This is a genomic window from Kovacikia sp. CALU 1929 (assembly GCF_056784235.1).
In genome coordinates, this window is the sequence record NZ_JBXBCF010000101.1 from 1 (window position 1) to 41,260 (window position 41,260).

The window sequence follows — 41,260 nt, forward strand, 5'->3', positions numbered from 1 at the left end:
CGCGTGGGCATGGCGGCCGCAGCGGGCCGCTCGCTCGAGAGCAAGTAGGCCATTCTCATCACTCCGATTTTTTTGCTCAGACCTGTCCGCTCGGGGGAGGGAGCGGCTCAGGGCATCAGGGCTTGCCTGACAGGATCGTGATAACGGGCTGGACAGCCATCAGTCCAACAAATAGATTTCATCATATCGATCAAACTTCGTTATGGACCCGCCACAATGTCCGCCCCGCTCGATCTCGACCAATTGCGCAGTTTCTGTGCCATCGCCGATTGCGGCAGCTTCACCGAGGCAGCCCGGCGCGTGAACAAGACGCAGTCGGCCGTGTCCATGCAGATCAAGCGGCTCGAAGAGCGTCTGGGGCAGATCCTGCTTACGCGCGACGGGCGCTCGGTCGCCCTCACCACCCAGGGCGAGGCGCTTTATACCCGCGCGCTACGCATGCTGCGCACCAACGCCGAAATCCTAGACCATTTCTCGAAGGGCGATCTGTCCGGCACCATCCGCTTCGGCGTGCCCGACGATTATGCCGTGCGCCTGTTGCCGGTGATCCTGTCAAGCTTCCAGCGCACCCATCCGCGCATCGTCGTCGACGTCTCCTGCATGGCGTCCGAGCAATTGCTCGAAGGCATGCGCGCGGGCAGGTTCGACCTGATCGTCTTCACGCAGGGAACGAACCAGAATTTCGGCGAGCTCTTTCGCACCGAGCGCATGCACTGGGTCGCCTCGCATGGCGGGCAGGCGCTCGCCAGCGACCCGCTGCCGCTTGCCTGCGGGCCGGGCGGCTGCATCTGGCGCCATGAGGCCGTCGAAAGCCTCAACCGCGCCAGCCGCGATTATCGCATCGCCTATACGTCATCCAATGCGACGGCCATTTCCAGCGCCGTGCTGTCCGACCTCGCCGTCGGCTTCCTGCCCGAAAGCGCGCTGCAGCCGGGCATGCGCATCGTGCCCGACGATTTCGGCCTGCCGCGGCTCAACGACGCCCAGATCGCCCTGATGCGCGGCAGCCATGCCTTTGGCGGGATCTACGACGCGCTCGCCACGCACATCGTGTCGAGCATGGGCAACCTCGACTCGCGCACGCCGCACCTGCAGGCGGCCGAATAGGCCGCCACTTCAAGGAGATGTCGGGTTTTCCGGGTCGAGCAGGCGGTGCAGGTGGACGATGAAATAGCGCGTCTGCGCGCTGTCGACCGTCTGCTGCGCCTTCTGGCGCCACACCGCATGCGCCGAGGCATAATTCGGATAGATGCCGACGATGTCGACCTCGTTGAGATTGGCGAAGGTCACCCCGTGCAGGTCGCTCAATTCGCCGCCGATGACGAGGTGCAGCAGTTGCTTTTCCGGTGCTTCGGTCATTGTGATCCTCGATGGTTCTCGTTCGCCGCTGCTACGGTGCCGCGCGCGCCTCGGTTTGATCGGCCGGGCATCCGTACACCTTGATCAGGGCGGCTTGCAGATAGGGTTTTAGGCGCGGGTGCGCAAAGGCCGCAAGCGCACCGTGGTGCAGGTCGGGTCTGTTGAAAATGACGGTCCCAGCGCACACGTCCTCGAACGAACCACCGGCTTCCTCGAGGATCAGCGAAGCTGCGGCCACATCCCAGTCCATCGATCCGCGACGCACCGCCACTCCGCCGAACTTGCCGCGCGCCACCTGCGTCAGCCGATAGGCGAGCGAGGTGTAGTGTGGCCCCTTGCGGCAGGCAAAGCCGAGCGCCTCGAGTTCGGCATGCACCGCGCCCGGCGCCGGTATCAGCGGCGCTTCGTCGGCCAGTTGCGGCATGACCAGCGCTTCCCCGTTGAAGCTCGCCCCGCCCCCGAGGCTTGCCGCATACATCTCGTTGCGCGCCGGCGCATAGACGACGCCGGCCACCGGCCGACCGTTCTCGACAACCGCGATGCACACCGTCCAGGAGTCCTCGCCCCTGATGAATCCGCGCGTTCCATCGATCGGATCGACGATGAACAATCGCTTGGCCTGAAGGCGCGCCGGATCGTCGAGCGTTTCCTCGCTCAGCCAGCCATAGTCCGGCCGCGCCGCCGTCAGGGTGCCGCGCAGGAAATTATCGAGCACGATGTCGGCTTCCGACACCGGCGAGTTGCCCGCCTTTTCCCACGTCTTCAAGGTGCGCCTGAAATAGCCGGCGGCGATGATGCCGGCCGTCACGGCGGCACTGCGCAAGAGCTCAAGGTCCTGATGATACTGGTGAAGGCGGGCATCCATTGCCCGCTTCTAGGCTCCCCCCATGCCCCCCGCAAGTATGGCCGGACCGTGACAAGGCAACGCAACGGTTAAACGCATGCTGCAAATCACGCTTAATCAGTCGTGATACCCGGTCACACCCCGCTAACCCTCTGCCAAAACAACGCAAACTTAACCGATCCCGTTAAGCGCAGCGGCAAGGACCCGCGCTAAATTGCCCCCATCAAGAGGGCGAAAAAACAGCTCTCGGTTGTTGACAGGAAGGTAGTTCAATCATGGCTCGTGGCTTTGAGATCGAAGGCGGCGCAACCATTCTGGCTTTTGCCCGCCCGGCCTTTTCCGAGCCGGTCGCCGTGGCAAACGACAATGCCGCGCCCGATCCGGTCCGGACCGTCACCGTGCGCAAGCAGCTCGAAAAGAGCGGCGTGGCGGTCAAGATCAAGGTGCCCGTCGATGAGTTCATCGGCGTCGCCGTCGCAACGACCATCTCCGAAGATGGCGTGCTGCGCTCCTCCATCGAACTGGTCCACGAAGACGGCGAACTGAACTATCGCGTCTTCGAAGAGATCGGGAACCACAACGTCGTCGCCGAATGGCAGAACTGGGGCAAGAAGCTGCGCCTGCCGCTGTTCATCCGCTCGGGCGATGGCGAGTACCTGCCCTACTCCCAGCAGGTTGATGGCGTCATGGTCGGCGCCAAGACCGGCCGCCGGCGCCTCACCGCCGAAGCCAACCGCCGCCCGCGCTTTCTCAACCGCCGCAAGCCCGGCACCGAAACGGCCTGACCCGCCACCCCTTACGCCCTCCAAAGGCTCAAAAGACCCGGCCCGTGGTGCGGCCGGGTTTTTTGCTTTTTTGCCATTTTGAACCGCGCCGGAACTCGATGTCCCCTCCACCCACCATTGGCTGAGTCTGAAACACTACTTCTCAGTCTAAATCATTTGCCTTCTACTCAATTTAAATTGGTATTCTATCTAAAACAAGGGAGCGGTAATGATCTTCTCATCCAGTCCCGCCGATTTCAGTAGCTCAGTCCAGAGGGCAATTAGATTCCGGTCATTGGGCTGAGAGCGTCTCAGTTCTGCCACCATCCCCAAACCGTCATACCACAGTCCCTCCTGCTGATAAAGGGCAATTCGTCCCAGGGGGGGAACCTGGGCGAGATGATCCACGGTCGCAGAATTCAGTTCTCCCCTGGTAATCCAACCCTTAAAGGAAGGGCTTTTATCTAAAGCCTCTGCATCACAGGTGACCGAGAAAATCCATTCATAGCGTTTGCCAGTCTCTAAACCAGCAAAAGCCTTAGTCGGCAACGCCACTGCGTTGATGGCATTGCCTTTCAAAGCAAATTGAGTTGTATAAACAGGCTGATTGCTCTCGTCCTTAAGCACAAATCTTCCTTCAACAGCATCGGTTGGTGGGACGTAGACCAGGATCGTGGGATGCTTAGTTGCAGTCCCGCCATCACGGGGAGCCAATGAATACAAATTGTTTTTTCCCAAACAGTCTGGTGGGCGAGAGCCTCCTGGGGAAAGACCTCCAGGCTTACCGGAAGTGGGTGGTTTGGCAAGTGCCTTAGATGCGGGCAGATCTGCCAGAGCAGAGGGGGATGCACCTAGCCAGGAAGAACCGGCAATGAAGGCAGTACAGAATAGCGTAAAGGCTTGACAAGTCTTCGTCTGATACATGCGTTTTGCTTCCAAGAATTCAATCACAGCAACCGAATCAGCAACAGGTCAAAGCTTGAAGCCTCATCTGGTATGCCGCAGTCTGCTAAAGATGCAGATTGGCAGCCACCAGAAATGAATGACAGAAAACCAGAGGCATCAGGTGGAAAAACCACCGACGGCTAAAGATCTGGTCTGTAAATAGCAGGCATTCGTTCCAGAATGGGTGGATGATGAATGCCTTAGCCTGAAGACTTCATAAAATCTTTACGAGAGAAAGCACCGCCATCCGGAAATCTTCAAAGAAAAAATCTGGATTGCATCAGCGGATCTCTTTCAGGTATTGTCCAAATCCATATCGGTAGTGAACTTGCTACCTCACCTCAAGTGGGATACAGGGTGTTACCCGTTGCAGGATCAAACACAAACAAATGCTCCGGGTCGAGCCAGAGGGGCAGGCGATCGCCCACCTGAACTGGTTGCCCTGCTTCTGTTTGAAGATTTAAAACTTGCGGTCTGAAATTTCCCTGGGTGGGCACCACTACCCGAATCAGCGTTTCTCTCCCCAGAGGTTCCACCACACTCACTTCAGCATTCAGATGGCAAGCTTCTGAACGAATCTGGACATGCTCTGGGCGAATCCCCAGGTCAAAATGCTGACCAGGGCTGGGCTGAAACTTTGTTTGAATCGCCTCTGGACAAGGAAGGCTCTGTCCATTTACCTGAAATAAAGTTCCATCGTAGACTGACTGCAAAATGTTCATTGGTGGATTGCCCAAAAAGGTGGCAACCATGCGGTTTGCTGGATGACTGTAAATTTTCTGAGGTTCACCAATCTGCTGAATCCGTCCCTGATTCAGCACCACAATTTGGTCTGCCAGGGTCATCGCTTCAACCTGATCATGGGTAACGTAAATGGTTGTAATTCCCACCTGTTGATGAAGTTGCTTCAGTTCGGCGCGGGTATCATCTCGTAGTTGGGCATCCAGGTTAGAGAGGGGTTCATCCAGCAAAAACACCTGCGGCTGACGGGCGATCGCCCGCCCCAGTGCCACCCGTTGCTGCTGCCCCCCGGATAGTTGACGGGGTTTGCGCTCTAGCAGATGTTCAATCTCCAGCATCCGGGCAACGGTTTCAATTCGTGTTCGGATTGTTTTTGGATCTGCCCTACGCATCTGAAGCCCGAAAGCCAGGTTCTCAGCCACGCTCATATGGGGGTAAAGGGCATAGTTCTGAAATACCATCGCCACATCACGTTGGCGAGCGGGTATCTGGTTGACCAGGCGATCGCCAATGTACAAGTCCCCAGAAGTGGCGGCGTCCAATCCGGCGATCGTCCTTAGAATTGTAGATTTGCCACAGCCAGACGGTCCTACCAATACCCAGAACTCCCCATCGGGAACCTCAAAGGTAATATCAGCGATCGCAGTTACCCCTTCAAATCGCCGTGTAATTTCCCGCAGTTGGACGCTTGCCATTTAATCTATCAACTCTACTCAAGTGGAATTGCGGTAGGGGTTGCCCTGATTAGCAACCTATCATCAGGAAAAATACTGAAAGAAAAGGTAACTCCATTTCGCCAATCGTCAAACCTTCTTGGGTGTAGTTTCACGTAGAGGACTCAATCTTTAGATTCCCATAAAGAGCTTGAGTTAAAGATTGACCAATGTTCCTAAAAATTTTTATCCTCAAAGTAAGGTATTAAAGATAACCAGACGAGCCACTAGATACTGATTAGGGTTGCCAAATATGTCCACCACTGACCACTATAGAGTCATTCAGCCTACCGGGGTACTCACCATTGCAAGCTCACCCCAGGTTATGCAAGAGTTTAAGGAATGCCTGGAGGCAAATGTCAAAACTGTCCTGGTTGATTTGCAGAACTTAGATTTTATCGACAGTTCCGGCTTAGGGACACTGGTTTCTATGCACACCAAGATTAAGTTAGCTGGTGGAAGACTGTACCTGTGTTCGCCCAAGGATCAGGCACGCAGCTTGTTCGACATTTCCGATATGGACAGAATTCTTGAAATTTACTCCAACCGAGAAGAGTTTTACACCCATGTAGTGAAGAAAAACATGGCTGTGATGGTGCAATAACGGTAGTTCACCTATTTAGCGACGACTACCATTGTTTAAGGCAACCTTGAGAGTACTATGATAGTCTGGCACTGGATCGCTCAAACCGATCGCGCCTGCAAAGGTGAGGTTTGAGCCATCTATATTTTGTTGAGGCTGTCGGGGCTAAGTTTCATGGCAATTGTGGATTCTAAAGGTCGCTTCCTGGGCAAAGTCAGCATCCTGGATATTGGTGCTGTACTGGTTATTTTGTTGGTCATCATTGGTGTGCTTCTTCCCAGTACTACGGGTATTGCCCAGGTTGGTAGCAATACCAAACCTGTTGAGGTAGATGTGGTGGTCAGAAGCGTTGTTTCCGATACGCTTTTAAAGCCGGGAGACAAGACGAACATTATTATCCGCAACCAACCCTTTGGGGATGTCAAAATCCTTAAGGTGGAAGAACTACCCAGAAACGTTTCAGTTCCCCAGCCTGATGGTTCGGTGAAACCGCTTCCCGATCCCCGTCCTGAAGCTGGACTTACAAAGGATTACATTGTCACCCTGGCAGGCAATGCCCAAATTACCAAAGATGGTCCAGTATTAAGCAACAACAAGATTAAAATAGGTACCAGAATTGAGCTAGAAGGCTATATCTATAATTTTACTGACCTGAGCATACTCAATATCAGGATAAAAGAGTAACCGGTGGTGCTGATTAGCAGGATGAGTTGGAATGAAGGCTTCGAGGTGATCGCTTAGCCGAATATTTTCTTCGTGCTGTGGTTAGATGCAAAATACCAACTTTACTCAGGCAGTCTGGCTGGCAATTGAACCCACTTGAAGTTCTTCCTGAAAGGCGCGATGCAGGTCAGTTTGAAACAGGTGTTCTGCCTGTCGATAGGCTTCTCGTTGTTGAAAACTCTGATGCTTTGCTATTTCCATCACATAATGTAGTGCCTGCTGCTGTGCCACCCATGGAGCGCGGTTCTGTTTTTCCCACGACACGATCGCAATCACTTCACCATTGGAACGGTAGAGGCAGTAGTCCGTCACGCCGTTCAAAGGTTCCGCATTGTACCCCTCCACAGGAATCTCAAATCTAACTTCTCCCTTAAGAACATGGATTAAATAGCCTGAACTATTTCTTGGTGGTACGGGCTTAGCAGTGCTAAGTCCCTCCGCGAAAAATTCCATCTTATTAAATTCTCATTTCTTAGCAGGACTCAGCGCCCACTCCGCAGCTTCAAGCTTGGGGTCAATCAACTCATTCCAAGTCCAAGCTTCGTTGGGGGGATAGGTCATCCCTTTACAAAAAAGGACTACCAATCTGTCATGACAATTACACTGTAGCGATCGCAGATTTTTCTGCCCAGCGCCCAACGGCTTTGCCAATCACTGCCAGTTCCGGCATCAGGGAATCGAAGCGCTCTGGAGTCAGGGATTGGGGTCCATCAGACAACGCCTTCTTCGGGTTGGGGTGGACCTCAATCATGAGGGAATCGGCTCCAGCGGCGATGGAAGCCATTGCCATGGAGGGTACATACTCCCACTTGCCCGTGCCATGACTGGGGTCAATCATGATCGGTAGATGGGTGAGCGATCGCACCACTGGAATGGCTGCCAGGTCTAAGGTATTGCGGGCATACTTGCTGTCAAAGGTCCGGATACCCCGCTCACACAAAATCACATTCGGATTTCCGGCTGCCAGCACATACTCTGCCGCCATTAACCACTCCTCAATCGTTGCCGACATCCCGCGTTTCAGCAGAATCGGTTTATCCTGGGCACCTACCTTCTTCAGCAGGGAAAAGTTCTGCATATTGCGGGCACCAATTTGGATGATATCGGCAACTTCCGCCAATGGTTCCAAGTCTGACGCATCCATCAGTTCCGTAACAATGCCCAGTCCGGTGGCTTCTCTGGCTTTTGCCAGCAAACCCAACGCACTTTCACCATGTCCTTGAAACGCATAGGGCGAAGTACGAGGCTTGAATGCGCCGCCCCGCAGAAAACTAGCTCCGGCTGTTTTGACCCGCCGCGCCGTTTCAACAATCATTTCTTCATTTTCAACCGAGCAGGGACCAGCCACCACCACCAGCGGATGATGTTCCCCAAAACTCACCGCGCCATTGGGTGTGGAAACCGTTACTTGGCTGGCTTCCCCATGCCGGTATTCACGGCTGGCACGCTTATAGGGTTTTTCAACCCGCAGCACCATTTCAATCCAGGGACTAACTTCCTGAATTTGCAGCGGATCCATTTCAGCCGTTTCGCCCACCAGCCCAATGACCACCTTATGCCTGCCAATAATCTTCTCAGGAACCAGCCCCCAAGCCGTAAATTCCTCTGTAAGGCGGCTGACTTCATCCTCTGGAGAACCGACCTTCATAACTACGATCATGGTTGATTGTCCTGTTAATTATTAGGAGGGTGGACTAAATCTGCATGGGCGGGGTTAGTTAACAGTTTAACTATCAGCCGTCAGGATTTGAGGTGACTCAAGAGTCCGTCTTTTGCTTGCCAGAACGCCAGGAATCCGTCAAACGAGCAAAGTTCACTTTGAACTCACTCAACCCAAACCAGGAACCAAGGCGGTCTTCATCCCAGGAAGCGGACAGCGCCCCGTAGCTCAGACCCAGAACCCCTAAACCAAAAAAAGCCAGATTAACTAACAACACCGCTACATTGGGGAGCTTGTACCAGTGCTGAGTAATGACCACGTAACTTACAATCAATGTCAGCATTCCCAGAGAAGTCGGGATGCCACAGAAAAACGCCATTCGACGAGCCATACGGCGGCTAATCACTTCTGGAATGGCAGCCGCCTGTTTGCTAGCCGACTTGTCAGACGATGCATCTTTTGCCCTGGCATCAGTTTTGGTATCCGTTTTAACAACGGGTGCGGGAGCGACCTTTTTGGCAGGCTTTTTGCGGTTTTGGGCTGGCTCAAAAGGTAGCCGTTTCTCAGACAAATCGTTGGCAGCGGCTTTGCCGTTGCCCTTTAGATCCTTTGGGGACTTTGCTGCCATACGCCTGAAGCTCCTTAACCGCGAATGCCTAAACGGGTAATTAACGCCCGATAGCGATCTTTATCTTGCTTTTGAATATATGCCAGAAGCCGCTTTCGCATTCCAATCATCTTCAGTAGACCATGACGGGAGGCATGATCTTTTTTATTAGAGCGGAGGTGTTCACTCAAACGCTGAATTCGCTCGGTGAGCATTGCCACCTGGACATCAGCCGATCCGGTATCGGTTTCGTGGATCTGGTACTCGGAGATAAGTTCTTGTTTGCGCTGTTGCAGCAGAGCCATGAGTCGTTTGGTATGTCGGTAAATTTTGTTAGCAGTCTACAATCTTACCACAGGGAAAAGGGAGTTGGAAACGTTAGGAGTGAGAGTTTCGCCACCATGAAACGAAGAAGGTTTTTCCACCGTATTGTACTCGGTTCAGCTAGTCTGGCTGGGCTTGCGGGTATGGACTTTAGAGTTGCTAAACGCCCCTCCCGATCTGCTCCAGCTAAGTCACGTTATAGGTGGGTAGTTCTGTACTGGATGCCCTATGACAACGACCTGGCTCGGTTTGGTGAGCCAATTGTAGAAATGCTCACCCGTGGCACTCGTAACCCTGAAACCACGGTGATCGTTCAATCAGACTATTGGGGCGATACGAAAATGCGCCGTCGCCAGCTTCTTAATGGACAGATACGGGAGTTCGAGGTGAGTGGAGAAGACAGTAGTGATGTATCTGCTTTCTCAGCGTATCTTGATTGGGCGTATCAAACATTGGAAGCAGAACGCTGGGCGGTGATTGTTGTCGGTCATGGTGGCAAGATTAACGAAATTAGTCCCGATGATCACGGGAAGGATTGGCAAACAAGAACCTGGATGGGGGTTGATCAGTTTGCTCAGGTGGTTAGCCGCTTGAACCAGGCTACTAGGGGACGGGTTGAGCTACTTTTCTTTCAAAACTGTAATAAAGCTACGCTCGAAGTTGTATACGAAGCTAGAAATTGTGCCCGGTATACCCTTGCTTCTCAACAGACTCTTGGGGCACCTAATTACTATTACGAAGGGTTCCTCGATCGCCTGCGAGAGCCATCGGTTGGTGGACGGGAAGCCGCGATCGCCATTATGGATTCTGAGCGGGCTGAGATGTATCACACCCTCACTCTGGTAGATAACCAGGCAGTTAAACGCATTCCAGAAAAACTCTCTCAGGTGCTTCAGCCTATTCTGGGTAATCAGTTGTCCGTACTCACCCAACTAGCACACTCAACCTACAATTATCCAGAACTCTCAACCTATAGTTATTTTGATGAGGAGCATTGCGATCTGCTTAACCTGCTCAGCTATCTTTCCAGAGGAATCAGCCGTCTAGGTCAAGATGAGCTGACTAAATTTGCTAATTTTCTACGATCATCGGTCATCGTGCATTACAAAACCGGGGGGGAACTTTATGGTCTCCGCCCCCTTGAGCAGGTCAATGCAGAAAAACTATGTGGTTTAGGTTTGTATCTTCCAGAGAAAGAGCAAGAAATTGTTCGCTATAGTTACCTAGGCTTGTATCGGAAAGTGGATTTAGTTAGCCTGTACAAAGGCATGTTTATCAATTGACCCGCTTGCTCGGAAATGAGGGGTGGGCTATAGACAGCAGAAAATACCCCTCCCCCCTCACTTCTCAGTCCTTATTCCTACTTACTTCACTGCCAGACAAACACCTTTGCCTCCCACTCACCCAGATCGATCATCAGGCTATCGTTGCTGGATTCGATGTCGAAGTCCGCTGTCCACTCGTGCCAGGTGCCGTTAGCCGGGAAGTTGGGGATGGTATAACCTGCCAGGAAGTTGTCTGAGAAGTTGGCGGCAACAACGACCCGTGAGCCTTCGTCATTCCAGCGGGTGTATGCCAGAACGTGAGCCTCTGGATTTTCGTGGAAGAACTCGATGTTCTCGGTATGCAGAGCAGGATTGGTTTTACGCAGGTGGATTAACCCCTTGTAGTAATCAAACAGGCTGCGGTTTTCCTCTCCTGCCAGGAGTTTCCAGTCAATTTTTGCCTGCTCGGGAGTTTTATATTTGTATTCACCAAATTCTTCACCCATCCACAGCAGAGGAACGCCCATTGCGGTCATCACCAAGGCAGCACCGAGTTTGCGGCGGCGGAAAGCGGCTTCTCCTAAAATGCCGCGATCGCCCAATTCTGCCATGACATGGTTATGGTCATGGTTGGTCAGGTAATTAACCACATTAGTAATGCCCATAAAGCCCTGTCGTTTGGCATCCAGGACATCCTTCAACGGCTCTAGATCAAAGGTTTCGCCAGTAATGTGCGCCAGGACGCAGTGGTAAAAACTATCGTGCCAGCACCCATCCATAGGACCATCCACATTGGTAATGCTGGTGGTTTCAGGAATGTATTCCGCAATGTTGTAAAACGGTTTGCTGTCCGCTGTTCGCTTTGCTTCTTCGACAATCCAGTGCATGAAATCGTAGTTGGCAATTTGTCGGGCTGCATCGTAGCGAATGCCATCGATGTGAAATTCTTCAACCCAGTAACGGACGATATCCCCGACAAACCGGCGGGCGGGATAGGAGTCCAGGTTTTCATCGTAGTGTTCATAGTTAAATTCGGGTCCCCAGTTGTTGTCGGGGTCACGCGGCTCATGGTGATACCAGTAATCGTGGTCAATTTGAGTCAGCGGCGAGGAAGCTTCTGAGTGGTTATAGATCCCATCCATGAAGACGCGAATCCCACGAGCATGACATTCATCAATCAATTGCTTCAGTTCCGCCGTTGTTCCGTAGCTGGTTTCGGTAGCAAAGAAATGCCGTGGGTTATATCCCCAGCTATAGCTACCGGGATACTCTTTAACTGGCATCAATTCGATCGCGTTAATTCCCAATTCACACAGGTAATCCAATTTCTCAATCACATGGATATACCTTCCTCTAGGTTTGGGGTCATCCTCACCGCCAGAGAAATCGGCAACGTGAAGCTCATAAATAACTAATGCATGATCGGGCGGGAGGGGCTTGTCATCGTGCAGCCAGAGATAGTTATCAACAATCCTGCGCCCATTTTCGATCCGAACAATACCATTTTCATCGGAGCTATTGCCGTCAATATCGGTTGCGTAAGGATCCGTAACCGACACCCACTCATCTGGCTCAAAAAACCAGCTCTTCGACTGCACTCGAAACTTGTACTGGTAGTCGCCGTCTTCCAGATCAACCGTTACCCGGAAAAACCCTTCTTTATCCTTTTTCATGGGAATATCCTCCCACTTGGAGAAGTCCCCAATCAGGGCTGCGCCTTCGTTGTAAGGAGCAAATAACTTAAACTCAATAGGACTTGCCATATAACTCCCTGAACGTCGTTAAACGAGGAATTGATGGCTGCATTTTCCACTTTTTTATTTGGTCAAAGCATCTTACTGACGGGAGAGTTTTTGAGAAAATGGAGCGGCTTAGGGAGGGAGAATAGGGAGGGAGAATAAGACCTGTGCAGGTTGGGGTGAGGCAAGGAAACCCACCACTAAACTTGATTGCACCTGACTTACGGCTTATGCAAGAGGAACCAACTGTAAATTTCCATTCCTTAATAAGGCGATATGCAACTAATGTGCCCTCATCCCAAACCTTCTCCTTGGGGATAAGGGCTTTCGGACATTTCTGGTTCTCTCGCCCTTCGGGAGAGGACTAGGGTAAGGGCAGTCTTTGCAGGCGTTCTATAAAAGTCGCACATCGCGTTAATAACTGATTTGGAGGGTGACAGAAGCTTCTACTTGCTGGTCGCCGCCAATTACCGGGGTAGGGGCTTTTGCCACTGCTAGATCAGCCGCCTGGGCTGAGAACACCGGACGCGGGGGTGGAACAAAGGCTTGATTAATTTGAATGTTAACGACTTCTTTACGGGTTAGACCGAGACTATTGAGAACAGCGTCTGCCTGTGCCTGGGCATCCTGGGTAGCTGAGCGGAGGGCAATTTTTTGGGCAGACGCGATCGCTGCATCTGAAGCGACAAAACTAACTCCATCAATTCGGCTGGCTCCTGCCTTGACGGCTTCATCCAGCAAGACTCCCGCTTTCTCTGTAACAACCCGAAAACTGACAATATTACTGCCTGTGTATCCGGTGAGGGTCTGGGTGCCGCTGTCGTAACGGTAGGTCGGACTGAGATTAATACCCGTTGTTTCCAGCCGCTCCACATTGCGTGACTTGAGCAGAGTCACCACTGAATTGGATCTACGGGCAACTTCCTGTTGCACTTCATTCGCTGTTTTCCCCTGCGCTTCAACGCCCAAGCGCACTTGAGCCAGGGTTGTGGCTACCATCTCAGTTCCCCGTCCGGTGACTGTTAGCGTGTTCTTCAGCCTCTCCTGAGCCAGAACCGGATGAGCGAACATCAAACTCAGCATTCCCGTACTCACTGCCAGCGTTTTCAGACGGCTCCAGCCGGATTGTTTTCTGATTAGACTAGTTGAGACCATGATCAAAATCCTCCCCACAAAATTGCTTGTTTAACTTGAGTATCCCTAATGTGTCATCGAAAGCAACTAATCATGCCACTGGTTACAAATTTAGAAACTCCAGCATTGCCAGTAAGCTGCAAAACTCAAAATTCAAAACTTAAACCTCAAGCCTTAAACCTCCCTCTTCCCCCCTCCTCCCTATGTCTGCAATTTTGGTTGACCACTTAAGTAAAACCTACCCGGTTGCTGTCAAAGAACCGGGGTTAAAGGGTACGATGGTGCATTTCTTTCAACGTACCTATCGGCAAGTAAAGGCAGTTCAAGAGATTTCGTTTCAGATTGAACCAGGGGAGGTGGTGGGCTTTTTGGGGGCTAATGGAGCAGGAAAGACAACAACACTGAAGATGCTGACTGGGTTAATTCATCCGTCTTCAGGCAAGGTAAATGTGGCTGGTCATATCCCATTTCAGCGGCGATCGGCTTTTTTGCAGAAAATTACGCTGGTGATGGGGCAAAAGCAGCAGTTGATCTGGGACTTGCCCGCGATGGATTCTTTGCGGATCAATGCCGCAGTGTACGGAATTGGCGATCGCGAATTCCGCGATCGGGTTTCCGAATTAACCGAAATGCTTTCTCTGGAAGGCAAACTGTCCCAGCCCGTGCGCAAACTGTCTCTGGGTGAGCGCATGAAAGCGGAATTGTTAGCTGCCCTGATTCACCACCCTCAAATCCTGTTCCTGGACGAGCCAACCCTGGGATTAGATGTCAATGCCCAGGTGAGTGTGCGCGAGTTTCTGCGGGAGTATAACCAACTCTACCAGGCAACAATTTTGCTCACCAGTCACTACATGGCAGATATTACAGCTCTTTGTCCCCGCGTCCTGGTAATCCATCAAGGGCAGTTGGTCTATGACGGCAGCCTGGAAGGCTTGGTCGATCGATTTACGCCCTGTCGATCGATTGTGGTGGAACTGGCAAGCCCCTACCCTGAAGCAAAACTGGCTTTATATGGCGATCTGGAAGCGGTGAACGGTCAGTCAGTCAGTTTTTTGGTGCCCCAGGAAACTCTCACCCGTACAGTGGCAAAGATTCTGGCAGAGTTGGAGGTGATTGATCTCGCAGTCACCGAACCCCCCGTAGAGGAAGTGATTGGGCGTGTGTTGAAAGCAGGAGTGGTTTCATGACAGACACCCAGGAAAAGGCAAAAGGCAAAAGGCAAAAGATAACAGATCATAGGGAGGCAAGCCCCTCTCCCCTTTACCCGTTGAAAAAAGCCTTTCGCATAGCCAGGGCACTCCTCTCTGTTTACTACGCTTATATGCTGGAGTACCGGGCGGAACTGTTGCTGTGGGTGCTATCGGGATCGCTACCGATTATCTTGATGGGAATCTGGATAGAGGCAGCGCAGGACGCACAGTTCGGGTTAACACCGGTAGAGTTTGCCCGCTATTTTCTGGCGGCATTTATTGTCCGACAGTTTACTGTTGTTTGGGTAATCTGGGAGTTTGAACGGGAGATTGTGGAGGGTAAGCTGTCGTTTCGGTTGTTGCAACCCCTTGACCCCATCTGGCATCACCTGGCATCTCACGTAGCCGAACGTTTTGCTCGTCTACCGTTCGCCTTTGGGCTAATTGCATTGTTTTTTCTGCTTTATCCCCAATCCTTCTGGATTCCTGATCTGGGAAATCTAGTTTTGTTTCTGTTCGTGATTGTTTTTGCCTTCGCCCTGCGATTTTTGATGCAATATACCCTGGCGATGTTTGCTTTCTGGACCGAGCGGGCAAGCGCATTAGAGCAGTTCTGGTTTCTGTTTTACCTATTTCTGTCAGGGTTGGTCGCACCTCTCGATGTGTTTCCACCTCTGGTGCGAGAGGTCGTTTTATGGACACCCTTTCCCTACCTAATTTACTTCCCAGCTAGTCTATTAGTTGACTTGCCGGTCGATTTGCTACGGGGACTATTCGTAATGCTTGCCTGGACTGGAATATTCTTGTTCACCTACCGCTGGCTGTGGCGTAAGGGATTGCGCCAATACTCTGGGATGGGGGCATGAGGATGGCAACCTGTAACCTTTAATACATCGGAATCAAGTCAAAGAAGGACTCTTTCCCTAGATGAAAACCATACTTTTTGACCAGTTCTTTCAGGTTCGTTGAGTGGTCTAGGGGAATCCAATCATCCACGGATCCTCGAAAGCACCATCGCTCAACGACAAATTCTCTGGTTTCTGCATCTTCCAGGACAAACTGCATCATGGGAGAGTAGGTAAAGCTTTGGGCAAGGGCTTCTTTAACTCTTTCAGGAACTGTGCTGGGGGTATATCCAACAATTTCCATCAAGACATCCGCATCTTGATCACAGAGGTAGACGATAATACTGTTGCCTTTGACATCTACAATAAAGTCTTTGATTTTAGCGTGCTTTTTGATACCAGCTTTTACCGTCTCGATTTCTTTAGAGTCAAAGACTTGGGGGAGAATTTTTCTCAAAAATACCTGGGCATTAGGATTCTCATAAATTTCGTAGCCTGCCGGAATGGAATCAACTAAAGTTCCTTCATCTTTCATTGAGAAAAAGTATTTGGGTTTTCCAGTCTTGGTTTCCCCTTGATGCAAATAATACCTTTTTCTCTTGCGGTTCAGGTACTCGATCGCCATTGCTCTCGTGTGCTTAAAAGTTCGGATTGTTTAGCCCAATTTAGCCGAAAGCTTCTGTCAAACTTCATAAAGGGCATAGCAATTCAGTCGGTACGATAAATCAACCATAACTGTAAAAATAAGATAGGACGCAGAAAAAGTACACTCTTTCTACGTCCTGCTCTCTATATTTCTGACGCTTCTGATTTGAGGGATAATAAAGGATGGGAGATTAGTGTTGGTTAAACCGATATTTCCGTTGTCTATGTTTTGCAAGCGCTTTACGTTTTTCTTTCTCAAGAGGAGTTTCAAAGTGACGCTTCTTACGCATGTCCTGGAAAATGCCAGCCTTAGAAACCTCACGCTTAAATCGGCGTAATGCTGATTCGATACCCTCGTTTTCTCTCAAAATAACCTGAGTCATCCGAAGTTTCTCCTCCTTTCTTAACCTAAAAAATAACTGCTGAAATCGAAAAATCAGGCGGGAAGACTGCCAGTGAGCTGGAGTAACTGATGAAATCCGCCTAAGTACGAAGGGAATTCAGTTTTAAGAAAACAATTTAGTAGCGACGATAGTCCCGATTATTGCCACCGGAACCATCTCTTCCAGAACTTCTATTTTCACGGGGTTTAGCCTTGTTGACCTTGAGGTCGCGTCCCATCCATTCAGCCCCATCTAACGCCTCAATCGCAGCCGTTTCTTCGGCTTCTGTTCCCATTTCAACAAAAGCAAAGCCCCTCATCCGACCGGTCTCCCGATCTGTCGGCAGTTGTACCCGGCTAACCGTTCCGTATTCCGCGAAAACACTCTCCAAGTCTTCTTGCGTTACGTTGTAGGAAAGGTTACCAACGTAGATCGACATCATGAATCTCCCAAATCAACAAATGTAGAGAGTTAAATTCGGAGAAACATCTGTCGTGGAAACAAAAAAGTTTCAGTACCGAAAATAATCCTTACAGTGGCACTATAGCACAGAGAGGAAGACTACGTGTGGAGAGGATGGAGGTGGGAACAGGGTGCTGGGTAAGGGGTACCGGGTATCGGGGTGGTCGGGTATCGGGTATGAATCAGCGCGATGAAGGGCATGGGGAGTAGGGAGTGGGATTGGGACCTTGCACTCTATACCCTATAACCATCCCATCAATGCTTGCTAATCTAGATTTCAGATATGTCAAGAACCAGGGCAATGGGACGGTATTTTCGGGTTTTGCGGTTATTTTGGGCAACGGCGATCGCGGCTGAGCTAGAGTATCGCGTCAATTTTTTGCTGGCAACGCTCAGTAGCTTGGGGGGGCTAGCTGGCAGCCTATTTGGGCTATTTTTGTTCTATCAAAATGACTATACCTTTGAAGGTTGGAGTTGGGCGCAGGCACTGATTGTCCTGGGGATTTTCACCATACTCCAGGGGTTCTCGGCAACCTTTTTAGCACCCAATTTGAACCGGATTGTGCGCCACATTCAGCAGGGAACGCTAGATTTTGTGTTGCTAAAGCCAATCAATTCGCAGTTCTGGCTTTCAACCCACACCCTTTCTCCCTGGGGCATTCCCGATCTAATCTTTGGGCTGATTGTCATTATCTATTCAGGCTCTCAACTGGGCTTACAAGTCACCGATTATTTTCTGAGTCTGGTGCCCATTCTGTTTGGGTTTCTAATTCTGTATAGTCTCTGGTTTATATTGGGAGCGACAAGCATCTGGTTTGTCAAAATTTATAACGTGACGGAAGTGTTGAGGGGGTTACTGGAAGCTGGGCGGTTCCCCATGGCGGCGTATCCTACGGCTTACCGATTCTTTTTTACGTTCGTGGTTCCGGTCGCATTTCTTACTACGGTTCCGGCGGAGGTGATTTTGGGACGGGGCGAGTTAGGTTGGACTTTAGGCGCAGGGGTTTTGGCAATCGCCCTGCTGTTCGCTTCCCGCGCTTTCTGGCAGTTTGCCCTCCGGTTTTATACCAGTGCATCAAGTTGAAGGGTTATAGCAGGTGTCGGGGGTTAGGGGTCAAATGTAGTGGCAACTTAACTTGACATCTCCAGTCCCCTGTACCCCACCCTAATCCAGAAGGCTATGGACAGGTGATTTGTTCAACCGATGTCGTCCCTCACTGAGATGTTGACGTTGACTGTTGCTGTACCCAATCCTGCCCTAGCTGAATCGTAATGTCGGAGCTTAGCTCTCCCGTGCTCTCAATCCGGACTTCACCCACACCAAGGGCACGACGGAGCGCTTCTGCCCCTTTAGCATCCCCCTGTTGAGCAACAATCCGAGTAATCCTCAACGGTTCACTATGGGGCAGGTCAACAATCGTATTGGTATAACCTGCTTTTCTAAGGGTATTGACCATGGTTTGGGCAGCATCCATTTGCTTGGTACTGTCTTGAACCACAATTCGCAGTGAACCCGGAGTGGCAGTCGAAAAGTCTGTAGAGCCATAACCAAAGTACTGAGCCATCATGGCATCGATTCGGCTAGGTTGAGGTAACCAGTAGCTGGCATCGTACTGACCGGGGTCACTGAATTGTCCGGGCACTACCAGCATCTGCGCATCGGCGCGGCTCGTGTGGGAAGCAAAACCAACGAGAGCAACCAGTTCTTCAACGGTTAAGTTGGTATCAATGTAAGACTGGATAACCTGGAGAATTTTGGGCAGACGGGTGAGGGTTGCCGGATTAAGCGACTGTTCAATCAACGCCCGCATCACCATTTGCTGGCGCTGAATCCGTCCAATATCACCATATTCGTCATAGCGAAAGCGAAGAAGTTGCAGTGCCTGGTTCCCATTCAAGTGCTGCCGACCTGTTTTGAGATTGATGTAAAGGCGCTGGCTGTCATCTTGATAACGCATATCCTTAGGAACGTAGACGTTAACACCGCCAAGGGCATCAATTAACGCCTGTACACCCTGGACATTGATAGTAACGTAGCGATCGACCCCGATTCCACCCAACAATTCGCTGGCAGATTTAGCCGCTAAAGCGGGTCCACCATAGACATTGGCAGCGTTAATCTTAGTCACTCCGTAACCAGGGATTTGGGTGCGAGTATCCCTGGGAATGGAAAGAATGGTCAACTTTTTAGTCTCAGGGCTAAACCTGAGCAGCAGCATAGTATCCGTTAGACCATCAAAAGAATTGACGAGCGCATGATAGCCCAGCCCAGTTAAGTTACGGGGAGGCTCTGCCACATCACTGGTGAGAACTTTAACGCCCAACACCAGAATGTTGACTGGGCGGGTCAATTCTGGCATCTGGAGCGTGGTACTAGTCGAGATGCGATCGCCCTTTGCAAAAACCGATGCCTCTTCAGGGCTGAGTTTGCGTTGCATTAATGGTGTACTTGCCATGGTCACTGCAACCAACGCACCCGCTGTTGCAGATATCATGGCTATTCCAGTCAACCCAAATACCAGCCAAAGCCAGCGAAACTTTCTAGGTTTTGTGGATAGCTTTTTCAACGTTGTCTTTGGCGGCGTTAACTCAAGTGGTTTTTTGGAGGATTCATTCACAGGCTTTGTTACTCACACACTAGCGAAGCTTACGCAGTTCCTCGCAGCAGCATGTTAACAACAATTCCAGAGAAACGATGAAAAAATCCGGAAAATACAGGCAAATGTTTAGGGGAAAGCCCCATTCTGCCCTCCCCTCCTGTAACCTTCCTTTACAGAAAGGATTACATTCACTGGTAGGGGGCTATCTACTGTGCTAGTCAAAGATCTGGCTAAGATCGCTTTCGAGGCGTTAGAGAAAGCTATGCTTAGGGCAACATGGATAAGAAGAGCGGCTTAATTCAGTATGGGACTGAAGGGCTTAGAGTCTTCTGCCCATGGTTTCCTTTTTAGAGGTGCCCTACCGAACAACTGCTTTGGGTAGTTTTGCTCCTACCTGTGCAGTACTTCTGTGCAATTTGGTGACATTGAAAACTGATGCAAAGTAACGTTGGTAATGGCTTTCACAATCAGAAAACCCATCAGTGCGTGTCGCAAGTCCTCAGGCGTTGCTTTTCGGAGGGCAGCATCTATGGGAACGCAGAAATCCCAACCATCCTGCTTAGTTGGGCTGGACGGTTAGTTCAAACGTTTTGTGTATTGACGAGAGCGTTCTGTGAATTCAGTCGATTGTTCTTCGTCCAACTGCCTATGCAGCAGGAGAGCGGTGCATGAAAGCTCAACAGAACCATAAGCCAAAGTTACTGGTTGTCGATGACGAACCAGACAACCTTGATTTGTTGTACCGCACCTTTCACCGAGAGTTTAAGGTGCTGAGGGCAGAGAATGGACCCACTGCCCTTGATATTCTGGCAAACGAGGGCGATGTAGCGGTGATTATTTCCGATCAGCGCATGCCACTGATGAGTGGGACGGAGTTTTTAAGCCTGACTGCGACCCAATATCCCGATATTATTCGGATCATTTTGACCGGCTACACCGATGTCGAGGACCTGGTTGAAGCAATTAATTCAGGCAAAGTTTTTAAATATGTCACCAAACCCTGGGATGACAATGAGTTAAAGGCGGTAGTGCGGCAGGCTGTAGATACCCATAATGTGTTGAAGGCACGGACCCGGGAACTACGGCGATCGCTCCGCCAGGAGTCTTTGCTGAATGCAGTGACCAATACCATTCGGGGGGCGCTCAGCTACCGCCAGATCCTGCAAACCATTGGCGAAACCGTAGGGCACATGCTTGAAGTCAGCGGTTGCGTGGTTTGCCCTTACCATGACGGGCATCTGGATGATGAGCGATTTGTTTATGTCGATAGCTCCAGAATTAGAGGCTCTGAGACCGCAAGGGTATATCCCCACGCCCTGACAGGTTTAGCCGATGCCCCAGAGCAATCCGCCATCAGCTTGAAAGATCCCCTGCTAGAGGAACCCAACGAAGCCTTTAAACCCCTACTGGCAGAGGCAGTCTGGGAAACTCATGGAGTCCAAGTTATTCAGGATTCGGAAACGGATGAACGAATTCAGGGAGAGGAGCCAGATGCCCAACGGCGGCAGCAAATTTATTTCAAGGCAAATATCCGCTCCAGCTTAATTGTGCCGCTCATCTGTCAACAAGATCTGGTGGCAGTTCTGGCATTGCATCAATGCGGGGAACTGCGCACCTGGCAGGACGATGAAGTGGAACTAATGACTCTGGTGGCAGATCAGGCAGCACTGGCGCTTTCCCAGGCACGGGCTTACGAGCAGGTGCGTGCCCTCGCCAAACGGGAGGTGTTGGTTAACACGATTACGTCTGCGATTCGTTCCAGTCTTGATCCCCAGGAGATCTTTGCTGCAATTACCCAGCAGTTGGGTCATGCCCTCCATGCCGATGGTTGTGCCCTTTCCCTGTGGACACGGGAAGATGAGTTTGTCCAGTGTGTTGGACTCCATGATGCTTCCCACCCTGGGTTAACCACCTCTAGCCCTAACAGCGAGGCAGGAAACCATTCCTATTCGTCTAATAGTCATTCCTCTAGAGCAAATCCCTTGTTGGAGGAAGCGGAAGAGATGGTACTCCGGCCGCTACCCCAATCGACTGTACCGATAGAGAATAATCCAGTGCTGCGGCAACTGATGTTAACTCAACAACCAGTTGTTTTAAGTGATCTGGAGAAGTACCCGGAGATGAATGTGCTGGAACTGCCGCTCCGTAACCCGGCACGGGCACTACTGGTGGTTCCGCTGATTTTAGATGGCGAGATTATCGGTAGCATTTCTCTGCGGCAAAATCATCAACCGCGCCGCTGGCAAGCCTCAGAAATTGAACTGGCGCAAGCAGTAGCCGCGCAGGCGGCGATCGCGGTGCATCAGTCCCGCCTTTACCAGAAGACCCGCCAGCAGGCAGAACAACTGCTGGAACTCGATCGCCAGAAAACGGAGTTCTTTCAGAACATTTCCCACGAATTTCGCACACCCCTGACCTTAACCATTGGTCCACTAGAATCCGCTGTCGCCCAGAAACAGGGGCTTTCCTACGAGCAGGCAGCGATCGCCCTGCGGAACTCACGCCGCTTACTGCGTCTGGTCAACCAATTGCTTGACTTACAGCGGTTAGATGCTGGACGAATGCAGCCCAGCTTCCGTCCCTGTGATCTGGTAGAGTTTGTCAGCCAGACGGTTGACTCCTTCCGCTCCTACTGCCAGAAGAAGGGAATCGGTTTAAAGACTCAGCTTGAAAACTGTCCCCAGGTCTATCTCGATCTGGAGAAATTTGACAAGGTGCTGTATAACCTGCTCTCCAATGCGATGAAGTTTACCCCGGAGGAGGGAAAAATTACAGTTACCCTGCAACCCGCTGGGGATCACTGTTTACTCAAGGTAATCGATACAGGGATTGGGATTCGTCCTGATCAGGTGCCCCATCTGTTTGAACGCTTTCGGCAGGCGGAAGGCTCTGCCAATCGCAGTTATGAGGGTAGTGGACTGGGGCTAGCACTGGTGAAAGAATTGGTGGACTTGCATGGCGGACAAATTTCTGTGGAGTCCACCTATGGGGAGGGGACGACCTTTACGGTGTGGCTTCAGACGGGAACTTCTCACCTACCTGCCGCCCAGGTAATTGAGGTGCAGGCAGAAATTCAACCCAATCGAGCAGCGGTTGAGTTGGCAGATGTGGAAATGGAGGCGGAAGAAGGGGGCAGAGAAAATGCTCCCCATCCTGAGCCGGTAGAGGGTTCCAGCATTTCAACCATTCTGATTGTGGATGATAACCCTGACCTGCGCACCTACGTTTCTAGTATTCTACGGGAGCAGGGTTATCAGGTGTGGACGGCTCGTAACGGCTCTGAAGGCTTTCAGGCAACCCAAATTTACCGTCCCAATTTGATCATTACGGATCTAATGATGCCCCGTGTTTCCGGGCTGGATCTGATTCGGATGATTCGGGAGGAGGATGAACTGAAGGGAATTCCGATTGTCTTGCTGACGGCTAAAGCTGATGAAGATACCCGCATTGAGGGAGTAGAGCGGGGTGCAGATGCCTATTTATCTAAACCATTTAGCGATCGCGAACTGCTGGCAGAAGTCCGTAACTTGCTGGCATTGAAGGAGAACGAACGCCGGGTTGCCGAACTTAATAACTATCTCACTGAGTCTGTGCTGAAGCGGTTTTTGCCTGCTTCCTTAGTCCAGCGGGCAGCCCAGGGTGAGTTAGTTCTGGATCTACGCCCAGAGCCGCGCCTGGTGACCGTTCTGTTTAGCGATATTGTGGGGTTTACCCAGCTTTCCAATACGCTGAGATCGCGCCGGGTTGCCGAACTGTTGAACGAGTATTTAGCAGAAATGACCCATGCTATTTTTGATAATGGCGGCACTATTGATAAGTTTATGGGCGATGCCATCCTAGCGGTGTTTGGTGCTCCAGAGGAGTTAAACCCCAATGAACAGGTGCGTCGAGCCGTTGCGTCTGCCCGCCAAATGCGCCAGGCACTCCAACAACTCAACCAGCGCTGGCAAGAGCAGGGCATTGCCCAGGTACAGTTCCGTTGTGGAATTCACCAGGGAACTGCCGTGGTAGGAATGTTTGGGAGTGCGGAACGGGCAGATTATACAGCGATCGGTCCCAGCGTTAACATCGCCTCCCGGATTCAGGAAGCCGCTGAACCCGATAGCATTCTGGTTTCAGCAGCGGTCGCGGACTATCTGGAAGAAGACGAAATTGTCAAATACAGTCCCCTGAAGCTAAAGGGAGTCGATGAAACTGTGCTGACATTTGCCGTGAAACCAGAAGTTTTAGCCTAGTGCAGTATCAGTAAACCTTCTGTGCATTCCCCCTTACTCTCACCCTAACCCTCTCCCAAGGGGCTACTGTATATACACAAGTCGTAAAAGTTGAATCGGTAGGTGATCGCAGCGTTGACGGTGGGTAGCAGAATCCTGCTTGGGGGCAACCCCCCAACCCCCCGTAGCAGAGGATTTTACGGGTGAGAACTGACAAAGCTTGTCTCGTGTTCTCACCCGTAAAACAGGTTGCGTCCCCCGCACCCCCTCCAAAACGATGCAATCTCGGCATCAATGGCACATTCATCCGATTGGGTCTTCAAGCAAGGGCAAACGGGTGGCAAGGGGAACGGTTGTCTTTAAATTTGAGGCAATCTGCGACCGATTTTCGTCGAGCTAGACTTGAAGACTCAGCGCCAGACCCTTAACTCCTGTGGAGACGCTACGCGAACGGGGGGTTTGGGGGAGTTAGGACCCCAAAAAGCGGGGGACTGGGGGGAAGTCCCCCAGAGCCAGACTCCAACGAAGCCAAGATCTGTATACACGGTAGCCCAAGGGGCGAGGGAACAGGAGTTCTGGCTCCCTCGCCCCTTGGGAAGAAGGGTTGGGGATGTAGCTTGCTTCCCGTACGATGGGCAATATACAGGTTACAAAAAAGCTTGTCTGAATTTGCAGTAGCAGATCTCGGTCTAAATCTACTTAAACATGCCTGGCACCTGACACCCTGGTTGACTGACAATCTTGGTGGTGCCGAAATATCCGCCAGGAAATCAATTTTCTGACTTATCGCTAAAGTACCCGTCACCCCTACCCAAGCGGCAACCGAATCGTAAACGTAGCTCCTTGTCCTGTGACGCTGTTGGCAGTAATCATACCGCCGTGTGCTTCTACGATGCGCTGGGTAATTGCCAGTCCTAAACCTGCACTGTTACCTTTACGAGACGGGTCTACGGTGAAAAATTGCTCAAAAATCCGGGGAAGATCGGTATCGCTAATTCCCGGTCCCTGATCTTGAATGGTCACAACTGCTTGCTTTCCTTCTCGATAGCCTGTGATGAAGACTTTTGACCTCTGTCTAGAATATTTGATGGCATTGTCCAAAATATTCAGAAATGCTTGCAGAAGTCGTTCAGGATCTCCTTTGATTTGTAAATCAGCGATGTCGGACTGAATCACCAATCCGTGCATTTGCATCCGAGACTCTACTGCCCGAATTGCCCGGTCGATGAGGTCGCTCAGTATGATGGTCTGCCGCTCCAGCAGGCTTACTCCGGCTTCCAGTCGTCCCAAATCCAGTAAGTCGTGGATGAGCCGTGCCAACCGTCGGTTTTCATCTTCAATGGTTTGAAAGAAGCGATCGCGCAGTTCAGGCTCTTCATTCGCTCCATTTCGGAGTGCCTCTACGGTCACCTGCACATTGCTAATGGGGGTGCGAAGCTCATGGGAAACATTGGCTAGAAATGCCCTGCGCTCCTGATCCAGGGAAGCCAGACGTTCACTCATACGGTTTAGCTCCAGCGCCAGTTGATCCAGTTCGTTGCTCTGGCGCATGGTGAGCTTGTCACCGAAATGCCCGCTCCCCATACGAATTGCAAAGTTCTGCATTGTTTGAATCGGTTTGGCGAGACTATGGGCGAAGCGATCGCTAATGACCGCACACAGCAAAACAGTTAATAGGAGTGCCCCCAGCACCGTCCATATTAAGACGGCAAATTGACGCTGAAACTGAGCCAGCGTAACGGACATGCGTAACACGCCTAAAAAGCGATTGTTGTAAATGATTGGGCGGGTAATGTATATGCGATCGTCTCCAGAGAGGACTCCTTTGGCAACTCCCCGGGTTGTCTGGTTTTTCAGGGCTTCCTGGACTCCGGGAACCTCTAACCAGTTTGTGATGTACCGATCTTCTGGGGCAGAGGTGGCAAGCAACCGCCCAGTTGGAGTAAAAACTCGCAAGGTCACTGTTTCTGGAGCGCCATAGCGACTGACCAAAAGATTGACCCGCTCAACATTCTCCGTCGCTAGAGAATCTGCAATGCTTTCACTCAATGCCGCGGTCCAATTTTCCAGGTCAACCTGCCTTGTCCACATGAAGTAGGCATAGAAAGACCATAGGAGATAGCCTGCCATCAGGGTTGTACCCAGGACTGTAAGCAACAGATAGGATACAAACAGTTTGGCTTGAAACGAATTACGTTTTATCCAAAACGGGAACTGAATCTGAAATGGCAACCAACCCATAGCGATCGTGCTTATTCTTTCGACTGACCAGATGTATGGCGACGTAAAACCGCTTTAATCCGGGCTAACAGCTCACGGGTGTTGAATGGCTTTGTAATGTAGTCATCAGCACCTGCCTCTAACCCCCAAACCTTATCAATATCCTGATCTTTAGCTGTCAGCATCACAATTGGAATGTCAGAAAATGCTCGAATGCGCCAGCATACTTCCATTCCATCAACTCCCGGCAGCAGTAAATCTAAAAGAATGATATCAGGAACTTGCTTATGAAATTGTTTGAGCGCAGCCAGTCCATCGGCGGCTGTCGTCACTTCATAGCCTTCTCGCCTTAAAGCATAGGAGAGACTTTCCCGTAAAGGCGCTTCGTCATCTACTAACAGAACGTGAGCCATCTTTAACACGCAGACATAATTCCACTTCAATCAACCTATCTGTCTTAAGGCTCTTGCAGCATCTTTCCGTGGGTATAGTTTTGACTTATGGTGAATCAGGAACCACTGTGTTAACTCACCCCTAACTCCTGCCTTTCTGCCAAATTTCCTAAATGATTGGTAACCAGTGGAACTTATCACCTCTAAAATAATTCAAAGCTTATAGAAGAATCTTGTACGTGCTAATTGTGTTCGGTATGCGCTCAACCATGATGAAAACTCTGAATTGTTCCCTGGGAAGCCATTTCCCGACAAGACTGATGAAACCGTTTGTGGCTCTTCGTCCTGCATTCTCACGAATGGGAGTTGCGGGTTTGCTATCGGTTGCTAGTTTGCTTTCAGGCATCACACTACCCGTGACACGCCATCCGGCTGACCTGTTTGCAGGGGCTGCTGCCTACGCCCAGGATGACCCTGCCGTTACTAGCTATGCTAATGCTGCTTATCAAATTGAGCGCCTCCGCCAAAAGAGATTTAGTGAAGCTAAGCGGGAATTTTCAGGCGGCAATGTGCCCGCTAACGTCTGCCAACAGCCGACTATTCCTGCCTCTGTGCGGGGTATCTGCGATGAGTTCATAAATGAATCGGCTGAGATCATCAAGAGCAATGGTATGTCTGTGTCTCAGTTCAATGAGATTACTCGCCGTAAGGGAAGCGATGCTGCCCTTCAGGAACAGATTAACGCTGAACTGTTGCGCATTCAAAAGAAAACGCCCTAGTGCAATCTGGCAGAAATACCTTCCAGTTGTATCGGGATGGGTAGATGGGTGATGGGCAACTCTTCCAGACATTCACCTATCTACGCCCCTTGGCTTTGCCAGGAAACACGAGTGGTCTGCCAAGAATTATTTTGTGGGTTGAAAAGCCTAAAATAATAACCCCTTTCCTGTCCCAAACTCACAAATCAAGGTTGACAAACCACTAGCCCCCAAGCCGCAACGTAGGTTTGGTTAAAGGACATAGCGAGCAAGTAATTTGTTTGCTGGAAATCTCCTAAGCTAAGCAGATGTAACCAGAGAAGTTACTCAATCCACACTTCGCTTCCCGATTGTTTAAAGTCAATTAACCCAGTGCCGAACTTCCGGTAAATGTGGCATAGTTTCTACACCTGAACCGTTGTTCAGAAGAACTGACCGCAGGAGCCGATTTATGGATGTTAAAGCCGCTGTTGCCTTAGAAGCAGGACAACCCCTGAGCATCGAAACGGTGCAACTCGAAGGGCCTAAAGACGGGGAAGTGATGGTGGAAATCAAAGCCACAGGCGTTTGTCATACAGATGCCTTTACCCTTTCTGGAGCCGATCCTGAAGGGTTATTTCCAGCAATTTTGGGGCACGAGGGCGCGGGGGTAGTTGTGGAAGTGGGATCAGGCGTTCAGTCGGTTAAACCGGGCGATCGCGTCATCCCCCTCTACACCCCTGAATGCCGTAACTGCGAGTACTGCCTTAGCGGTAAGACCAACCTGTGTCAGGCAATTCGCTCTACCCAGGGCAAAGGGTTGATGCCCGATGGCACCAGTCGTTTTTCGATGGGTGGCAGGATGCTACATCACTACATGGGGACCTCAACCTTTGCTAACTACACAGTGTTACCCGAAATTGCCGTCGCCAAAATTCGGGAGGATGCTCCCTTTGAGAAGGTTTGTTACATCGGGTGTGGAGTCACCACCGGAGTTGGAGCCGTCATCCACACAGCGAAGGTAGAGCCAGGAGCCAATGTTGTGGTCTTTGGCTTGGGCGGCATTGGGCTGAATGTGATCCAGGCAGCCCGAATGGTGGGAGCCAATATGATTGTTGGAGTCGATCTGAATCCTAAAAAGCGTCCATTGGCAGAGAAACTAGGCATGACTCATTTCGTCAATCCTCAGGAGGTTGAAGGGGATCTGGTTGCTTACCTAGTAGAACTGACTAAGGGCGGAGCGGACTACAGCTTTGAGTGCATTGGCAATGTCAAAGTCATGCGCCAAGCACTGGAATGTTGCCACAAGGGTTGGGGCATCAGCACCATCATCGGGGTTGCTGGAGCAGGGCAGGAAATCAGCACCCGTCCGTTTCAGTTGGTGACGGGGCGGGTATGGCAAGGCTCTGCTTTTGGGGGAGCGAGGGGACGCACGGATGTTCCCAAAATTGTGGACTGGTATATGGAAGGCAAGATCAATATCGATGATTTGATCACGAATGTGATGCCGATTGAGCAGGTGAATGAGGCATTTGACCTGATGCACAAAGGCGAAGCGATTCGCACGGTACTGACGTTTTAGGCAGACACCCATTTGAGATCTACCTGCCTGGAGAACGCCATCTTACAGCCATTTTCATTCATGTATGCCACACCGATCCATTGTTTCGCATTCATCTAAAGGCATCGCCTGTGTGGCACTCGTCTGCAAACCACTGTAAATCAAATTAAATGCAATGTTGGGGGCGATCGTCTCTCTTAAGAGGGTGTAAACAGATAGCCAGTCAGGTTTAAATGTTATTAGTTAAACCAAATGTATAGCTTGAAAGAAAAGTCTCAGGTGATTAAAACCGCGACAGCATGAACCAGGTTCACCAACGCGGACTCGGGAAATTCAAGGGGTTCCTTAACCGGTAGAGGCAAGTTTTACATGTATAGGTGCTTCTAACCTGCGTAAACGCTTAGCGAATAGTTGCCGAGGCTACTGAACCGAAATACTGAATAGAAACTGCAAATCTGGAAGTACAGGCATATACCGTTCGTTATACTCTAAATCTCAGGGTCTAAAATCCATCCCGTTCAAGAGACTTATGACTTATTTCGCTAGCCTGCTTGAGTTTTCTCATACCCACTGTGTGGCAATTTGTGCCGTCTTGGTGCCGATTAATCTGCTGATCACTCTGCAAACAATTCTGCTGGCAGCATTGGGACACGAAATTTGGGTACGACGAACCGCAGCACTGGCTGGTCTATGTGCCGGAGTTATGATACTCCACGTCCTGACCTGGTTTGTAATTGGTGTTGTAGCTGTCCAGACCCACATTCTGCTGGCATTGGGGGGAATTTGCCTGGGAGTTAATTTGTGGGCAGTCTTACATTCCCCTAGTATGCGTAAGGTATTATTCAGTTTGAGGCATTTGGTTCTTCGTTCTGCTTATCAATCTTAAACCTCACCAACTTAGAAACCCGTTGTTTTTTCCTGGGAAAAATCTCCAGTTCTCAACTTGGATGAGATTTAAATCCAGGTAAGGTACCCCATTGTTTCAGGTAATGCCCGATGACCGATTGCTCTTGACCTGCGTTTTGGATCTAGAGTAGAGCAGATGCCTTCCCTAGGAGTACATGAGCAATTCCTTTAATGACCAGCCTTCTGGAAGAGCCGACAAGGGTTATGAACCGGCTGCTTCTGATTTATCTAAACAGGATGAGGAAGCTGCCTGGGAAGAAGCCGAAAGAGAACTTTCCAGAGTGGATACCGGCACAGGAGAGAAACTTAAACAGGGACAGCACTTACTAGAAGAACCCTCGGCAGCGCCTTTTCATAGTGCCCGTCGAGTTTTGGATTCTGACAGTCCCATCATCATGGTGGAAACTGCTTTTTTGGCAAGTGCCGCCAGTCTCATCTGGTTAGTGAACTACTACTTCCCGATGGGACCGTTGTTACAAATCTTTTTTCCTGTCCCCATTGCCCTCATCTACCTGCGTTGGAACAGTCGTGCCGCCTGGATGGGGGCATTGGTTTCCGCCCTATTGCTGAGTGTCTTGATGGGACCCGCTCGCAGCATTCTTTATGTGGTTCCCTATGGTCTTCTGGGGGTTTTGTTGGGGGTATTCTGGCAACGAAGAGCGAGTTGGGCAATTGCGATCGCAATTGGTTCCCTCCTCTGTACCTTTGGCTTTTTCTTCCGTATCTGGCTCGTATCCCTGCTTTTAGGTGATGACCTCTGGCTATATGCAACTGCGCAGGTGACGGATTTTCTAGATTGGCTGTTCGTTAAGCTGGGATTGGTGATTCAGCCCAATTTATGGATGGTGCAAATTGCCGTTACGGTTATGGTCTTTCTGAGAAATATTATTTATATGTTTGTTGTCCACCTGGCTGCCTGGTACCTGCTGGATCGGCTCGGTAATCCCATTCCCCGACCGCCCAGGTGGGTGCGGGTGTTGATGGATTACGAGTGATGGCAATCAACGTTTATACCCAAAGAGAGCAGGGACAGTCCTGGTTAGAACGTTATCGGGGACAGGCTCCAATTTTTGCCTGTGTGTTGGGTTTTACAGAAACCGGATTAATTCCGGGAATTTCGGCGGCGGGTGCTACACCGGCGGATCGCCAGTATACAGCGATCGCCGATGCGGAGTTCCTCTATAACGGTCCCCAGGCTGCTCCCCGATATCCCTTACCTCCCCTGGAGATGGGCGCATCACCCGTTCTGATTTCCCGCGCCATTCTTGAAGCCCAAGGGATCCCGCTTTATCTGTTCAATGCTGGATTGGTTCATGCTCCAGCGGTACCAGCGATCGACCTGGGTGGCTCCCCAGCTAGATGTCTGAGCCAGGGACAGGCGATGGATCGGTCAACCGTGGAGGGTTTATTACAGGCAGGGCTGCACTGGGGTGAAAAGCTGGCTGCCCAGGCGGCTGGTAGTTATGTCATCTTAAGTGAATGTGTAGTTGGAGGTACTACCACCGCACTGGCAGTCCTAACTGGCTTAGGGATTGGGGCAGCGGGTAAGGTGAATAGCAGCCACCCCAGATGCAACCATCAGCAGAAATGGGGACTAGTTGCATCTGGTTTGAAGCAGGCAGGATGGTGGGGAAAAGTATGGGGAACAGAGTTTGGGCCAGGGTTCCAATACGCGCGCCCCGACGCCGTTCGGCTGAGCGTTCACGCCGAAGCCCGACATCAGGTACCCGATTGTACCCACCCGACACCTAACTCCCCCCTCACTTTAGTTGCAGCAGTGGGCGATCCGATGCAGGTTGCGGTGGCTGGGATGGCAATCGCTGCCAGTCGGTCTGCTGGCGTATTGTTGGCAGGGGGAACCCAAATGCTGGCGGTCTATGCACTACTGAGAGCCATTACCAAACATCACAATTTACCCTGGAAGCCAGAGCAGATTGTGGTGGGCACAACTCGTTGGGTGGCAGAGGATTTGACCGGCGACACCGTTGGGCTGGCAACATTAATTGGCCCGGTACCGCTAATCGCCAGCCAACTCAGTTTTGCCAGTTCACGGTTCTATCAACTGCGAGCATATGAGCAGGGCTTTGTTAAAGAGGGGGTGGGAGCCGGTGGATGCGCGATCGCTGCCCATCTTTATCAACACTGGGGACAACGAGAACTGCTGGGGGCGATCGAGCACTTGGCAGAACGCTATCAACGGATCAATGCATCAACCATGCCACTAGAAAAATAAGTCACCGCCTAATGAATTCGTTGGGAAAGAAGCTGCTCTTCTAAAGCTGCAATCCGGTTGTAGGCAGCCGTTAACTGGGCGGTTAAACGTTGAATTTGGATTTCGGGCGAAATTTGCTTTTCACCACTTTGCCCGGATGAGTCTGGACTGTTGGAATCCACCAAAACGTCTTTGTGCTCCATCGCCGCATCAAAACTGGTATACCCTTGATAGGTGCGATAGCCAGGAGTTACCCCACTTTCCAAACGTTGGATTTGATCGGAACCAAATCGGCACTCAGAAACCACCTCCGAGACCCTACCACTTAGTTGCTCAATCAACTGATACAGAGCATCCACTTTATTGCTTAAGATGCTCACTTGTTTTTGTAACGTGTCCATTCAGTGCCCCAGTTCGGATAGTAAGTTCTACCCACTCATTCTAGATATCGCTCCTTAAACTTGGGGTTAACTGCTGAATCATTTAACCTTTGATTTTCCGATTGAATCCATAGGAAGAGAATCGTCTTTTTCAATACAGTTTTCTGAGCCGCGCTATCCTGAATTAACAATGTCTTAACCCTAGATTATCAGGCTTCCTATGAATCCTGCATTAATCAATGGAATTCAACCCGCGTTGCTCTGAATTAGCTTCATAAATTAATTGCTATACTCAAAGCAAAACAAAGGGTTGAACGGCTTGATCGGGAATTGCTCTGAAACATCATATGGCTTCTAGTGTTCTAGAATAAGAAATCTCGATTAGCCCTGTCCCAGGTTTTAGAGTCCCGTAAAGCCTTTGGTGCAGGCTGGCGACTATACAGGGTATACTTTACAGCCTGTGTTGGGGTTAGAAGCGGTTCCAACCCCTCGATGATCTTCCAAGTCTTTCAGTGCTTTGCATCAGCCATAAATTTCATCTAATTGAAAAACAAAATAGACAAATTGAGCCATCAAAAAAATATTAAAACTAAAGAATTTCTCTTGATTCACTAGTGACTACAGGAAATAATAAGTGGCAATTAAACCGGGTTATTTTTATTTTGAAAGGATAGCTAAACCTCACCAACTTAGAAACCCGCAGTTTTTCCTTGGAGGAATTTCCAATTCTCAACTTGGATGAGGTTTAACCTGATTTGATTGAATTCAACCTGTTTTCAACAATTAAATGCTGACCAGTCTATGATCAACCGACGTTCTTTTTTAATTGGCACTACCAGCTTAGGATTGAGCCATCTGTTAGTAGGATGCGGTGGGCAGAATCGCCCTACTCTAAATGTGCAAATGCTGAACGGCTCCATTCCACCTCAGGTTCTCAGTCAATTTCACAGCTATTTAAACCAGGCTTCTAAACAGGCGAACCTAAATTTTTCCCCAGAGTTACAGCTACAATCCCTCTTCTCCTTACTGCAAAGCTGGAAACAGCAAGGAAACCAAACTCCCCCTTCTAACCGCTTTTTTGATTGGATTCCGTTTTTAGGAAATTCTCAACAGAGAACGATTTCTGACCTGGTTACTCTGGGTGACTACTGGTTGAGTCAAGCGATTCAGCAAAAGCTGATTCAACCGTTTGACCCTATTCAACTAAAAGGGTGGAATCTATTGACCCAGGATGCGCGCTGGAAAAACCTGGTCACCCGCAACGATGAAGGAGAGCTAGACCCTAAAGGCAAAATCTGGGCAGCGCCCTATCGTTGGGGTAGTACCGTCATTGCCTATCGTCAGGATATCTTTAAGTCCAGGGGCTTGCCGCCTCCAACAGATTGGAGTGACCTCTGGCGACCTGATCTGCGCCGCCAGATTTCTCTACCCGATCAAGCCCGTGAAGTGATTGGGCTGACCCTGAAAAAGCTGGGTAAGTCTTACAACACCCTAGACCTTAATTCAGTGCCCAATTTACAGTCTGAACTGGATGCCTTGCAGCAGCAAGTGAAGCTTTATAGTTCCAATAATTATTTACAACCCCTGGTCTTGGGAGACACCTGGCTAGCCGTCGGCTGGTCTACCGATGTGTTGCGCTCAATGCAGAGGAGCCGAGATATTGCGGCGATCGTCCCGAGATCGGGAACAGCCTTGTGGGCAGATCTTTGGGTCCGCCCAGTCAGAGACAAGCCTGAGATTCCATCCCTGGTCACGGATTGGATTGATTTTTGCTGGCAACCAACCATCGCGACCCAACTGTCTATGCTCACTCAGGCGGCTTCCCCCATCATTTTGCAGGAAGCCCCCGACCGTTTACCCCCGGAACTACGGTCTAATCCGTTACTGTTGCTCGACCAACAGACGCTTAAAGTGAGCGAATTTCTCAAGCCTTTACCTGAAAAGACTACTAAGGCTTACCAGGCAGAATGGAAGCGCCTGCGCCAGTAGGTCGCCCGCGCAGACTGGAACTACCGTTGTAGTCGAGCAAGGTGGCACAATTCACCTCTTGAGCGGGCTGAATAAACGGTGAATATTTAGCAGAGGGGTTTGTGGAAAGGGACTTTGCCGGTTGCGATCGCAGTCCATCTGGCAAACCTGCTGTGCGGGAATTAAAGTCGCAGGTGTAGGCACCCAGAAAGTTTGCCCGGTTGTCAAAGACCCGCGTATTGTAGCCATAATCTCTGGCAACTGAGCCAAATTTATGAATGAAGCTATAGCGCTGGAGGTAGTCGAGCGAACTCCAGAGCTGGCGGTTCACTACAAAATCAATCCGCCCAGGCTGGCTGGCTGGTTGAGGCGGGTGGGCAATCCAGTTTTCCATCAACTGCCTGCCAAATGACTCGCGGTCAGCATACTGCTCCCAAATCCACCACAGGCTGGGAATAGTTAACCCAGTTTGGGAGATTGTAGTCGCTGTAACGACCGAAGATGGGGTATAAGCAGGATTCAGTAGGGTAAGATCCAGGGGTTCTGGAGCAGGTTGCAACTCAGGCATCGATCCTGGTTGAGGCGGCTCACGAACCTGGGCGATCGCCCCTGTTGCCTGCCCTAGCCCCACCCAGAAAGGCACTAGAACCAAGACACCCCAAACCGCTTTAGCCGAGTGACAGCGGTTACTCAATCGCGGCATGACATGAAACCTAGAGAAGGTAGCGCGTGTCATTCCATTCGTTGCGCTGAGTAGAGGTATTTGCTCGCTTACGCCAGGTAATTTCTCCACGGGCTGTTTTGATAAGGGCATTTTCAACTGCATTGACCAGATCTCGCCAGGAAAGTTCCTCCCGTCCCAGCAAATCTTTCAACCCATGCAGGGCTGCCATTGATTCTTGCTCTTCTTCAACTTTGAGCGGGGTTACTGCCCGCAGCGGGTCTCGCTGGACAGCCGCGATCGCCTGTCTGACCGCCGTCATGATTTGATGATCCATTCCCCGCCGTGCCCGCTCTCGCTGCTGCTGCCAACCTCTTTCGCTGGTGGCATAAAGGGGGGGAAGGCGGTTGAGCGCGTAGGCAACCACCTCGGCTTTATTCACATAACTGGCAACCTTGGGAGGCAGTCGCTGGAACTGTTTTTCAACTTCTTCCACAACCAGGGATTCCATCACGTTGCGGTAGGTCTGGGCTTGCTCAGGTTGCGTGGTACTCATGGTGACTTCAGGAACAGCAATGGTTTTCAGAAATCAATTCAATTAAATTGAATGACCGAGATGCGATACCCACACTTTAAAGATAACAGCCGATTGATTAATAATTATTATTTAACATAATGCCTAAATCTAATTAGAGAAACCGTAAGATTAAAATTGATTTTAATACCTGCCAATAAAAATGGAAGGATTTAATTTCAAGCTTCCACAGTCTCTCCATACTAATCCAACCCATCTAAAACTAACCCCACAGCCTACGCCCCGGTTTACCGTTTAGTCTCTGATGGGCATCCTGCAAAAGAGTAGGAATCGTGAGATTTTCTGGGCATCTGGGCAGGCAATCGCCACAATCCGTACAGCGATTGGCTTTGTTGCCTGGGAACCAGTGCCCTGCATTTTCAAACATCCGGTAGCGATATTGCCCAAACTGGGTCATTTCATAAGCTACAGCCAGATTTCTGAGTCGCAGCACCTCTGGAATGTGAATGCCCTCTGGGCAGGGTAGACAGGCGTAGCACTGATGACACTGGTCTGTTCCCAACAGATTATTCTGATGAGCTTCCAGGCGTTCCAGTATTTCTGCTTCCACTGCGGTTAAGGCATCATCCTGATCGGCTATCGCTAGAGGGGTTAGTAACTCTTTCGGGTTGGCAGGACCCACACTGAGCGTTGTAATTCTGGGGTCGCTTAATAAAAATCGATAATTCAACTCCAGGGGAGACAATGGCTGACAAAGTTGTTCCAGTGGGGCAGGTGGAGTGTAAAGTAAACCACCTTTATCGGCAGGGGAAATGATGAAAATACCCAGGTCTTTTTGCTCGGCGAGGGCGATCGCAGAAGCGTTCCGCTGAAAAAAATAGTTGTAGTGCAGATTAACAAACTCAAATAAATCCGTGGCGATCGCTGCCAGAATCACCTCCAGCAAGCCGTGGGTTGAAAACCCGACATGGCGTACTCTGCCATCGGCAACTGCCCGGTGAACCGCTTTCATACAGCCTTGCTCAGACTGAATCCACTCCAGATGTTGCCAGGTGTTTAAGCCATGAATTGCCAGCGCATCCAGATAATCTAACCCCAGGAGATCGAGGGAGTCATCAATGGTGCGTGCCATCTGGTCAGCATTGGCGGTGGGAGGAATTTTAGTTGTGATGTAAAGTTGGGTTCGGGGAACAGGCAACCTCGATTTGAAAACCTTTCCCAGGAAAACCTCGCTATTACCGTAACCACTAGCAGTTTCCAAATGGTTGATGCCCAGGGCGATCGCCTGCTGTACGGTCTGATCAAAGACTTCCTCCGAGCCCAGACACCGCATGGTGCCCAGGGAAAAGACTGACAGCGGAAGATTCGTTTTGCCGAAACGACGGTATTTCAACTGTTGCTGCTTTCTTCGCTACTGCTAAACTTACCTCGCTGCACAAAATCCTCTGGACGCAGGTTAGAAATGAAGTCACGGAAGGCACGGCGCTCGACTTCATCGGCATCCCGGTCAACGGGAATGGAGGCATCGGCAACCACCTCTTCCATGACCCAAATCGGGCTGTTGGTGCGGAGGGCGATCGCGATTGCATCACTGGGGCGAGCATCAATTTCCTTCTTGACTTCCCCATGAGAAACCGTTAGCAATGCATAAAAGGTATTGTCTTGCAGAGAATGGATTACCACCCGCTCCAGGGTCATGTCCCACTCTTCCAACATATTAACCAGCAAATCATGGGTCAGCGGACGAGGCGGAGCCTGATTCTCTAAGGCATTAATAATTGCCTTTGCCTGATCTTGCCCGATGTAGATGGGAAGCTGCCGCCGGTCGGTGGAATCTCTTAATAGCACAATTGGACTGCGGGTTGCGGCATCCAATGCAATTCCAGCGACTCTCATTTCAATCATTGTCTTAGCCCCTAGAATACCTGAAGGAAGGAAAAAATAAGGTAGGAGAACACGTTGGGACTGGGGGGTCCATTGGCGAACTAATGTATTCCTAACTCTGGGAAAACCTTAGCCGAGATTATTTCTTCAGCAACGAAACCAGCCTGTGCCATCCTGAGTCAAGCAGTGAAGGCAAAAAACACTGGGAGAAAGGAGAACATAGTTAAGATCCAAGTGAGCCAGCCATATCACGATTTAAGTGAGTTGATACTTCAGTATGCCCTGAATTATGCCCTAATCCTAAATGATCATCCTCCAAATTGGACAGTCTAAATAAAGACTTCTAAATTCTGCTGGAGGGCAATTTGGGGGCAATTGGGGCGATTAGCTGGTTCTAAATCAAACTTATCGAAAAACGAGTGTTTACTGGACTGATTCAAGGTTTAGGAACCCTCCAACCTCTTGGAGCGGATAAATTACAAATCACCTGCTCACCCGCCTCATCAGGAGTGATTTTGGCTGGCTTGGCGATCGGTGATAGTGTCGCAGTGGATGGGGTTTGCCTGACGGTTGTGGAAATTCTGGCTCAAGGATTTATTGCCGTGGTGTCGCCAGAAACAAGCGATCGCACCATCCTGGGAAACCTTCCTGGAACTTCGGTGAACTTGGAAACTTCTTTGCGGGTGGGAAGCAAGCTGGGTGGACATTTTGTCACCGGGCACATTGACGGCATTGGGCACCTACGGGAAGCCGCCCAAACCGCCACTTCCTGGGAAATGACCTTCACCACGGATGACCCACGGGTTGCCCGCTACATCATTCCCAAGGGCAGTATTGCCGTAAATGGTGTCAGCCTGACTGTGGCTGACTGTGACCCCTCTGGTTATCGATTTATGGTTGCGGTCATTCCCCACACCTACGGGGAAACGAATCTTCAGTCCCTTCGCCCCGGCAGTCCGGTCAACCTGGAGGGGGATATTTTGGGGAAATATGTCGAAAAGTTTCTCCGATTGGCACCGGTTAGCGAGTCAGCAGGTACGGATCGCCTCACCCCTGATTTTCTGGTTGAACACGGATATTTGTGAGCGATCGCTTGAATTACTCAGGTTTCAAGCAGTCAGAATGAAATTAATCAGAGTCAATTCCCAATTCTCGTAATCGCTGTTCTAAAGCCGCTGCCCTCGCTTCTGCCGCTTCTGCCCGCTGGCGTTCAGCTTCTGCTCGCTGGCGTTCGGCTTCTGCCCGTTGGCGTTCGGCTTCCAGTTGTGCCTGTGCCTGTTGTGTCTGTTGTTGAGCCAGACGCTTTTCCTGCTGTTCAGCTTCTGCTTCAGTTAAAACCCAATTCCCCTCGCTATCGTACCACCGCAGCCATTGCCGCTCGACCCCCTGGTAAACGCCCTGCCATAGCCCCAATCCCAGCTTTAACGACGGTAGCCAAACCTTTGACTCCTGGCAAGGGATTTCCTCGTAGGCAGCACCAACTAAGGAATAGGCTCTCAAGTGGTTGGTATAGCGATCGAACACGACATAGTAGGGAATCCGCAGAATCTGTTCATAAACTTCCCACTTGGTTGGAGGCTCATCAATTCCGCGCTGTGTTAACCCCAGGTCTTCATCTTCGGTACCCGGTGACAAAAGCTCGACGACCACAAACGGATTGACACCCTCCTGCCAGACGACATAGCTCATCCGCAGGTCTCGATGCTCATAAAGCCGAGGTACGCCGACCACGGCGAACCAGTCTGAGCGCTTGTACCGCAGCGGATGCCGAACATCGTAGTAAATATTCAGATCGCTGGCTGTAAAAATTTGATCGGATAGGTAGTCTTGTAGACGAAGGGTTGCACTGAGTAACTGGGGCTGAAGGTCGTGATATTCATCAGGCAAACCAGGTTCCTCCGGGTCTTCGCTGGGCAGATCATACATCGTGGGCAGCGTTTCCCTGGGAGGGCGGGGTGGATCGGTTTGCTCGACCGGATACTTAAAGTTGGAAAGATACATGCTGAGGTAGAGTAGCGAATCAACGGGTCTTACTACTCACTCTACCCCAACTCTGCGAACCTGAAAGACGAGCACACCAGGGTCCCTAGCCTTTGGTGGATTGCCCTTTTTGCGCCACTTGCATGGCTTTCACCAGTTGAGCCAGAGCATATTCCAACTGCTGACCAGCATCCATTGCCACCCAACCTTCAGAGCTGAGTTGACGAAACTCAAAGTGCAGGTGGGGTCCGGTAGAATTGCCGGTACTGCCTACCCGCCCGATGGTTTCACCCTGCTTCACCCACTCTCCTGGTTTGACAAAGATTTCAGATAGGTGGGCATAGAGAGTCTGCTGGCTGCCTTTATTGTGTTCCAGGCTCACGGCAAGCCCATAGCCACCCAGAAAATCAGCGATCGCGACCTGACCTGCAACGGCTGCCAGTACCGGGGTACCCATGGGCGCTGCCAGATCAGTGCCAGCATGAAAGCGTTGATCACCCGTAATCGGATGGGTGCGCCAGCCAAACATAGAAGAAATGGGAGCTGGAATTGCCAGCGGGAAGATAAGCCGAATATTGCCATTCCCTAATCGACCGGGTGGGCGAACGGTTCGTTTGTAGTAGTCCCACACGTTTGAAGAGGGGTTCACGAAACTCAGATCACCCACTCGTGTGGCGGCAGATCCACGATGCACTCCACTAGCGTCAGCCACTTCTAACGGGACAATAGATGGTGGTGGACAAATGCTTCCGGGAACTGCTTGACCATTCCTGAGCACCGTCTGACACCCGCTAGACCGTTCCGACAAAACAAGCGATGTTGGGGCATCATATCCCGCCTTAGACCCCGGTAAAACGACGGTTGGTACCTCTACTCTATCCAATGCGGTTGGAGAAGCAGGGGAAAAATCTGAGGAGAGTGGTAATGGGACGACATCGGGTACTTCGGGTACTACAGGGGATGTTGAAGAGGAAGGTTCAACAAATTCAGGTGGCAGTTCCGGAATTGCCAACTCGTGCGGAGCAGTTTGAGCCAGAGCAAGTCCACTATTGAGAATGCCAATTGTTCCGATTAAACCAATCCCTTGAACCAGACAGCGTTTTGGAGCCTGACTTTTCCAAGGCTGAAAGGCAAAATTTTGAATCATTGAACATTCCTCATCAAATTAAGCGGTACCGTTTAGCTGGAGCTAGTTGGTTGAAGTTATTAAGTCGTTAACGAAGGGAGACAGGTTCCATAATTGAGCCGTAATTCAAGGGGTTGGTATGTTACGGCTTCATTATTACGCCTAATCCACTTCAGCGTTTAGGCATCCAGCCCGAACAATAGTTTGGTCTGGTCGCCGTATTCAGAATGATTGTACCTGGCTTCAGCAAAATTTCTAAGTCGATATTGGACGAAAAGGCGGGGGCATCGGTGATTTCAGTCCCCATCGTTTGAAGTGGCATTGAGTGGAAGACTTTATCCTTGACTCAAAGGGCGCAACTGGTTACCAAAACCTGGTAAAGCAACCTAAAAATTCTGCAACCGTCGTGCAGGCAAAATGCCTGCACGACGGAATCAGGGCTAGATTTACGCCCCAGGCTACCAGGCACTTGACTATCTTGCCGATTCTGGATTAGCGATCGCTCCTTAAAATAAGGATAAAAAGGTTCTAAAAGCCCTTTCAAAGGGTTGATTCAGGCTGATCTGAGGGTTTTGGCGAAGCCAGTAGAACTTCAACATTATTAAGAAAAATCAGGCCGATCTTGTAAGAATTAATATTTGCCCGCCAATCCTTAAAGCTCAAAAACCTTTTTGAACAAAGCTTTGAGCGATTATCTCCCTTTTTTTGAACAGTAGGATGAAATCAGCCCTTTACAAAAATAAATGAATAGATGTAAACTTATCTCAAGCGGTTACTCGCCGCTTCGGAATAAAACGTTACATCAAGCACTCATTTAGAACCATGACGACAACTTTACAGCGCGCTGAGCGCCAAAGCTTTTGGAGTCAGTTCTGCGAGTGGGTGACCAGCACCGAAAACCGCCTGTATGTAGGCTGGTTTGGCGTGTTGATGATCCCCACTCTCTGACCGCTACCAT

The 41,260-nt window shown here is 50.6% G+C and carries 43 protein-coding genes and 1 pseudogene; 19 read left to right on the forward strand and 25 right to left on the reverse strand.

The window, feature by feature from the left end; all coding sequences use genetic code 11:
- Nucleotides 1-216: 216 nt before the first annotated feature.
- Nucleotides 217-1,107 (forward strand): LysR family transcriptional regulator, encoded by an 891-nt coding sequence (locus tag AC1S52_RS28795; protein WP_482032492.1) that lies wholly within the window; start codon nt 217-219, stop codon nt 1,105-1,107.
- Nucleotides 1,108-1,116: 9 nt separating this feature from the next.
- On the opposite strand, the gene AC1S52_RS28800 is transcribed toward AC1S52_RS28795, so the two are convergent.
- Nucleotides 1,117-1,359, reverse strand: coding sequence for a DUF4170 domain-containing protein (locus AC1S52_RS28800; protein WP_482032493.1), 243 nt, complete (start codon nt 1,357-1,359; stop codon nt 1,117-1,119).
- Between the two features lie 31 nt (nt 1,360-1,390).
- Complete coding sequence (locus AC1S52_RS28805) at nt 1,391-2,224, reverse strand: 3'(2'),5'-bisphosphate nucleotidase CysQ (RefSeq protein ID WP_482032494.1); 834 nt, start codon at nt 2,222-2,224, stop codon at nt 1,391-1,393.
- Between the two features lie 254 nt (nt 2,225-2,478).
- On the opposite strand from AC1S52_RS28805, the gene AC1S52_RS28810 reads away from it, so the two are divergent.
- Nucleotides 2,479-2,988: a DUF6101 family protein gene (locus tag AC1S52_RS28810; protein ID WP_482032495.1), complete on the forward strand. Its 510-nt coding sequence runs from the start codon at nt 2,479-2,481 to the stop codon at nt 2,986-2,988.
- Between the two features lie 189 nt (nt 2,989-3,177).
- Here AC1S52_RS28810 and AC1S52_RS28815 read toward each other — a convergent pair whose 3' ends face one another.
- Complete coding sequence (locus AC1S52_RS28815) at nt 3,178-3,891, reverse strand: DUF928 domain-containing protein (protein WP_482032496.1); 714 nt, start codon at nt 3,889-3,891, stop codon at nt 3,178-3,180.
- Nucleotides 3,892-4,253: 362 nt separating this feature from the next.
- Nucleotides 4,254-5,348 (reverse strand): ABC transporter ATP-binding protein, encoded by a 1,095-nt coding sequence (locus AC1S52_RS28820; protein WP_482032497.1) that lies wholly within the window; start codon nt 5,346-5,348, stop codon nt 4,254-4,256.
- 271 nt (nt 5,349-5,619) lie between these two features.
- Here AC1S52_RS28820 and AC1S52_RS28825 point away from each other — a divergent pair, with 271 nt between their 5' ends.
- A complete protein-coding gene (locus AC1S52_RS28825) occupies nt 5,620-5,970 on the forward strand; it encodes an STAS domain-containing protein (protein WP_482032498.1) in 351 nt (116 codons plus the stop codon).
- 153 nt (nt 5,971-6,123) lie between these two features.
- Nucleotides 6,124-6,633, forward strand: a complete 510-nt coding sequence (locus AC1S52_RS28830; protein ID WP_482032499.1) for a DUF4330 domain-containing protein — start codon at nt 6,124-6,126, stop codon at nt 6,631-6,633.
- 105 nt (nt 6,634-6,738) lie between these two features.
- Here the strand turns inward: AC1S52_RS28830 and AC1S52_RS28835 are convergent, their stop codons facing one another.
- The 4 genes from AC1S52_RS28835 to rpsO form a co-directional block, all read right to left on the reverse strand.
- Nucleotides 6,739-7,017 (reverse strand): hypothetical protein, encoded by a 279-nt coding sequence (locus AC1S52_RS28835; protein WP_482032500.1) that lies wholly within the window; start codon nt 7,015-7,017, stop codon nt 6,739-6,741.
- A 253-nt stretch (nt 7,018-7,270) separates the two neighbouring features.
- Nucleotides 7,271-8,332: a 3-deoxy-7-phosphoheptulonate synthase gene (gene aroF / locus AC1S52_RS28840; protein WP_482032501.1), complete on the reverse strand. Its 1,062-nt coding sequence runs from the start codon at nt 8,330-8,332 to the stop codon at nt 7,271-7,273.
- Between the two features lie 97 nt (nt 8,333-8,429).
- Nucleotides 8,430-8,960: a photosystem II biosynthesis protein gene (locus AC1S52_RS28845; protein ID WP_482032502.1), complete on the reverse strand. Its 531-nt coding sequence runs from the start codon at nt 8,958-8,960 to the stop codon at nt 8,430-8,432.
- Nucleotides 8,961-8,974: 14 nt separating this feature from the next.
- A complete protein-coding gene (rpsO, locus tag AC1S52_RS28850; protein WP_482032503.1) occupies nt 8,975-9,244 on the reverse strand; it encodes a 30S ribosomal protein S15 in 270 nt (89 codons plus the stop codon).
- A 96-nt stretch (nt 9,245-9,340) separates the two neighbouring features.
- Here rpsO and AC1S52_RS28855 point away from each other — a divergent pair, with 96 nt between their 5' ends.
- The gene (locus AC1S52_RS28855) at nt 9,341-10,546 is read left to right on the forward strand and encodes a clostripain-related cysteine peptidase (protein ID WP_482032504.1); all 1,206 of its coding nucleotides are present in this window, start codon (nt 9,341-9,343) and stop codon (nt 10,544-10,546) included.
- An 86-nt stretch (nt 10,547-10,632) separates the two neighbouring features.
- Here AC1S52_RS28855 and AC1S52_RS28860 read toward each other — a convergent pair whose 3' ends face one another.
- On the reverse strand, nt 10,633-12,291 hold the full coding sequence (locus AC1S52_RS28860) for an alpha-amylase family glycosyl hydrolase (protein WP_482032505.1): 1,659 nt from the start codon (nt 12,289-12,291) through the stop codon (nt 10,633-10,635).
- Between the two features lie 390 nt (nt 12,292-12,681).
- Nucleotides 12,682-13,422 carry an SIMPL domain-containing protein gene (locus AC1S52_RS28865; RefSeq protein ID WP_482032506.1) on the reverse strand — a complete coding sequence of 247 codons (741 nt, stop codon included), beginning with the start codon at nt 13,420-13,422 and terminating at the stop codon, nt 12,682-12,684.
- Nucleotides 13,423-13,604: 182 nt separating this feature from the next.
- Here AC1S52_RS28865 and AC1S52_RS28870 point away from each other — a divergent pair, with 182 nt between their 5' ends.
- A complete protein-coding gene (locus tag AC1S52_RS28870; RefSeq protein ID WP_482032507.1) occupies nt 13,605-14,588 on the forward strand; it encodes an ABC transporter ATP-binding protein in 984 nt (327 codons plus the stop codon).
- Complete coding sequence (locus AC1S52_RS28875; RefSeq protein ID WP_482032508.1) at nt 14,585-15,457, forward strand: ABC transporter permease; 873 nt, start codon at nt 14,585-14,587, stop codon at nt 15,455-15,457. The genes AC1S52_RS28870 and AC1S52_RS28875 overlap by 4 nt, the downstream gene beginning before the upstream one ends.
- A 19-nt stretch (nt 15,458-15,476) precedes the next feature.
- Here AC1S52_RS28875 and AC1S52_RS28880 read toward each other — a convergent pair whose 3' ends face one another.
- The 3 genes from AC1S52_RS28880 to AC1S52_RS28890 all read right to left on the reverse strand — a co-directional run bounded on the left by AC1S52_RS28880 (nt 15,477) and on the right by AC1S52_RS28890 (nt 16,903).
- Nucleotides 15,477-15,971, reverse strand: coding sequence for a hypothetical protein (locus AC1S52_RS28880; RefSeq protein ID WP_482032509.1), 495 nt, complete (start codon nt 15,969-15,971; stop codon nt 15,477-15,479).
- Nucleotides 15,972-16,272: 301 nt separating this feature from the next.
- The gene (gene rpsU / locus AC1S52_RS28885) at nt 16,273-16,464 is read right to left on the reverse strand and encodes a 30S ribosomal protein S21 (RefSeq protein WP_223050413.1); all 192 of its coding nucleotides are present in this window, start codon (nt 16,462-16,464) and stop codon (nt 16,273-16,275) included.
- 136 nt (nt 16,465-16,600) lie between these two features.
- Nucleotides 16,601-16,903: an RNA recognition motif domain-containing protein gene (locus tag AC1S52_RS28890; protein WP_482032510.1), complete on the reverse strand. Its 303-nt coding sequence runs from the start codon at nt 16,901-16,903 to the stop codon at nt 16,601-16,603.
- A 306-nt stretch (nt 16,904-17,209) separates the two neighbouring features.
- Here AC1S52_RS28890 and AC1S52_RS28895 point away from each other — a divergent pair, with 306 nt between their 5' ends.
- A complete protein-coding gene (locus tag AC1S52_RS28895; RefSeq protein WP_482032511.1) occupies nt 17,210-18,010 on the forward strand; it encodes an ABC transporter permease in 801 nt (266 codons plus the stop codon).
- A 130-nt stretch (nt 18,011-18,140) separates the two neighbouring features.
- On the opposite strand, the gene AC1S52_RS28900 is transcribed toward AC1S52_RS28895, so the two are convergent.
- Nucleotides 18,141-19,382: an LCP family protein gene (locus tag AC1S52_RS28900; protein WP_482032512.1), complete on the reverse strand. Its 1,242-nt coding sequence runs from the start codon at nt 19,380-19,382 to the stop codon at nt 18,141-18,143.
- Between AC1S52_RS28900 and AC1S52_RS28905 the strand changes: the two genes are divergently transcribed.
- The 3 genes from AC1S52_RS28905 to AC1S52_RS28915 all read left to right on the forward strand — a co-directional run bounded on the left by AC1S52_RS28905 (nt 19,381) and on the right by AC1S52_RS28915 (nt 23,761).
- Nucleotides 19,381-19,602 (forward strand): hypothetical protein, encoded by a 222-nt coding sequence (locus AC1S52_RS28905; RefSeq protein ID WP_482032513.1) that lies wholly within the window; start codon nt 19,381-19,383, stop codon nt 19,600-19,602. The genes AC1S52_RS28900 and AC1S52_RS28905 overlap by 2 nt on opposite strands.
- 359 nt (nt 19,603-19,961) lie before the next feature.
- Nucleotides 19,962-20,198 carry a hypothetical protein gene (locus AC1S52_RS28910; protein WP_482032514.1) on the forward strand — a complete coding sequence of 79 codons (237 nt, stop codon included), beginning with the start codon at nt 19,962-19,964 and terminating at the stop codon, nt 20,196-20,198.
- A complete protein-coding gene (locus AC1S52_RS28915; RefSeq protein ID WP_482032515.1) occupies nt 20,195-23,761 on the forward strand; it encodes a response regulator in 3,567 nt (1,188 codons plus the stop codon). The genes AC1S52_RS28910 and AC1S52_RS28915 overlap by 4 nt, the downstream gene beginning before the upstream one ends.
- Nucleotides 23,762-24,547: 786 nt before the next feature.
- Here the strand turns inward: AC1S52_RS28915 and AC1S52_RS28920 are convergent.
- Together AC1S52_RS28920 and AC1S52_RS28925 are read right to left on the reverse strand one after the other, a co-directional pair.
- Nucleotides 24,548-25,981, reverse strand: a complete 1,434-nt coding sequence (locus AC1S52_RS28920) for a HAMP domain-containing sensor histidine kinase (protein ID WP_482032516.1) — start codon at nt 25,979-25,981, stop codon at nt 24,548-24,550.
- Nucleotides 25,982-25,992: 11 nt separating this feature from the next.
- Complete coding sequence (locus tag AC1S52_RS28925; protein ID WP_482032517.1) at nt 25,993-26,373, reverse strand: response regulator; 381 nt, start codon at nt 26,371-26,373, stop codon at nt 25,993-25,995.
- Between the two features lie 311 nt (nt 26,374-26,684).
- On the opposite strand from AC1S52_RS28925, the gene AC1S52_RS28930 reads away from it, so the two are divergent.
- From AC1S52_RS28930 to AC1S52_RS28950, 5 genes are all read left to right on the forward strand, one after another.
- Complete coding sequence (locus AC1S52_RS28930) at nt 26,685-27,131, forward strand: DUF4168 domain-containing protein (RefSeq protein WP_482032518.1); 447 nt, start codon at nt 26,685-26,687, stop codon at nt 27,129-27,131.
- Between the two features lie 430 nt (nt 27,132-27,561).
- Nucleotides 27,562-28,671, forward strand: a complete 1,110-nt coding sequence (locus tag AC1S52_RS28935; RefSeq protein ID WP_482032519.1) for an S-(hydroxymethyl)glutathione dehydrogenase/class III alcohol dehydrogenase — start codon at nt 27,562-27,564, stop codon at nt 28,669-28,671.
- 508 nt (nt 28,672-29,179) lie between these two features.
- Nucleotides 29,180-29,536, forward strand: a complete 357-nt coding sequence (locus AC1S52_RS28940) for a hypothetical protein (protein WP_482032520.1) — start codon at nt 29,180-29,182, stop codon at nt 29,534-29,536.
- A gap of 175 nt (nt 29,537-29,711) precedes the next feature.
- Nucleotides 29,712-30,551 (forward strand): DUF2232 domain-containing protein, encoded by an 840-nt coding sequence (locus tag AC1S52_RS28945; RefSeq protein ID WP_482032521.1) that lies wholly within the window; start codon nt 29,712-29,714, stop codon nt 30,549-30,551.
- On the forward strand, nt 30,551-31,789 hold the full coding sequence (locus AC1S52_RS28950; RefSeq protein ID WP_482032522.1) for a nicotinate-nucleotide--dimethylbenzimidazole phosphoribosyltransferase: 1,239 nt from the start codon (nt 30,551-30,553) through the stop codon (nt 31,787-31,789). Before AC1S52_RS28945 ends, AC1S52_RS28950 begins: the two co-directional genes overlap by 1 nt.
- An 8-nt stretch (nt 31,790-31,797) precedes the next feature.
- Here the strand turns inward: AC1S52_RS28950 and AC1S52_RS28955 are convergent, their stop codons facing one another.
- Complete coding sequence (locus AC1S52_RS28955; RefSeq protein ID WP_482032523.1) at nt 31,798-32,169, reverse strand: hypothetical protein; 372 nt, start codon at nt 32,167-32,169, stop codon at nt 31,798-31,800.
- A gap of 780 nt (nt 32,170-32,949) precedes the next feature.
- Here AC1S52_RS28955 and AC1S52_RS28960 point away from each other — a divergent pair.
- On the forward strand, nt 32,950-34,137 hold the full coding sequence (locus AC1S52_RS28960) for an extracellular solute-binding protein (protein ID WP_482032524.1): 1,188 nt from the start codon (nt 32,950-32,952) through the stop codon (nt 34,135-34,137).
- Here AC1S52_RS28960 and AC1S52_RS28965 read toward each other — a convergent pair.
- The 4 genes from AC1S52_RS28965 to AC1S52_RS28980 form a co-directional block, all read right to left on the reverse strand.
- Nucleotides 34,097-34,819 (reverse strand): hypothetical protein, encoded by a 723-nt coding sequence (locus AC1S52_RS28965; protein WP_482032525.1) that lies wholly within the window; start codon nt 34,817-34,819, stop codon nt 34,097-34,099. The two genes, AC1S52_RS28960 and AC1S52_RS28965, sit on opposite strands and share 41 nt — an antisense overlap.
- Nucleotides 34,820-34,829: 10 nt before the next feature.
- Nucleotides 34,830-35,333, reverse strand: a complete 504-nt coding sequence (locus AC1S52_RS28970; RefSeq protein ID WP_482032526.1) for a late competence development ComFB family protein — start codon at nt 35,331-35,333, stop codon at nt 34,830-34,832.
- 241 nt (nt 35,334-35,574) lie between these two features.
- Nucleotides 35,575-36,705, reverse strand: coding sequence for an aldo/keto reductase (locus AC1S52_RS28975; RefSeq protein ID WP_482032527.1), 1,131 nt, complete (start codon nt 36,703-36,705; stop codon nt 35,575-35,577).
- Nucleotides 36,702-37,217 carry a bifunctional nuclease family protein gene (locus tag AC1S52_RS28980; RefSeq protein WP_482032528.1) on the reverse strand — a complete coding sequence of 172 codons (516 nt, stop codon included), beginning with the start codon at nt 37,215-37,217 and terminating at the stop codon, nt 36,702-36,704. The genes AC1S52_RS28975 and AC1S52_RS28980 overlap by 4 nt, the downstream gene beginning before the upstream one ends.
- 398 nt (nt 37,218-37,615) lie before the next feature.
- Between AC1S52_RS28980 and ribE the strand changes: the two genes are divergently transcribed.
- Nucleotides 37,616-38,281 (forward strand): riboflavin synthase, encoded by a 666-nt coding sequence (ribE, locus tag AC1S52_RS28985; protein WP_482032529.1) that lies wholly within the window; start codon nt 37,616-37,618, stop codon nt 38,279-38,281.
- 43 nt (nt 38,282-38,324) lie between these two features.
- Here the strand turns inward: ribE and AC1S52_RS28990 are convergent, their stop codons facing one another.
- The 4 genes from AC1S52_RS28990 to AC1S52_RS29005 all read right to left on the reverse strand — a co-directional run bounded on the left by AC1S52_RS28990 (nt 38,325) and on the right by AC1S52_RS29005 (nt 40,846).
- Nucleotides 38,325-39,197 (reverse strand): Uma2 family endonuclease, encoded by an 873-nt coding sequence (locus AC1S52_RS28990; protein WP_482032530.1) that lies wholly within the window; start codon nt 39,195-39,197, stop codon nt 38,325-38,327.
- 85 nt (nt 39,198-39,282) lie between these two features.
- Complete coding sequence (locus AC1S52_RS28995) at nt 39,283-40,323, reverse strand: M23 family metallopeptidase (RefSeq protein WP_482032531.1); 1,041 nt, start codon at nt 40,321-40,323, stop codon at nt 39,283-39,285.
- A gap of 151 nt (nt 40,324-40,474) precedes the next feature.
- Nucleotides 40,475-40,624 carry a hypothetical protein gene (locus tag AC1S52_RS29000; RefSeq protein WP_482032532.1) on the reverse strand — a complete coding sequence of 50 codons (150 nt, stop codon included), beginning with the start codon at nt 40,622-40,624 and terminating at the stop codon, nt 40,475-40,477.
- Between the two features lie 24 nt (nt 40,625-40,648).
- Nucleotides 40,649-40,846: a hypothetical protein gene (locus AC1S52_RS29005; protein WP_482032533.1), complete on the reverse strand. Its 198-nt coding sequence runs from the start codon at nt 40,844-40,846 to the stop codon at nt 40,649-40,651.
- 278 nt (nt 40,847-41,124) lie between these two features.
- On the opposite strand from AC1S52_RS29005, the pseudogene AC1S52_RS29010 reads away from it, so the two are divergent.
- Nucleotides 41,125-41,247 (forward strand): annotated as a pseudogene (locus AC1S52_RS29010) (photosystem II q(b) protein); the annotation flags it as partial.
- Nucleotides 41,248-41,260: the final 13 nt, after the last annotated feature.

Excerpts from the sequence above, each read along its gene's own strand:
- AC1S52_RS28855 (WP_482032504.1), top strand. The coding sequence starts at position 9,341 with ATGAAACGAAGAAGGTTTTTCCACCGTATTGTACTCGGTTCAGCTAGT.
- AC1S52_RS28935 (WP_482032519.1), top strand. The coding sequence starts at position 27,562 with ATGGATGTTAAAGCCGCTGTTGCCTTAGAAGCAGGACAACCCCTGAGC.
- AC1S52_RS28995 (WP_482032531.1), bottom strand. The coding sequence starts at position 40,323 with ATGATTCAAAATTTTGCCTTTCAGCCTTGGAAAAGTCAGGCTCCAAAA.
- AC1S52_RS28905 (WP_482032513.1), top strand. The coding sequence starts at position 19,381 with ATGGTCACTGCAACCAACGCACCCGCTGTTGCAGATATCATGGCTATT.
- AC1S52_RS28805 (WP_482032494.1), bottom strand. The coding sequence starts at position 2,224 with ATGGATGCCCGCCTTCACCAGTATCATCAGGACCTTGAGCTCTTGCGC.
- rpsU (WP_223050413.1), bottom strand. The coding sequence starts at position 16,464 with ATGACTCAGGTTATTTTGAGAGAAAACGAGGGTATCGAATCAGCATTA.
- AC1S52_RS28875 (WP_482032508.1), top strand. The coding sequence starts at position 14,585 with ATGACAGACACCCAGGAAAAGGCAAAAGGCAAAAGGCAAAAGATAACA.
- AC1S52_RS29000 (WP_482032532.1), bottom strand. The coding sequence starts at position 40,624 with ATGCCACTTCAAACGATGGGGACTGAAATCACCGATGCCCCCGCCTTT.
- AC1S52_RS28910 (WP_482032514.1), top strand. The coding sequence starts at position 19,962 with ATGCAAAGTAACGTTGGTAATGGCTTTCACAATCAGAAAACCCATCAG.
- AC1S52_RS28795 (WP_482032492.1), top strand. The coding sequence starts at position 217 with ATGTCCGCCCCGCTCGATCTCGACCAATTGCGCAGTTTCTGTGCCATC.
- AC1S52_RS28890 (WP_482032510.1), bottom strand. The coding sequence starts at position 16,903 with ATGTCGATCTACGTTGGTAACCTTTCCTACAACGTAACGCAAGAAGAC.
- AC1S52_RS28820 (WP_482032497.1), bottom strand. The coding sequence starts at position 5,348 with ATGGCAAGCGTCCAACTGCGGGAAATTACACGGCGATTTGAAGGGGTA.
- AC1S52_RS28865 (WP_482032506.1), bottom strand. The coding sequence starts at position 13,422 with ATGGTCTCAACTAGTCTAATCAGAAAACAATCCGGCTGGAGCCGTCTG.
- AC1S52_RS28965 (WP_482032525.1), bottom strand. The coding sequence starts at position 34,819 with ATGCCGCGATTGAGTAACCGCTGTCACTCGGCTAAAGCGGTTTGGGGT.
- aroF (WP_482032501.1), bottom strand. The coding sequence starts at position 8,332 with ATGATCGTAGTTATGAAGGTCGGTTCTCCAGAGGATGAAGTCAGCCGC.
- AC1S52_RS28870 (WP_482032507.1), top strand. The coding sequence starts at position 13,605 with ATGTCTGCAATTTTGGTTGACCACTTAAGTAAAACCTACCCGGTTGCT.
- AC1S52_RS28940 (WP_482032520.1), top strand. The coding sequence starts at position 29,180 with ATGACTTATTTCGCTAGCCTGCTTGAGTTTTCTCATACCCACTGTGTG.
- AC1S52_RS28925 (WP_482032517.1), bottom strand. The coding sequence starts at position 26,373 with ATGGCTCACGTTCTGTTAGTAGATGACGAAGCGCCTTTACGGGAAAGT.
- AC1S52_RS28980 (WP_482032528.1), bottom strand. The coding sequence starts at position 37,217 with ATGATTGAAATGAGAGTCGCTGGAATTGCATTGGATGCCGCAACCCGC.
- AC1S52_RS28845 (WP_482032502.1), bottom strand. The coding sequence starts at position 8,960 with ATGGCAGCAAAGTCCCCAAAGGATCTAAAGGGCAACGGCAAAGCCGCT.
- AC1S52_RS28800 (WP_482032493.1), bottom strand. The coding sequence starts at position 1,359 with ATGACCGAAGCACCGGAAAAGCAACTGCTGCACCTCGTCATCGGCGGC.
- AC1S52_RS28900 (WP_482032512.1), bottom strand. The coding sequence starts at position 19,382 with ATGGCAAGTACACCATTAATGCAACGCAAACTCAGCCCTGAAGAGGCA.
- AC1S52_RS28825 (WP_482032498.1), top strand. The coding sequence starts at position 5,620 with ATGTCCACCACTGACCACTATAGAGTCATTCAGCCTACCGGGGTACTC.
- AC1S52_RS28830 (WP_482032499.1), top strand. The coding sequence starts at position 6,124 with ATGGCAATTGTGGATTCTAAAGGTCGCTTCCTGGGCAAAGTCAGCATC.
- AC1S52_RS28815 (WP_482032496.1), bottom strand. The coding sequence starts at position 3,891 with ATGTATCAGACGAAGACTTGTCAAGCCTTTACGCTATTCTGTACTGCC.
- AC1S52_RS28950 (WP_482032522.1), top strand. The coding sequence starts at position 30,551 with ATGGCAATCAACGTTTATACCCAAAGAGAGCAGGGACAGTCCTGGTTA.
- AC1S52_RS28810 (WP_482032495.1), top strand. The coding sequence starts at position 2,479 with ATGGCTCGTGGCTTTGAGATCGAAGGCGGCGCAACCATTCTGGCTTTT.
- AC1S52_RS28990 (WP_482032530.1), bottom strand. The coding sequence starts at position 39,197 with ATGTATCTTTCCAACTTTAAGTATCCGGTCGAGCAAACCGATCCACCC.
- rpsO (WP_482032503.1), bottom strand. The coding sequence starts at position 9,244 with ATGGCTCTGCTGCAACAGCGCAAACAAGAACTTATCTCCGAGTACCAG.
- AC1S52_RS28860 (WP_482032505.1), bottom strand. The coding sequence starts at position 12,291 with ATGGCAAGTCCTATTGAGTTTAAGTTATTTGCTCCTTACAACGAAGGC.
- AC1S52_RS28955 (WP_482032523.1), bottom strand. The coding sequence starts at position 32,169 with ATGGACACGTTACAAAAACAAGTGAGCATCTTAAGCAATAAAGTGGAT.
- AC1S52_RS28915 (WP_482032515.1), top strand. The coding sequence starts at position 20,195 with ATGAAAGCTCAACAGAACCATAAGCCAAAGTTACTGGTTGTCGATGAC.
- AC1S52_RS28920 (WP_482032516.1), bottom strand. The coding sequence starts at position 25,981 with ATGGGTTGGTTGCCATTTCAGATTCAGTTCCCGTTTTGGATAAAACGT.
- AC1S52_RS28970 (WP_482032526.1), bottom strand. The coding sequence starts at position 35,333 with ATGAGTACCACGCAACCTGAGCAAGCCCAGACCTACCGCAACGTGATG.
- AC1S52_RS28880 (WP_482032509.1), bottom strand. The coding sequence starts at position 15,971 with ATGAAAGATGAAGGAACTTTAGTTGATTCCATTCCGGCAGGCTACGAA.
- AC1S52_RS28945 (WP_482032521.1), top strand. The coding sequence starts at position 29,712 with ATGAGCAATTCCTTTAATGACCAGCCTTCTGGAAGAGCCGACAAGGGT.
- AC1S52_RS28895 (WP_482032511.1), top strand. The coding sequence starts at position 17,210 with ATGTCAAGAACCAGGGCAATGGGACGGTATTTTCGGGTTTTGCGGTTA.
- AC1S52_RS28960 (WP_482032524.1), top strand. The coding sequence starts at position 32,950 with ATGATCAACCGACGTTCTTTTTTAATTGGCACTACCAGCTTAGGATTG.